Origin of the sequence: Streptomyces sp. NPDC050448, assembly GCF_040655295.1 — a bacterium.
Taxonomy (GTDB): Bacteria; Actinomycetota; Actinomycetes; order Streptomycetales; family Streptomycetaceae; genus Streptomyces.
Genome location: NZ_JBFAJR010000015.1, coordinates 100,077 through 157,747 on the forward strand (window position 1 = coordinate 100,077; position 57,671 = coordinate 157,747).

General features: G+C 71.3%; 45 protein-coding genes and 4 pseudogenes (1 of these 49 only partly in view). 21 read left to right on the forward strand and 28 right to left on the reverse strand.

Translation table 11 applies throughout. The annotated features are described in order from the left end of the window. Positions 1 to 81 precede the first annotated feature (81 nt). Positions 82 to 278, forward strand: a pseudogene (locus tag AB0I68_RS19735) (fibronectin type III-like domain-contianing protein); the annotation flags it as partial. Between the two features lie 138 nt (positions 279 to 416). Here the strand turns inward: AB0I68_RS19735 and AB0I68_RS19740 are convergent. Further along, on the reverse strand, positions 417 to 1,628 hold the full coding sequence (locus tag AB0I68_RS19740; protein WP_363178615.1) for an ROK family protein: 1,212 nt from the start codon (positions 1,626 to 1,628) through the stop codon (positions 417 to 419). A 13-nt stretch (positions 1,629 to 1,641) separates the two neighbouring features. Further along, positions 1,642 to 3,072, reverse strand: coding sequence for a xylulokinase (gene xylB / locus AB0I68_RS19745; protein ID WP_363178616.1), 1,431 nt, complete (start codon positions 3,070 to 3,072; stop codon positions 1,642 to 1,644). Between the two features lie 92 nt (positions 3,073 to 3,164). Between xylB and xylA the strand changes: the two genes are divergently transcribed. Beyond that, the gene (gene xylA / locus AB0I68_RS19750) at positions 3,165 to 4,337 is read left to right on the forward strand and encodes a xylose isomerase (RefSeq protein ID WP_363178617.1); all 1,173 of its coding nucleotides are present in this window, start codon (positions 3,165 to 3,167) and stop codon (positions 4,335 to 4,337) included. Positions 4,338 to 4,652: 315 nt separating this feature from the next. On the opposite strand, the gene AB0I68_RS19755 is transcribed toward xylA, so the two are convergent. Next, positions 4,653 to 5,459, reverse strand: coding sequence for a WecB/TagA/CpsF family glycosyltransferase (locus tag AB0I68_RS19755; RefSeq protein WP_363178618.1), 807 nt, complete (start codon positions 5,457 to 5,459; stop codon positions 4,653 to 4,655). 32 nt (positions 5,460 to 5,491) lie between these two features. Then, a complete protein-coding gene (locus tag AB0I68_RS19760) occupies positions 5,492 to 6,649 on the reverse strand; it encodes a glycosyltransferase family 4 protein (protein ID WP_363178619.1) in 1,158 nt (385 codons plus the stop codon). 223 nt (positions 6,650 to 6,872) lie between these two features. On the opposite strand from AB0I68_RS19760, the gene AB0I68_RS19765 reads away from it, so the two are divergent. Both AB0I68_RS19765 and AB0I68_RS19770 read left to right on the forward strand, forming a co-directional pair. Next, on the forward strand, positions 6,873 to 8,342 hold the full coding sequence (locus AB0I68_RS19765; RefSeq protein WP_363178620.1) for an O-antigen ligase family protein: 1,470 nt from the start codon (positions 6,873 to 6,875) through the stop codon (positions 8,340 to 8,342). Between the two features lie 306 nt (positions 8,343 to 8,648). Further along, positions 8,649 to 9,989 (forward strand): hypothetical protein, encoded by a 1,341-nt coding sequence (locus tag AB0I68_RS19770; protein WP_363178621.1) that lies wholly within the window; start codon positions 8,649 to 8,651, stop codon positions 9,987 to 9,989. Between the two features lie 35 nt (positions 9,990 to 10,024). Here the strand turns inward: AB0I68_RS19770 and AB0I68_RS19775 are convergent, their stop codons facing one another. Continuing rightward, complete coding sequence (locus AB0I68_RS19775) at positions 10,025 to 10,828, reverse strand: FkbM family methyltransferase (protein ID WP_363178622.1); 804 nt, start codon at positions 10,826 to 10,828, stop codon at positions 10,025 to 10,027. 452 nt (positions 10,829 to 11,280) lie between these two features. Between AB0I68_RS19775 and AB0I68_RS19780 the strand changes: the two genes are divergently transcribed. Beyond that, complete coding sequence (locus AB0I68_RS19780) at positions 11,281 to 12,420, forward strand: acyltransferase (protein ID WP_363178623.1); 1,140 nt, start codon at positions 11,281 to 11,283, stop codon at positions 12,418 to 12,420. 269 nt (positions 12,421 to 12,689) lie between these two features. Here the strand turns inward: AB0I68_RS19780 and AB0I68_RS19785 are convergent, their stop codons facing one another. Next, positions 12,690 to 13,502, reverse strand: a complete 813-nt coding sequence (locus AB0I68_RS19785) for a class I SAM-dependent methyltransferase (protein WP_363178624.1) — start codon at positions 13,500 to 13,502, stop codon at positions 12,690 to 12,692. 216 nt (positions 13,503 to 13,718) lie between these two features. Here AB0I68_RS19785 and wecC point away from each other — a divergent pair, with 216 nt between their 5' ends. Continuing rightward, positions 13,719 to 14,960 (forward strand): UDP-N-acetyl-D-mannosamine dehydrogenase, encoded by a 1,242-nt coding sequence (wecC, locus tag AB0I68_RS19790; protein ID WP_363178625.1) that lies wholly within the window; start codon positions 13,719 to 13,721, stop codon positions 14,958 to 14,960. On the opposite strand, the gene wecB is transcribed toward wecC, so the two are convergent. Continuing rightward, the gene (gene wecB / locus AB0I68_RS19795; RefSeq protein ID WP_363178626.1) at positions 14,871 to 16,130 is read right to left on the reverse strand and encodes a UDP-N-acetylglucosamine 2-epimerase (non-hydrolyzing); all 1,260 of its coding nucleotides are present in this window, start codon (positions 16,128 to 16,130) and stop codon (positions 14,871 to 14,873) included. The two genes, wecC and wecB, sit on opposite strands and share 90 nt — an antisense overlap. Before the next feature lie 268 nt (positions 16,131 to 16,398). Between wecB and AB0I68_RS19800 the strand changes: the two genes are divergently transcribed. Together AB0I68_RS19800 and AB0I68_RS19805 are read left to right on the forward strand one after the other, a co-directional pair. Continuing rightward, positions 16,399 to 18,696: a bi-domain-containing oxidoreductase gene (locus tag AB0I68_RS19800; protein WP_363178627.1), complete on the forward strand. Its 2,298-nt coding sequence runs from the start codon at positions 16,399 to 16,401 to the stop codon at positions 18,694 to 18,696. Beyond that, positions 18,696 to 20,603, forward strand: a complete 1,908-nt coding sequence (locus tag AB0I68_RS19805) for an asparagine synthase-related protein (RefSeq protein WP_363178628.1) — start codon at positions 18,696 to 18,698, stop codon at positions 20,601 to 20,603. The genes AB0I68_RS19800 and AB0I68_RS19805 overlap by 1 nt, the downstream gene beginning before the upstream one ends. On the opposite strand, the gene AB0I68_RS19810 is transcribed toward AB0I68_RS19805, so the two are convergent. From AB0I68_RS19810 to AB0I68_RS19830, 5 genes are all read right to left on the reverse strand, one after another. Then, on the reverse strand, positions 20,579 to 21,841 hold the full coding sequence (locus tag AB0I68_RS19810) for a hypothetical protein (RefSeq protein ID WP_363178629.1): 1,263 nt from the start codon (positions 21,839 to 21,841) through the stop codon (positions 20,579 to 20,581). The genes AB0I68_RS19805 and AB0I68_RS19810 overlap by 25 nt on opposite strands. A 76-nt stretch (positions 21,842 to 21,917) precedes the next feature. Beyond that, positions 21,918 to 23,375: a sugar transferase gene (locus AB0I68_RS19815; RefSeq protein WP_363178630.1), complete on the reverse strand. Its 1,458-nt coding sequence runs from the start codon at positions 23,373 to 23,375 to the stop codon at positions 21,918 to 21,920. A 417-nt stretch (positions 23,376 to 23,792) separates the two neighbouring features. Next, positions 23,793 to 24,626, reverse strand: coding sequence for a glutaminyl-peptide cyclotransferase (locus AB0I68_RS19820; RefSeq protein WP_363178631.1), 834 nt, complete (start codon positions 24,624 to 24,626; stop codon positions 23,793 to 23,795). Next, positions 24,619 to 26,511 carry a DUF4012 domain-containing protein gene (locus tag AB0I68_RS19825; protein ID WP_363178632.1) on the reverse strand — a complete coding sequence of 631 codons (1,893 nt, stop codon included), beginning with the start codon at positions 26,509 to 26,511 and terminating at the stop codon, positions 24,619 to 24,621. Before AB0I68_RS19825 ends, AB0I68_RS19820 begins: the two co-directional genes overlap by 8 nt. Beyond that, on the reverse strand, positions 26,508 to 27,116 hold the full coding sequence (locus tag AB0I68_RS19830) for a hypothetical protein (protein ID WP_363178633.1): 609 nt from the start codon (positions 27,114 to 27,116) through the stop codon (positions 26,508 to 26,510). The genes AB0I68_RS19825 and AB0I68_RS19830 overlap by 4 nt, the downstream gene beginning before the upstream one ends. 389 nt (positions 27,117 to 27,505) lie before the next feature. On the opposite strand from AB0I68_RS19830, the gene AB0I68_RS19835 reads away from it, so the two are divergent. From AB0I68_RS19835 to AB0I68_RS19845, 3 genes and pseudogenes are all read left to right on the forward strand, one after another. Further along, positions 27,506 to 28,966 carry a polysaccharide biosynthesis tyrosine autokinase gene (locus AB0I68_RS19835; RefSeq protein WP_363178634.1) on the forward strand — a complete coding sequence of 487 codons (1,461 nt, stop codon included), beginning with the start codon at positions 27,506 to 27,508 and terminating at the stop codon, positions 28,964 to 28,966. Then, positions 28,963 to 29,589 carry a low molecular weight phosphatase family protein gene (locus tag AB0I68_RS19840; RefSeq protein WP_363178635.1) on the forward strand — a complete coding sequence of 209 codons (627 nt, stop codon included), beginning with the start codon at positions 28,963 to 28,965 and terminating at the stop codon, positions 29,587 to 29,589. Before AB0I68_RS19835 ends, AB0I68_RS19840 begins: the two co-directional genes overlap by 4 nt. A 38-nt stretch (positions 29,590 to 29,627) precedes the next feature. Beyond that, positions 29,628 to 29,763 (forward strand): annotated as a pseudogene (locus tag AB0I68_RS19845) (IS3 family transposase); the annotation flags it as partial. Between the two features lie 125 nt (positions 29,764 to 29,888). On the opposite strand, the pseudogene AB0I68_RS19850 reads toward AB0I68_RS19845, so the two are convergent. Together AB0I68_RS19850 and AB0I68_RS19855 are read right to left on the reverse strand one after the other, a co-directional pair. Next, positions 29,889 to 30,117: pseudogene (locus AB0I68_RS19850) on the reverse strand (transposase); the annotation flags it as partial. Positions 30,118 to 30,195: 78 nt separating this feature from the next. After that, positions 30,196 to 30,756 carry a TetR family transcriptional regulator gene (locus AB0I68_RS19855; protein ID WP_363178636.1) on the reverse strand — a complete coding sequence of 187 codons (561 nt, stop codon included), beginning with the start codon at positions 30,754 to 30,756 and terminating at the stop codon, positions 30,196 to 30,198. Between the two features lie 82 nt (positions 30,757 to 30,838). On the opposite strand from AB0I68_RS19855, the gene AB0I68_RS19860 reads away from it, so the two are divergent. From AB0I68_RS19860 to AB0I68_RS19875, 4 genes and pseudogenes are all read left to right on the forward strand, one after another. Further along, entirely contained in the window at positions 30,839 to 31,693 is an 855-nt protein-coding gene (locus tag AB0I68_RS19860; RefSeq protein ID WP_363178637.1) for a patatin-like phospholipase family protein, read from the forward strand. Positions 31,694 to 31,963: 270 nt separating this feature from the next. After that, a pseudogene (locus tag AB0I68_RS19865) lies at positions 31,964 to 33,179 on the forward strand (IS701 family transposase). Between the two features lie 289 nt (positions 33,180 to 33,468). Then, positions 33,469 to 34,242 (forward strand): hypothetical protein, encoded by a 774-nt coding sequence (locus tag AB0I68_RS19870; RefSeq protein ID WP_363178638.1) that lies wholly within the window; start codon positions 33,469 to 33,471, stop codon positions 34,240 to 34,242. Continuing rightward, positions 34,220 to 34,471 (forward strand): hypothetical protein, encoded by a 252-nt coding sequence (locus AB0I68_RS19875; RefSeq protein ID WP_363178639.1) that lies wholly within the window; start codon positions 34,220 to 34,222, stop codon positions 34,469 to 34,471. Before AB0I68_RS19870 ends, AB0I68_RS19875 begins: the two co-directional genes overlap by 23 nt. Before the next feature lie 418 nt (positions 34,472 to 34,889). On the opposite strand, the gene AB0I68_RS19880 is transcribed toward AB0I68_RS19875, so the two are convergent. Continuing rightward, entirely contained in the window at positions 34,890 to 35,654 is a 765-nt protein-coding gene (locus AB0I68_RS19880; protein WP_363178640.1) for a PP2C family protein-serine/threonine phosphatase, read from the reverse strand. Between AB0I68_RS19880 and AB0I68_RS19885 the strand changes: the two genes are divergently transcribed. Further along, positions 35,649 to 35,870, forward strand: coding sequence for a hypothetical protein (locus AB0I68_RS19885; protein ID WP_363178641.1), 222 nt, complete (start codon positions 35,649 to 35,651; stop codon positions 35,868 to 35,870). The genes AB0I68_RS19880 and AB0I68_RS19885 overlap by 6 nt on opposite strands. Positions 35,871 to 35,894: 24 nt before the next feature. Here AB0I68_RS19885 and AB0I68_RS19890 read toward each other — a convergent pair whose 3' ends face one another. The 7 genes from AB0I68_RS19890 to AB0I68_RS19920 form a co-directional block, all read right to left on the reverse strand. Beyond that, a complete protein-coding gene (locus AB0I68_RS19890; RefSeq protein WP_363178642.1) occupies positions 35,895 to 36,707 on the reverse strand; it encodes an alpha/beta hydrolase in 813 nt (270 codons plus the stop codon). 97 nt (positions 36,708 to 36,804) lie between these two features. Then, positions 36,805 to 37,614: an enoyl-CoA-hydratase DpgD gene (gene dpgD, locus AB0I68_RS19895; protein ID WP_363178643.1), complete on the reverse strand. Its 810-nt coding sequence runs from the start codon at positions 37,612 to 37,614 to the stop codon at positions 36,805 to 36,807. Beyond that, positions 37,611 to 38,867: a (3,5-dihydroxyphenyl)acetyl-CoA 1,2-dioxygenase DpgC gene (dpgC, locus tag AB0I68_RS19900; protein WP_363178663.1), complete on the reverse strand. Its 1,257-nt coding sequence runs from the start codon at positions 38,865 to 38,867 to the stop codon at positions 37,611 to 37,613. Before dpgC ends, dpgD begins: the two co-directional genes overlap by 4 nt. Positions 38,868 to 38,920: 53 nt before the next feature. After that, complete coding sequence (gene dpgB / locus AB0I68_RS19905; protein ID WP_363178644.1) at positions 38,921 to 39,586, reverse strand: enoyl-CoA-hydratase DpgB; 666 nt, start codon at positions 39,584 to 39,586, stop codon at positions 38,921 to 38,923. A gap of 11 nt (positions 39,587 to 39,597) precedes the next feature. Next, positions 39,598 to 40,710 carry a 3,5-dihydroxyphenylacetyl-CoA synthase DpgA gene (dpgA, locus tag AB0I68_RS19910; RefSeq protein ID WP_363178664.1) on the reverse strand — a complete coding sequence of 371 codons (1,113 nt, stop codon included), beginning with the start codon at positions 40,708 to 40,710 and terminating at the stop codon, positions 39,598 to 39,600. Positions 40,711 to 40,813: 103 nt separating this feature from the next. After that, positions 40,814 to 43,078: an aminotransferase class I/II-fold pyridoxal phosphate-dependent enzyme gene (locus AB0I68_RS19915; RefSeq protein ID WP_363178645.1), complete on the reverse strand. Its 2,265-nt coding sequence runs from the start codon at positions 43,076 to 43,078 to the stop codon at positions 40,814 to 40,816. A gap of 116 nt (positions 43,079 to 43,194) precedes the next feature. Next, entirely contained in the window at positions 43,195 to 46,071 is a 2,877-nt protein-coding gene (locus AB0I68_RS19920; RefSeq protein ID WP_363178646.1) for an AAA family ATPase, read from the reverse strand. Between the two features lie 621 nt (positions 46,072 to 46,692). On the opposite strand from AB0I68_RS19920, the gene hppD reads away from it, so the two are divergent. After that, positions 46,693 to 47,793, forward strand: a complete 1,101-nt coding sequence (hppD, locus tag AB0I68_RS19925; protein WP_363178647.1) for a 4-hydroxyphenylpyruvate dioxygenase — start codon at positions 46,693 to 46,695, stop codon at positions 47,791 to 47,793. Positions 47,794 to 47,875: 82 nt separating this feature from the next. Continuing rightward, complete coding sequence (locus AB0I68_RS19930) at positions 47,876 to 48,934, forward strand: alpha-hydroxy acid oxidase (protein ID WP_363178665.1); 1,059 nt, start codon at positions 47,876 to 47,878, stop codon at positions 48,932 to 48,934. 104 nt (positions 48,935 to 49,038) lie between these two features. On the opposite strand, the gene AB0I68_RS19935 is transcribed toward AB0I68_RS19930, so the two are convergent. From AB0I68_RS19935 to AB0I68_RS19955, 5 genes are all read right to left on the reverse strand, one after another. Then, on the reverse strand, positions 49,039 to 50,112 hold the full coding sequence (locus tag AB0I68_RS19935) for a ParB N-terminal domain-containing protein (protein WP_363178648.1): 1,074 nt from the start codon (positions 50,110 to 50,112) through the stop codon (positions 49,039 to 49,041). 334 nt (positions 50,113 to 50,446) lie between these two features. Next, on the reverse strand, positions 50,447 to 51,652 hold the full coding sequence (locus AB0I68_RS19940) for an ABC transporter permease (protein ID WP_363178649.1): 1,206 nt from the start codon (positions 51,650 to 51,652) through the stop codon (positions 50,447 to 50,449). Further along, positions 51,649 to 52,419: an ABC transporter ATP-binding protein gene (locus AB0I68_RS19945; protein WP_363178650.1), complete on the reverse strand. Its 771-nt coding sequence runs from the start codon at positions 52,417 to 52,419 to the stop codon at positions 51,649 to 51,651. Before AB0I68_RS19945 ends, AB0I68_RS19940 begins: the two co-directional genes overlap by 4 nt. After that, positions 52,416 to 53,576, reverse strand: a complete 1,161-nt coding sequence (locus AB0I68_RS19950) for a peptidoglycan-binding protein (protein ID WP_363178651.1) — start codon at positions 53,574 to 53,576, stop codon at positions 52,416 to 52,418. Before AB0I68_RS19950 ends, AB0I68_RS19945 begins: the two co-directional genes overlap by 4 nt. Continuing rightward, positions 53,573 to 53,731 (reverse strand): hypothetical protein, encoded by a 159-nt coding sequence (locus AB0I68_RS19955; RefSeq protein WP_363178652.1) that lies wholly within the window; start codon positions 53,729 to 53,731, stop codon positions 53,573 to 53,575. Before AB0I68_RS19955 ends, AB0I68_RS19950 begins: the two co-directional genes overlap by 4 nt. Before the next feature lie 195 nt (positions 53,732 to 53,926). Here AB0I68_RS19955 and AB0I68_RS19960 point away from each other — a divergent pair, with 195 nt between their 5' ends. The 3 genes from AB0I68_RS19960 (at position 53,927) to AB0I68_RS19970 (ending at position 57,200) form a co-directional block, all read left to right on the forward strand. Further along, on the forward strand, positions 53,927 to 54,580 hold the full coding sequence (locus AB0I68_RS19960; protein WP_363178653.1) for a response regulator transcription factor: 654 nt from the start codon (positions 53,927 to 53,929) through the stop codon (positions 54,578 to 54,580). Positions 54,581 to 54,658: 78 nt separating this feature from the next. Continuing rightward, positions 54,659 to 55,825, forward strand: a complete 1,167-nt coding sequence (locus tag AB0I68_RS19965) for a HAMP domain-containing sensor histidine kinase (protein WP_363178654.1) — start codon at positions 54,659 to 54,661, stop codon at positions 55,823 to 55,825. A gap of 91 nt (positions 55,826 to 55,916) precedes the next feature. Continuing rightward, on the forward strand, positions 55,917 to 57,200 hold the full coding sequence (locus AB0I68_RS19970; protein WP_363178655.1) for an ATP-binding protein: 1,284 nt from the start codon (positions 55,917 to 55,919) through the stop codon (positions 57,198 to 57,200). A gap of 79 nt (positions 57,201 to 57,279) precedes the next feature. Here the strand turns inward: AB0I68_RS19970 and AB0I68_RS19975 are convergent, their stop codons facing one another. Next, on the reverse strand, positions 57,280 to 57,671 hold the 3' portion of the coding sequence (locus AB0I68_RS19975; RefSeq protein WP_363178656.1) for a hypothetical protein. The gene runs 148 nt beyond the window's last position; 392 of the gene's 540 nt are visible here — the last part of the coding sequence; its start codon lies off the right edge, out of view; its stop codon occupies positions 57,280 to 57,282.

The window sequence follows — 57,671 nt, forward strand, 5'->3', positions numbered from 1 at the left end:
AGCGGGCGGTGCCGGTGGACTCGGCAGCAGTGCGAGCCCACCGGCACGCCGCCGGCACGAGGAAGGCGCCGCCCACAGGAGGTGGAGCCCTCGGTGCCTCGGCCCCGCAGGGAACTGGCCACCGGCGGGTGACGCTCGCGCCCGGCGAGGTCACGGAGATCGCCTTCAGCCTGCCGATGTCGGCCTTCGGGCTCTGGGACGTGGCGCAGGGGCGTCAGCGGGTGGCAACGGGCCCCTACGAGATGCTCGTCGGAGCGTCCAGCGGGGACATCCGCCTCGCCCGGGGGCAGGACGACTCGCCGGCGAACGGGCTGCCCTCGACGGAGAACTCGCGCCCGGCTCCCGTCTGCCTCTCCTTCGCCGCCGATGTCTCCCAGGGCCGCACGGCGCTGCAACGGCTCCAGGTACGCCGGCTGCTAGCGGGCCGGCAGGCGGCCGGGGTCGGCGATGATCTGTCGGACGGTCGACCATGCCGCACCCAGCACCGGTCCGCGCCGGCCCAGGGCGGAGGGGCGTACCGCCTCCGGGGTCCAGGGCCGGACGGTGATCCGGGCGGCGAGTTCGGCGCGGACGGCCGGGAGGAGCCAGTCGGCGAGTTCGGCGTAGGCGCCGCCCAGAACGAGGCCGTCCGGGTCGATCAGGTTCACCGCGGAGGTGAGGGCGAGGCCCAGGGCCCGTCCTGCACGGTCCAGGGCGCGCAGGGTCGCCGCGTCCCCGGCGCCTGCCCGCTCGGCCAACAGGGCCACCGGGTCGCCGACGTGCGCGAGCCCGGCCTCGCGCAGCACGGCCGCTTCGCCCGCGTACTGCTCCAGGCAGCCGCGTGCCCCGCAGGCGCAGCGGGCGCCCTCCGGGTGGACGGGCAGGTGGCCGAGTTCCCCCGCGAATCCGCGGGCGCCGCGGAACAACTGCCCGCCGACGACCAGTGCGGCACCGATTCCGGCCTCGGCGGAGACGTGCACGAAGGTCCCGGTGGGGTCTCCCTGGTGCCACTGCTCGGCCAGCGCCCCGAGGTTGGCCTCGTTCTCCGGCTCGGGCACGGTGGCGGGGTCGGGCCAGTGGTCGGCGGGGCGGACTGCTTGCCAGCCGAGGTTGGGGGCGTGTCCGACCAGCCCGCCCGGCTCGTTCGGCACCACCCCCGGCACGGCCAGGACGCGGCCCGCGACGCGCAGCCCGAGGGCGGCGGCCTCGGCCTCCGCCTCAGCGCCCAGCGCGGCGGCCTCCGCCAGTACCTGCCCGGCCGGCCGGCCCGCGTTGGCCCGCTCCACCCGGCGCCACACCCGGGGTTCACCGCGCAGGTCCACGACGCACGCGGCGAGATGGGTGACGCCGATCTCCAGGCCGAGGCCCGCGGGACCCCGGTCGTTCAGGGCCAGCGCCCGCCCGGGGCGGCCGACGCGGCCGCTGGGCGCGGTCTCCGTCTCGGTCAGCGCGCCGCGGCCGATGAGCTCGTCGACCATGGAGGAGACGGCCGGCCTGGTCAGGCCCGTGTGCCCGGCGACGTCCGCACGGGAGAGCGGACCGTGCGCGGCGACCGCGCCGATCACCACCGCGAGGTTCTGCCGACGCATGCCCTGCTGCGAGGCGGGCACGGCATCCACGCCCCCGCTCGCCCTGCCGATCCCCGCCATTGGGCCGACCTTCCTATCGCTTCGCCGGCGGGAGCTCCTGCAAGGCCCGCGCCCGCCGCAGCGTACTGGTGATCCGTTCGAGCGTGTCGTCGTCGCGGGGTACGGGGTCCAGGACCCGGCCCCCGGCGGTCCGCCAGCGCCGGGCGACGGCGTCGGCGGGCTCACCGGTGAGCAGTGCGGCGGCCTGGGCGGCGGCCCCGAGCGCGACCAGTTCCCGGGCCTCGGGCACCTGGACCGCTCGGCCGGACAACCGCAGCACGGTCCGCTGCCAGGCCCTGCCGCGGGCTCCGCCGCCGATCAACAGCAGTGGTTCGTCGGGGGCGGGGCTCTCGCCTCCGGCACGCAGTACGTCGTCCAGGGCCACGAGAAGGGCGTGGGCGGCGCCGTCGTAGGCGGCCTGGAGCAGCCGGCCCGGCGTGGTGTCGTGGCGCAGGCCGTGGACCAGGCCGGAAGCGCCCGGGAGGTCCGGCGTGCGCTCGCCGTCCAGGTAGGGAAGGACCACCACCGTGCCGCCCGCCTCGACGTCCTCGCGGCCGCGTCCGACGAGGGCGGCGAAGCGGTCGACGGCGAGGGTGCAGTTGAGCGTGCAGGCGAGCGGCAGCCAGCCGCCGAGGGCATCGGCGAAGCCGGCGACGGTCCCGCTCGGGTCGGCCGGCCGGGTCCGGCCGACGGCGTAGACGGTGCCGGAGGTACCGAGGCTCAGCACGGGACGTCCGGGGGTCAGGCCCAGCCCGAGGGCGGCGGCCATGTTGTCACCGGTCCCGGTGGCCACCAGCGCGCCTTCGCGCAGTGGCATCCCGGCCCGTACGGTGCCCGCGAGGGCGCCCGGCGGGAGGACTTGTGGCAGCAGCCCGGGGTCGAGGCCGATCCGGCCGAGGACGTCCTGGTCGTAGCCGTCCGGGCCCCACCAGCCGGTTCCCGACGCGTCACCGCGGTCCGTCACCGCCTCGCCGGTCAGCCGCTCCGTCAGGAAGTCGTGGGGAAGCCGGACGGCCGCGACGCGGTCGGCCGCGGCACGCTCGTTCGCGTGCAGCCAGGCCCACTTGGCGGCCGTGAAGGCGGCCGTCGGGACGCTGCCGGTGCGGCGCGCGAGCTCTGCCGGGCCGAACGCGGCTCCGAGTTCGGCGGCCTGCGGGGCGGAGCGGACGTCGTTCCACAGCAGCGCCGGGCGCACCGGCCGGCCTGCCGCGTCGAGGGTGACCAGGCCGTGCTGCTGGCCGGCGATCGAGCAGGCGGTTGCGCGATCCGCCCAGCCGGTGCCCGCCGTGGCCTCGCCGAGCGCCCGCCACCACTGTTCGGGGTCGCTCTCGCGTCCGGCGCCGGCGCTTACGGCGTGCGAGGCGAGGCCCTCGCCCAGGACGGCGCCGGTTTCCAGGTCGACGGCGACGGCCTTGGTGGACTGGGTCGAGCTGTCGACACCGATCACGACACGCTGAGCAGACATGCGTTCCTCCGGTGGGGTTCCTTCTGGCGTCTCGGCATACTAATTTGTTTTTCGTCATTACAAATAGCCCTCGGCCTGATCCGGAGCGCCTCATGACCAGCGACCCGCTCGTCCCCACCCCCGCGCACAGGTTCACCTTCGGCCTGTGGACCGTCGGCTGGCAGGGGCGGGACCCCTTCGGCGACGCCACCCGGCCCGCCCTCGATCCCGTCGAGAGCGTGGAGCGGCTGGCCGAGCTCGGCGCCTACGGCGTCACGTTCCACGACGACGACCTGATCCCCTTCGGCGCCGGCGACGCCGCCCGCGAGCAGGCGGTCAAGCGCTTCCGCACCGCACTCGACACGGCCGGGCTGAAGGTGCCGATGGCCACGACGAACCTCTTCACCCACCCGGTGTTCAAGGACGGCGCCTTCACCACCAACGACCGGGACGTGCGCCGGTACGCGCTGCGCAAGACGATCCGCAACATCGACCTGGCCGTGGAACTCGGCGCCTCGGTCTACGTCGCCTGGGGCGGCCGCGAAGGCGCGGAGTCCGGCGCGGCCAAGGACGTGCGCACCGCCCTCGACCGGCTGAAGGAGGCCTTCAACCTGCTGGGCGAGTACGTCGAGAACCAGGGTTACGACCTGCGCTTCGCGATCGAACCCAAGCCCAACGAGCCGCGCGGCGACATCCTGCTGCCCACCATCGGCCACGCCCTGGCGTTCATCAACGAGCTGGACCGGCCAGACCGGGTCGGCCTCAATCCGGAGGTCGGCCACGAGCAGATGGCCGGACTGAACTTCCCGCACGGCATCGCCCAGGCCCTGTGGCACGGCAAGCTGTTCCACATCGACCTCAACGGCCAGACGGGCATCAAGTACGACCAGGACCTGCGCTTCGGCGCGGGCGACCTGCGCCAGGCCTTCTGGCTGGTCGACCTGCTGGAGTCGGCGGGCTACGACGGCCCCCGCCACTTCGACTTCAAGCCGCCGCGCACCGAGGACTCCGCCGGCGTCTGGGCCTCGGCGGCCGCCTGCATGCGCAACTACCTGCTCCTGGCGGAGCGTTCCCGCGCCTTCCGGTCCGATCCGGCGGTCCAGGCCGCGCTCGCCGCCTCCCGACTGCCCGAGCTCGCCCTGCCCACCGCCGAGGACGGCCTGGCCGGGCTGCTGGCCGACCGGTCCGCCTTCGACGAGTTCGACGTCGATGCCGCCGCCCGCCGCGGCATGGCCTTCGAGCAGCTGGACCAGCTCGCCCTCGAACACCTCCTCGGCGCCCGCTGAGCCGATGCGCGCAAGAGCCGGGCCGCGACGATCCACGGCCCGGCTCCGCCACTCCCCAGGGGGCAGTCCGGGGTGGTCATGGGCGGTATCTCGCGGGTCGGTCGGGCTCCTCGGTCTCGGGGGCGGGGCTCAGTGCGCGGGCGGCCAAGCGGTCTGCGCGATCCTCGCCGCGTACGTACCTGCCGTTGCTCTACAACATCGCCGACGACCACCCACCGCCGATCAACGCGCTTCCACGCCCTCTGCGCCCTCTGCGCCGCCGCCGCATGAACCTCACAAGATCACCAACAGAGTCACGGCACTGCGAAGTGCGCCCTACGCGTCGCGGCTGCGGCCGGTCAACAACCGCGCCTTGTAGGCGGCGGTGAGGGCGACGAATCGGGTGTTGCCCACTGCGTAGCGCAGGAACATGCGGCGTGGTTCCTGGATCAGCCGGTGGAACCATTCGAGGCCGGCCCGCCGCATCCACCGTGGTGCCCTGCTGCGCAGTCCAGCCACCACGTCGAAGGATCCGCCGACGCCGACCACCAGGGCGCAGCCCAGGTCCTTCTGCGTCCGCGCCAGGAAGTACTCCTTGCGCGGACTCGGCACGGCGAGGAAAAGGATGTCCGGACGGGCTTCGCGGACGGCCGCCACCACCTGGGGCTCCTGGGTCTCGTCCCAGTAGCCGTCCCGGTACCCGACGACGTCGACACCCTGGTCGGCGGCGATACGCGCGGCCTTCTGGACCACGCTGGTTTCGGCGCCCAGCAGGTACACGCGGTATCCGTGGCGCGCGGCGCTGCGCCACAGAGCCAGCATGAAGTCGATGCCCGCCACCCGCTCGGGCAGCGGGCTGCCGAGGAGGCGGCCCGCCCAGACGACCGACTGCCCGTCGGCATTGACGAGCGAGCAGGAGCGGATGATCCGGGCCAGGTCCGGGTCGTCGTGGGCCTGGACGATCTTGGCGGCGTTCAGCACGACGTGCTGGTGGGGGCCGCCGTCCGCGATCAGTGCCTCGGCGGCCGCCACCGACTCCTCCAGGGTGAGCGGGTGGACGGGCAGTCCGCACACGGTTACGGGCGGGCGGGGGCCCGTCGGCCTTGTCGACCCGTCGTGTTCCAGCGGTTCGGGTGTGGACACGCTGTTTCTCCGTTCGCCCCCCATACCACCACTCAGAAATTCGTGTCCCGCCAGATCCGTGAGAACGCGTCCCTGACCGTGTCCGGATCGTAGAGCGGGCGGAGTTCTTTCCAGGCCTTCTGTTGCCGATGCCGGACACCGTCGATGTCGGCCATGCACAGCGTCAGGAAATCGGTGACCGATTCGACGGTGCTGTCGATCTGCTCCACACAGCCCCGGCTGAACAGTTCCGCGCTGCCGGGCGACCTAGTCGCGGCCACGGCGCAGCCCACCTGAAGGCCTTCGAGCAGCACGAAGGGAAGGCCTTCCGCCCATCGAGCGGGCAGGACGAAGACATCGACCCCGGACCAGAACGAATGAACCTCGTCCGGTGCCAGTACACCGAGGTCCTCGTCCACGCACGACATGTGATGAGGTGGCACGTCACTGCGTATTCCCGCGACCGAGAACTCCACGAGGGCGCCTGTTCGTTTCAATCCGGCCACCGCATCGCAGAGGATGTCGAATCCTTTACTTCTGTGCATCGACCCCAACCAGCCGACGCGCAAGCGTCCACTGGAATCCGATGGACGGGGCGAGGCGGCGCCCGTGGGTGCGGGATTTCTCACCACATGCACGGATGCGAATCGGCAACCGGACGCCCTGATATCTTCCGCCACGTCCTCACTGAGTACCAGCCAATGACTGCCCCCGAGCGCCTTTCTCAAAAACGCATTCGAGCGAAGTCGCGCGGGAAGCTGAGAACCGTGGAGATGCATCACGGGGGTGCAGCGGAATGCCCTGGCGAGCATGGTGATGATGACGTCGCGCAGGAGCGGCAGGCCCCACTGGGAGATCGGGAGATAGATCGCGCTCGGTGACATCACCGTCAGCACACGGGCACAACGCACAACGGCGGCCACCGTCGCGGCCGCCCCGGCCGACCAAGTCGCCTTGAACTTCATGGATCCGGTGCGGTCGGCGGAAAGCGAGACGACCGCGACGACCCGGCAGCACGACTCCACGACCGGTGTGAAGAATTCCGCGGCTCGCCCCATTCCACCCAGGCTCGCGCTGTGCCTCAAAACCAGGACCGTCGGCCATGAAGTCGTGGAAGGACTTCTCTTGCGGATCGGGAACACTGTCCTTCTCCTGTGCATCAGCAGTGGCGCCTGCGGTGAAACGCGGAGTTTCGGAATGATGACGCTCACCCTCTGCCCCTCGCGGTCATCCTCGCCGGAGGGCGGTTCTTCGGTAAAGACCTCCCTATGAGATCACCCGTCCCGTGAGCAGTCCAGGACGACACGGAGTTGCTGCACTGTCCATTTATTCACAAAAATCACCGACCGAATCTGCCGGGGAATCGTGACCGTGATCCGCCGAGTTCGGACTGCCCGCGTGGTAGGACAGAGCGGGACGACAGAAGGAGACGTCATGGGCGCGTTGGGTGTGGACTCCGCACTGCTCTGGCTTTTGTTTTCCGCCGCCTGTGTCGGCGTCCTGCTCCTCGTGTCCGTATTTCGGAGGGTGGCGGTCTGGTTGCTGTGGGGAGCAGCTCTGGCACCTTTGTTCCTGTTCGGCAGGGACTATGCGACGGTAGGTCTCGATCCGGTGTACCTTCTGGATGTCCTGGTCGTACTCGCGCTCCTTGCCGGTTCTCCGGTCTGGGCTTCACGAGCCCTTTCGGAGTCTCGCCTGCGGGGATACCGCATGTGCGCCATTCTGCTGGCCGTCGCCGCGACCCAGGCGGTAGTCCGTGGTGTGGCACAGGGCTATCCGGGCGCGATGAAGGGCTGCATCCTGGGGCTGTATCCCCTTTTCGCCTGGGCCGCCGCGACATGGTTTCTCACGCAGCCCGTCGAGGAGTTCCTCCGGAGGAGATGGATCCTGTACCTGCCGACCGCGGGTGCGCTTCTGATGATGGTGCTGGGCCGGTTGGTCATGCCCGCCGCCGTGGGGCTGTACCTGGCGATCGCCGGAGCCTTCGGCATGGTCCTGCGCAAGAGAGGGGACAGTCGGCTGCTTCTGTGGACGCTGATCGGGTCCGCCTGCCTCACGGCGGCAGCCGACAAGCGCGGACCCCTGCTCGCGGTGGGTGCGGCGATTGCCGCGACGACGCTGGCCAGCCGGGCGTGTCGCCGTAGGACGGTCCAATGGCCCGCGCTGACCTGGAGTTTCCTCATCGTGGGGCTGGTGGCTGTGCTCAGTGTGTCGATGGCGCACCGGCAGTCTTCGGACCTGCCTGTCGTCGGGGGGCTGGTGAGCCGGATGCAAGCAAGTGAGAACGATGCCGACAGCGAAGCGGCCAACAATGTGGAACTGCGCTACGTCATGTGGCGCACGGCACTTGATGTCGCACGGTCCGAGCCACTCCTCGGCGCCGGAGCGGGCCGCCCGATCGAGGTCGTGTTCCAGGGTGCGGAGCTCGACAAGTCCGCGTCGGGCCCCCACAACTCCTTCGTCGGGTACGTCTACTACCTGGGCTGGCTGGCGGGCACCGCGTTCGCGCTGCTGATCGTGGCGACGTTGTGGCGCACGTGGCGGGCGCGGTCCCATCCTGTCGCGTCCGCCTGGTTCGGGGCGACGGTCGGTGTCTGCTGTATCGCCTTCACGAACGTCGCCTTCGAGACCACGTACATCGGTCTGCCGTCGTGGCTGGTCGTGGCGTGTGCCTTCGCCCTCGTCGGTGTTCCGCGTGCCGCAGTGCCGGCCGGGGACACCGGCTCGGCGCCCCCTCACACGGCAGAGCAGCCCGGGCATCGCCCTTACTCCGGCGCTCTCCGGCACCGGGCCGTCGGTCGCCACCGCCCATCGGTCCTGGCACTGGTGACCGGTGCTCACCCCGGATGCCGACCCGCCGTCGCGCGCGGAGGACCGGCGCTCCGCTGTCCACTTGGCCCTTGAGGAGTATCCGATGCACGAAACGCAAACCCAGGGCTTGCGGTCCCCCGGTCCGCCCGGGGGCGCCGTCGAGCGCGCCGGGACTCGGCTCGCCCCGCGGAGACTTCTCTCTGGAGACCCGTGCCGGGCGAGGATGCCGGATCTGCCTTTCCCGTCCGGTCGTTCGCCTTTGTCGTCGGATGCGGAGAGCCGCGCCATGTGTGCGACGTCCGGCGGGCGCGACGTGAGGTCCTCGGCGGTCGTCCGGGACCTCAGTCGTGGATACGCATGTGCTCGGCGGCGCGTCCGGTCCGAGAGTCCGGACGGCCCATGACGCGGAAGGGGACGGCAGGCGTCTGCGCGTCGCGCGTCCCGGCGTCGCTCCGCGGAGAGGCCTCGCTGGCTCTTCTCGGCGTGGTGGGCGGAGCGATCACCGCGCTTCTGGGGTCACTCCTGGTGGCGCGGCTGCTCGCGCCGACCGAGCGGGGCCACTACGCGTCCATCGTGGTGTTCACGACTCTTGCCCTGACGTGTCTTGAGATGGGCGGTGAGGTGGGGGTCCTCAGAGGCCTCGCGGACGTGCGGAAGGAAGGGACGTCTTTCGCTGCCGGTTACCTCGTCTGGACGCTCCTGGCCACCGCGTCGGTGGCCGGCGCCGCGCTCGCGGTGGGCGGTTGGACGCCCCCCTGGTTGCAGCCGTCGTGGCTTCTTCCGCTCTGTGTCACCGCCGCCGTCTACGGCGGACTGATGTTCAGGCTGACGACCGGGATGTTGGTGAGCAGCGGTTGGCTGCGTCGGTTGATCGTGGCACGGACCCTCGGGAACTGCGGACCGGTCCTCGGCTGTCTGCTCTGCGTTCCCCTCGGGCTCACGACGGCTCTGGATGTGGCCACGGTGTCGTTCGCCGCGCAGGCGGTGGTGAACTCCTTCCTCCTCCTCCGCCTCTCATGTTCCGGAAGACCGCTGCTGCCGTCCGCCCGGCACGGACGGGGGAGGGCGGCGTGGCACCGGAACATGTCTCTCGTCTGGTGCCGGGGGAACGTTGATCTCCATGTCCTCAACGGGTCCACCTACGTCCTGCAGCGTTCCGACCAGATGGCGCTCTCCGTCATCGGGGCGGACAGGACCCTCGGGATCTACGCCATCGCCACCAATGTCTCCGAGGTCGTCAGCTATCTCCCCGCGGCGCTCTTTCCTCTCGTCTCGCGGGGGCGGCCGGGCCACCCGGTCGAGTTGCGCAGGATCCTGGTGCTGCTCGCCGTCTGCGTCGGAGCCTTCACCCCGTTGGCCTACTTCGCCCTGCCCCTTCTCTACGGTGAGGCCTACCGGGCCGCGCAGCCCGCGGTCCTCCTCCTGGTACCGGCCACGGCTGTCCTGGCGGTGGGGCGCCTCTTCCAGGGCGTTGAGCTTCGTGACGCCGGACGACGCAGGCACTTGGCGGTGATCGCCGTGGCAGCCGCGGCGACCGAGTTCGCCGCCGTGTCCCTGTTCGGCGGGGCGGGGCCTGCGGCAGCCGCCCTCGCCTGCGCGGCAGGTTACGCCGTCTTCACCGTGTGGATTGCGCTGTCCCGCACGACGACGCCGTCCCGGGGCGCACGGCCTGCGAGGGACACCGTGCCGGTGCAGGGCGGTGTGCCGGCCAGGGACGTGGTCGACGGCCGGAAGGACTGAGCGCGGTGTCCATGCGCCGGAGCGGGTCGGGCCACTCAGTTCCGGGGGCGGCCCAGCAACTCAACGAAGGGCGCATCGGGCCGGCAGGCGGCGAAGTTGTACCCCCGGGTCGGTTCGACCTTCACCGCGGCGATCTCACGGATGGTCAGCGGGCGGGGGCTGCCCGGTGACATGACCACCATCCCCATGTCCAGGAGATGACGGCTGACCTTGCAGGTGGGGTCCAGGCCGTGGTCCTCGAACAGGAAGACGACATCGCGTTCGGCGAGGGTCGCCTTCGCGCCTTCGACCGCCGGGATCTCCGCGCCTTCCACATCCAGCTTGACCACGACGGGTCCGGTCAGTCCGGCGCAGTGGCGTCGTACGAGCGTGTCGATGGTCACCGATGCGACGTCGAACGACCGCCAGCCGTTCCGGCCCGCATCCGCGTCTCTCTCGCACACGGACGCCGCCGCGTGGCACAGGTGGTGGCTGACAATGGAGAGCGAGGCGTCGTCCTGCCCCCAGAGGGCGGCGTGGACGGCTTCGACTCCCCCGCCGTTCAGGGCGATGTTGTCCGTCAGCCGGTGGAAGGTCTCCGGGCTCGCCTCCACCGCCACGACGCGTCGGGCCCGGTGGCGGGTCAGCACCGACCAGAAGCCGATGTTGGCGCCGCAGTCCAGGAAGATCGTCTCGGGTGTGAGCACCCTGTCGAGCATGTCCCTGATCTCCGGCTCATAGGCGAAACCGGGATCCATCAGTTTCACCCAATAACCGTCATCGAGGTACACGCACAGTCGTGAGCCCTCGCCGATATGGACGGTGACCCGGTTGTCCCTGTCGAAGTGCTTGGACAACATCCATGTCAGGCGCTGGACACACCGATGGCCGACCGGCCTGGCGGCTCGCGCCAGCAGTTGAACGGCGGCTGCCTGGAGACGGGCCCCCGCGCCCCCGTGAACCGTCACCTTGCGCGATCTCACGCGGTCCGTACAGTATTCCGTCTTCTTGCTTGCGTCGTTTTCGCAGCTATCGGCCTCAGTGCGACTCATACGCGAAACGTATCCGCGGGCGGGATCGTGGCCACGGAGATGAGCAGACGCACGCATTCGATTCACGCTTTCGGCGGGAAAAGCCGATTTCATTACAGCAGCGAGCCCATCACAGTGATACTCCTCGCCGCATCAAGTAAAGCCCCACGCCAAGCGGCCGGTCGTCAAACGCAACCTTGCGGCCAGGGTTAAAGTGACCACCGCTGATGCGGACGACGAGTGTTCAAGTCGCTTCACCTCCCGAAGGGGCAGCCCCACCTATGCCAGTCAAGAGTTATCGGACACTTCACGGAATCCGTGGTGTTGCGGCCCTGTGTATCGTCGTCCTGCACTCCCCGCGGCTGTTCGGATCGGCGCCGGTCTTCCTGGCACTGGCTGTCGATCTTTTCTTCGCACTGAGTGGCTTTGTGCTGGCCCATGCCTACGAGGATCGTCTCCGTCGCGGGATGACCCCTCTGGCGTTCCTGCGTCAGCGCTGGGCGCGGCTGTACCCGCTCTATGGCGTGGGATTTCTCTTGGGTGTCGCGCATGCAGTATTGTGCATTAAATATAATTCACCCACGGAACATTGGAGTTGGGGAGAGCTGTCCATCACTCTTCCGTTTGCGGCGTTCATGATTCCCGCGCCGGTGGTTCAGGGGCTGTTCCCTCTCAATGGGCCGATGTGGTCTATCTTCTTCGAGCTGCTCGCGAACCTTCTTTGGGTTGTTTTCTGGCGCCCGCTGCAATCCGTTAAGATTCTTTTCGGTACCGTTCTGGTGTGCGGTGGACTTTATGCCTGTGCCTTGATGTACGTCGAAGCCCCGGCGCTGGGCCTTACTTGGACAACCTTTCCCGGGGGGCTGGCGCGGGTGTGCTACTCCTTCGGCGCGGGCCTGCTGGTCCACCGCCTCAAGGGCAAGCTGCGCACGCCGAAGACTCCACCGTTGATGCTGATGGGCGCGCTGCCGGTCATGGCGCTCTTCAGCCCCGGTCCGATCGTGCAACTGCTGTCTGTACTGCTGGTGTTTCCGCTCATTGTCCTGCTCGGCGCGAGTAACGAGCCGAGGGCTGCCACCCAGGGCATCTACGAATCATTGGGCAAGGCGTCCTACGGCGTGTACGTACTGCACCGCCCGCTGGCAGCCCTTCTGTATGCGGCCGTCCTGCAGTTCGCCGGATGGCGGCTCGAAGCCATTGCCCCATGGGGCGGACTGCTCTTCCTGGCCGGGCTGGTAGCAGGAGGCCTCGTCCTTACGGACGTGTTCGAAACACCGGCACGACGGTGGCTGACTCGCCGTCTGACCAGAAAGAGCGAGGAGCCACTGCGCATCCCGGTCTGCGATGGTCTGCCACGTGATCGCGTCGGGGAGGACTGCCCGACAGCCGCACAGACGCAGGCTTCGGAACGTTCCATGTGAAGGACGCCTCACAGCGGCCGCCCCACACTGCCCGGCGCTGGGCCGGCGGCGGAGGTGCTCGTTCGCGATCCTTGCCAAGGCTGGGGCCGCGGCCCGCAGCCGCCGGACCGCGCCCCCCGGGCCGTGACGCTGAGCCGCCGACCGTTCCCCCTGCGCCTCGCGGGCCCGAAGGGGAACGATGCGCCATGACTCGGTCCTGTCAGGGAGACGAGCCTCCAGCGGGCGCGGAGGGGTTCCGCGCGGGTCCGTCTCCTGAGCGCAGACGCCGCTCAGCCGCGGTTTCGCGCGAAGAGCCCGAAGGTGGTGGCCGGACCGAAACGTTCCCCCAGGGCCTGCAGCGCTCCTGATTGAGTCGACCAGTAACGCTGCACCTCCACATCGTGAAAGGCCGGTTCCAGGAGTTTCTGCAGGGCCACCTCGTCCACTCCTTGCCGGACGACGTGGTACTCCGACATATCCGCCTCGTTCGTCTCGTCGTAGTGACCGCGCAGTCGGCGCACCCTGGTGGCCAGGCCGCGGCGCAGTTCGCCCTGACCGAGCCTCCACAGGAGATAGGCGCCACGATCCAGGTTCATGGAGAGTCCTGACCGGCGCGGGTACCACAGTGGGTCCTGGGCGCTGAAGAAACCGCCGCCGGGGGCGATCCGCTGAATGAGATGTCCGACGGCACCCAAGTAGTCTGGGATGTGGTGCAGTACGGAAATGCACACCACGGCGTCGACCGGCTCCGAGCGGAAGATCTCCTTGCCTTCGAAGTCATGAACGACGGTGACGTTCGGATTGTTGCGGAAGCGCTGTCGGAGGACCGCCGCGCTGGGGGCGCTCATTTCCGTCACATCGACCCTTGCCCCGGCCGCCACCAGATGGTCGGTAAAGGTTCCGTGCCCAGCGCCGACCTCGAGGACCCGGCACTGGCCGTTCCGTTCGATGACCTCGCCCACGAGAGTATGCACGCCCGAGATCACGCGCTCGCGGACGCTGTGATGCCGGATATGTGGAGAGCCGTTCGCATAATCATGCCCATCGCCATGGGCCCGTTCTTGAAGTTGCCCAATGGTGGGCCTGCTCAAGGTTTCTGTCATGCCGGGACACTATTCCGGTAGTCGCCTTCACGGCCCGTCCCCCCGTGCTCGGGAAACGTAATTCACACATCCGGCCGTAACATGCGTCCGCCGGCACGGCGTGCTTGTCAGGCGATGAGTGTCCTTCAGGTCCATTCTGTTAGGTGCCTCCCGAGTTTTCGCTGTACCGCAGTCGACCGGTTCGCCTGTGGCGTCCTCCGAAAGGAAAATCTCCCGGTGTTTTCCACCGTCTGCGTCGTCGGCCTCGGCTACATCGGCCTGCCCACCGCCGCCGCGCTCGCCACGAACGGGATCGACGTCATCGGCGTCGACGTCAACCCGACCACCGTCGAACTCATCAACGCCGGCCGCGCCCCCTTCGTCGAACCGGATCTGGCGGTGGCCGTCAGCGGCGCCGTGGCCATGGGGAGGCTGCGCGCGACGGGCACACCCGAGCCCGCGGACGCCTTCATCATCGCCGTCCCCACCCCGCTTCAGGAGGACCACACGGCGGACCTGTCGTACGTGCGCAGTGCCGCGGCGGCGGTGGCGACCGTACTCAAGGCGGGTGACCTCGTCATCCTCGAGTCCACCTCACCCCCCGGCACCACCGTGGAGCTGTCCCGGTGGCTGGGCAAGCACCGCCCCGACCTGACGTTCCCCCACGAAGAGGGCGACGCGCCCGACGTGCGGGTGGCCCACTGCCCCGAACGCGTCCTGCCGGGCCGGACGATGATCGAGATCGTGACGAACGACCGTGTCGTCGGCGGCGTGGGGGTGGGCTGCGCCGAACGGGCCCGCGCCCTCTACGAGGTGTTCACAAAGGGGGAGTGCCTGCTCGCCGACGCCACCACGGCGGAGATGGCCAAGCTCGGCGAAAACGCCTTCCGGGACGTCAACATCGCCTTCGCCAACGAGCTGTCCATGGTCTGCGACCACCTCGGCATCGACGCGGGCGATGTCATCGCACTGGCCAACCGTCACCCCCGCGTCGACATCCTGCGTCCGGGGCCGGGTGTCGGCGGCCACTGCATCGCCGTGGACCCCTGGTTCATCGTCGGCACGGCGCCCCGGCAGTCGCGTCTCATCCGGCTCGCCCGCGAGGTCAACGACGAGCGGCCCGACTACGTGCTCGGCGAGGTCGTCCGGACAGCCGGCCGGTTCAAGGACCCCGCGATCGCCTGCCTCGGCCTGGCCTTCAAGGCGAACATCGACGACCTCCGCGAAAGCCCCGCCCTGCACATCGTCACGCAACTGGCCGAGCGGCAGGTCGGCCGTCTGCTCGTCGCGGAGCCGCACATCAGGGAACTGCCGGACTCACTGGCACGCACGGGCCGGGCCGAACTCGTCGACGTCACCACCGCCGTGCGGGACGCGGACGTCGTCGTGCTACTCGTGGACCACGACTCCTTCCGCGGCGTCCACCGGACCGCCCTGCGCGGGAAGGCCGTGTTCGACACCCGCGGCTTCTGGCGCTGACGCGGCGCCGCCCGCGGGGTCCGGCGCGGCGGCGCCGAACTCCGCGGGGCGCCCGCACAGCCCCATCCAGTGCCCGATCGCCCGTACGGTACGGTCCGCGGCCCGCCCGTCGCCGTACGGGTTGACGGCCTTCGCCATCGCGGCGTACGCCTCCCGGTCGTGCAGGAGCCGGTGCACCTCCTTCACGATGTGCTCACGGTCGGTGCCCACCAGCAGGGACGTGCCCGCCCGCAGGGCCTCGGGACGTTCCGTGATGTCCCGCATCACCAGCACGGGCTTGCCGAGGCCTGGCCCCTCCTCCTGGATGCCTCCGCTGTCGGTCAGGATGAGGTGCGCGCGGTTCATCAGCCGGGCGAACGCCCCGTAGGGCAGCGGTTCCGTCAAGCGGATGTTGCCGATGTGGGCGACCCGGGGCAGGATCGCCGCCCGCACGACCGGATTGGGGTGCAGCGGGAGCACGACGAGGAGGTCGGGCTCGGTACGGGCCAGATCGGCGAGGGCACCGCCGATGGACTCCATTCCGCTTCCCCACGACTCCCGGCGATGGGCCGTCACCAGCAGGACCCGGCGGGTGGTGTCGTCGAGGTCGGCCAGGCCCGGGTCCCCGTAGTGCGTCGCGCGTTCGACCGCCCAGCGCAGGGCGTCGATGACCGTGTTCCCGGTGACCACGACGGACGACGGGAGGACGCCGTCGCGGAGCAGGTTGTCCCGCGCGTGCCGGGTGGGCGCCAGGTGGAGGGACGCCAGCTGGGTCGCGAGCCGGCGGTTGATCTCCTCGGGGAAGGGCGCGTACCGGTCGTCGGTGCGCAGTCCCGCCTCCAGATGGACCACGGGGACCTGGCTGTAGAAGGCGGCGAGGGCCCCGGCGAACGCGGTCGTGGTGTCCCCCTGGACCAGCACCGCGTCCGGGCGCTCGCACCGCAGCAGGGGAGACAGCCCCTCGATGACGCGCACGGTGATGTCGGCGAGGGACTGGCGCTCGCTGAGGATGTCCAGGTCGTGGTCGGCGCGGATGCCGAACAACGCGTGCACCTGGTCGAGCAGGCCGCGGTGCTGGGCGGTCACCGTCACCGTGGGCCGGAACATCGGGGATCGGTCGAGTGCCTCGATGACGGGGGCCATCTTGATGGCCTCCGGTCTCGTTCCGTAGACGACCATCAATCGCTTCACCCGGGTCTCCTTTCGAGCGGCGCCGGACCGTTGCCGGGTCAGCCCCCACCGGTGGCCGTATCGCCCGGAGCGTAAGAAGTGCGCACGTTCTCCGAGCACCAGCGAATCGGTATTCCGTGACAATGCCCGCCATGCCGGTGGCAAGTTCACCCGGCCGTATGGACATGTTCGTCCGTCTGGTCCGTTCCGCGGGAGAACCGCACCCACCGGTGAACTGCCCCCCTACAGTGCGCCGTGGGCCGCGATCCCCTCCCCGAAAAGGCAGGAAATGAAAACAGTGCTCCTGTCCCCGCGCACCGGTTCCATCACGGTGGGAGAAATTCCCGCCCCCGAAACAGCCGCCGGGATGGTGGTGATCCGCAACGACTGGTCGCTCATCAGCGCGGGTACGGAGCGGGCCACCGTCTCGACCGGCGCGCAGAGCCTGCTCGGCAAGGCGCGGCAGCGGCCCGAGCAGGTGGCGCAGGTGATCGACAGCCTGAAGCGGACGGGCCTCGCCGACACCTACCGGACGGTCCAGGACCGCCTGGACCGTCCGGTGCAGCTCGGATACTCCTGCGCGGGCACGGTCCTGCGGACGGGCGAAGGGGTCGACGACATCCGCCCCGGGATGCGGGTCGCCGCAGCCGGGGCCCGCTACGCCTCGCACGCGGAGATCGTCGCGGTACCCCGCAACCTCGTGGTTCCCGTGCCGGACGGCGTGGACACCCAGTGGGCCGCCTTCGCCACGGTCGGCGCGATCGCGCTGCAGGGAATCCATCAGGCCGAGGCGGTGCCGGGCTCCCGGATCGCCGTCATCGGCCTCGGCCTGGTCGGTCAGATCACGCTCCACCTGCTGCGCGCCTACGGGTATGACGGGCTCGGCATCGACCCCGACCCCGCCATGGTGGCGCTCGCCGAGTCGGCGGGTCTGGTGGCCTTCCCCCGTGGCACGGACGGCCTGTCCGGCGCTGTCTCCCGGCACTGGGCAGGCGCCGGTGCGGACGCGGTGCTCATCACCGCCGCGACGTCCAGCTCCGACCCCGTCGAGTTCGCCGGCCGTCTCGCCCGTGACCGCGCCACCGTGGTGGTCGTCGGTGACGTCGGCGTCGCGCCGCCACGGTCGTCGTACTACCACAAGGAACTGTCGATCCGTTATGCGCGGTCCTACGGCCCCGGCCGGTACGACCCCCGCTTCGAAGAGGGCGGCCACCCCTACCCCGAGGGCTATGTCCCGTGGACGGAACGGCGCAACCTCGCCGAGGTGCTCCGGATGCTGGCGACGGGCACGGTGGACCTCGCCCAGCTGCAGCCGCGGGTCTTCCCCGTCGAGCAGGCGGCCGACGCGTACGAGGCGCTGAAGCCGTCACCCGGCGGCCGCAGCGTCGCCCTGCTGCTGCGCTACGCCGGAACCGCGCAGCTCCCGCCCCGGCCGGCCCCGGAGGCGGGCCCCCGCGCATGGACCTCTCCGCGGGGCACACTGCGGGTCGCGGCGATCGGGGCGGGCAACTTCGCGACGAGGACGCTCTTCCCCCAGCTGGAACGGGAGTCCGGCGTCACGTTCTCCTGGGTCGCCGGCGGGCGGGGACTGTCCGCCGCGCACCAGGGCCGGCGGTGGGGTTTCCGCACCGTCGCGGAGAGCGTCGAGACCGGCCTGGCCTCGGGCGAGGCGGACTGCGTGATGGTGCTCAGCCGCCACGACAGCCACGGCGGGTACGCGGCGCGGGTGCTGCGCGGTGGCGCCGCCCTGTACTGCGAGAAGCCCCTGGGTCTCAGGGAGACGGAACTGGAGGACATCGCGGACGCATGGCTGGTCTCCGGCGCCCCGGCGATGGCCGGGTTCAACCGGCGGTTCGCCCCCGCGGTGCGGGACCTTCGCGCCGCGCTCCCAGGGAACATGCCCCTCCAGGTGGTTTACCGGGTGTTCGCGGGCCGGCTCCCGGCCGACCACTGGTACTTCGATCCCCGGCAGGGCGGCCGGCTGCTCGGCGAGGTGTGCCACTTCATCGACACCGCGGGCTTCCTCGTCCCGGGGAGGCCGGTCGGAGTGCGGGCCGTCGGTGCGGACGCGAGGGACCCGGCCGCCGCACAGAACGTCACCCTCCTTCTCACCTACGACGACGGGTCGGCCGCCTCCATCGTGTACGGGGGGCTGACCCCGCCCGGCGCACCCAAGGAACTCCTGGAAGTGGCCACCGACGGGGTGGCGGCCAGGATCGACGACTTCGGCTCGCTCACCGTGTGGAAGGGGGGCCGGGCGGTCACGACGAAGTACCGTGGCGCGCCCAAGGGCCACGCGGACGAGATGCGCGCCCTCGTCCGGCTCGTCCGGAACGAGCCCCTTGACGAGGAGACCGCTGCCGCCGCCGGCTTCGCCCCGGCGCTGTGGAGTTCCCTCGTCGCCTGCCGCGCAGCCCGTTCGCTCACGGAGGACCGCGTCGTGGAGTGCGCCCCCGCCACACCGGCGCTGGCCAGGGCACTGGGGTGCCCGTCGCCCGGTCCCGACGCCGCGGCCGCCGTGCCGAGGCCGGGCGGACAGGCGGCCCGCCCCGGCGGTGGTTCCGCTTCGACCACGGCGGCGCTCTGATGTGCGGTTTCGTGGTCCTGCTGAACCGGACCGCGTGGCATCGGCCGCCGGCGCACCGGGACCCGTGCGCGGCGCTCGCGCACCGCGGCCCCGACGCGAGCGGGCACCTGGATCTGGACGGCGGTAACTGGCACGCTGCGCTGCACTTCCGCCGTCTGGCCGTCGTGGACCTCGACCCGAGGAGCGACCAGCCCTTCGGCTCCCCGGAGCGGGGCGTGATGCTCTACAACGGCGAGATCTACAACGCTCCGTACCTGCGCGAGGTGCTGCGGAAGCGGCACGTGACCTTAAGAACCGAGGGCGACACCGAGGTCCTCTACGAATTGCTGCTGCAGCCGGACGCGCCGCGGCTGCTCGACGAGGCGGACGGCATGTTCGCCTTCGCCCTCGTCCTGCCCGACGGCGAGGTGCGCTACGGGCGGGACCGACTGGGCGTCAAACCGCTGTACGCGGCCTCGGACGCGGCGGGCCGCCTGGTCGCGCTCGCGAGTGAGATCGAACCGCTGCGGGCAGCCGGGCTGACCGGCGACGCGGACCCGGTCGCGGTGGCGCAGGGCGCCATGTTCCTGTGGACGCCGCCGCCGCGGACCGGCTGGCAGCGCGTTCGTGCCGTCACGGCCGGGACGGTGCTGTCCCGGCGCGCTCCCCGCTATGACGAGGCGTCACCCTGGTGGCGGGCCGGTGCCGCCCAGCCCGCCGCGGACATCGGTGCCGCGGTCCGCGCGTCGGTCGCCCGGCAGGTGCGCGCGGACGTGACGGTGGGGCTGCTGCTCAGCGGAGGGCTGGACAGCACCTGGCTGGGCGTGGAGATGAGCAGGGAGGGCTTCGCCGGGCCCGCCTTCGCCGCCAGAGCGCGCTCCGCGACGGCCGCCGCGGAGCCGTTCGAGGACGACGCCCCCTACGCCGCCCGGGTCGCCCGACAGCTGGGCCTGCCACTGACGTGGGTCGACCTGGACGTCGACGTGCTGCGCCGGATCCCGGAGCTGGTCACCACCATGGAGCTCCCCTTCGGGGACCCGGCCGCCGTCGCCCTCATACAGCTCTCCGGCGCCGCACGCGGTGAAGCGACCGTGCTGCTGTCGGGGCTCGGGGTCGAGGAGCTGTTCCTCGGATACGAGCGCTACCAGGCCGTGCTCCTGCTGCAACAGCTCCCCGTGTGGGCGCGCCTCACCCTCGGCGCCACCGCCTTCGTCCCCGCACCCCGGCGCTACCGGGGCCGTGCGGACAAGTTCGGGCGGCTGCTCCAGCTCGGCCCCCGCGACTGGTCGTGGGCGACGCAGTCGTACTACTCCGGGCGGGAGTGGGCGGCGCTGTCGCCGCTCGTCGGGCTGGAGGCGGTCACCGAGCGGCATCGCGAGGTGGCGGGCGCCGTGCTGGACGCGGGCGGGACGCCCCTCGCGGCGCTGGCGGAGTGCGACCGGCGGCTGTTCCTGCCGGGGCTGAACCTGCTGTACGGCGACCGCGCGTCGATGCGGGCGAGTGTGGAGCTGCGGGTGCCGTTCCTGGGCGAGTCGGTGGTGGCCGCCGCCCTCGGCGCCGTCGCGGAGGAGCAGCTGCGGCTGGGCGACGGCAAGGCGCGCTTTCGCGCGGCCGCGGTGGCGTCTGGTGTGCCGGAGTTCGTCGCCCGGCGCCCCAAGACGGGCTTCGGGGCGCCGGTACGGTCGCTGCTGCGCGAGCACGGTGACCGTCTGTGGAGAGAGGTACGGCGCTCCCCGCTCTTCGACGACGTCTTCGACCGGCGGACCGCCGACCGCCTCGTCGCCGAACACGTCCGGGGCCAGCGTGACCGGGGGCTCGCCGTGTTCGGGCTGTTCTGCGCGGCCGTGTGGTGGGAGCGGAACGCGGCGGGAGGCGCGGGGCGGACCGCGGACGTCTTGGCGGGCTACGAGGCGGCCGTCGTCGGCTGAGCGGCCGGGGCGGCGGGGTGCCGGCCGTCCGGCAGGACGGCGTGGAGGGCGGTCAGCGCGTCCAGAAGGGGAGCGGCGCTCCATCGGGGCGACTCCCACAGTGCCCTGTTCCCCTGCCAGCCCTTGGCCCGCGCGTCCGTGCCGAGACCGGGATAGCGGTCCGCGACGGCTGCCAGCACGGACAGAGCGAAGTCAGCCTGGACGAAACCGTGATGGGCCACCCACGCCGCCATCCGTACCGCTGTCGCGTCGTTGTTCGGGTCCCGTCTGCTCCGGCCGTCCGCGAAGTAGCGGGGCAGAGGGCCGTCGAACAGGTGCCGCAGGTAGTGGTCCACCCCCCGTTCGAGAGGGCGCCGGACGTCGATGCCGAGCAGCGTTCCCGCCTGTTCGAGGCGCAGCAGCACGTACCCGGTGTGGAAGCCGTCCACCCAGCCCAGCCGCGGGCCCCGTCCGTACGGCCACGAACCGTCGGGGCGCTGACCGTCCAGGCTCACCTCGACCGCACCGCGGGCGGCGTCGACCAGGCGGTCCGCCAGTCCGCCGGGCAGCGTCCCGGTGCGGGCCAGGCGGGCGGCGAGCGCGGCACCCATGAGGTTGGCGTTGTGGACGAGGACGTCGCCGGCCGGTGTGTAGGTGAAGAACTCGCCGTTGTGCAGGTGTTCCAGGAGCCCGTGGGCGAGCGACCGTACTGCCTCGTCGCCGAGCGTTCCGGTGTCCAGACAGCCGTCCGCGCAGAAGGTGGTGGCCACGAGGTTGGGGACGGTGGCGGGGTAGTACGCCCAGCGGGTCTGCACGTCGAACTCGTAGCGCCACAGCCCGGCGTAGCGCCCGGACAGCTGCTCGGCGGCCGCCAACCCGCCCAGCCGGAGGGCGCGCTCCCGCCACACGGGGGAGGCCGAGAGCCGGGCGCAGGCGCCGGCCGCGGTTGCGGCGGCCGTCGCGGTGCGCAGCGGGCGGATGCCCAGGACCGGACGCAGGTCGATCCGGCTGCGTTTGACGGCCTGCAGGAGCGCCTGCCGAAGCACACGGTGCACGGCCAGCCGTCCCAGCGGGCCGGTCAGCCCGTCGTACGGGTCCGGGCCCGCCCAGTCGCGGGCGTCGGCCCACCGGAAGAGCCGGTCTGCCAGGGCGAGGATGTCCGTGGCCTCGCGGGGCGAGCCGAGGCGGTCCCCGGCGGCGTGGTGGTCCGGGCCGAAGCGGTCTCGGGGTGAGTGGTCGGTGGGGGTTCCGGGCGGCATGGGCCCTCCAGGAGGATCGCCGGTGCTGGTGGATGTCGTCGGTGCCGTCGAATGGGGGAGCGGGGCCGGCAGCTGCTCAGTAGGCGCCCCTGCCCGCTACGACGGCTCCCACCGTCCGGCACAGCACCCCGAGGTCCACGGACGGGGACCAGTTGTCCACGTACCTGAGGTCCAGGGCGACCGTCTCGTCCCAGGAGAGGTTGGAGCGGCCGCTGACCTGCCACAGGCCGGTGAGCCCCGGTTTGACGGCCAGCCTGCGCAGCTCCACCTCGTCGTACCCGGCGACTTCGTCGGGCAGCGGCGGCCGCGGACCGACCAGGGACATGTGGCCCTGCACCACGTTGAACAGTTGGGGCAGCTCGTCCAGGGAGTAGCGGCGCAGCACCCGGCCGACACGGGTGATCCGGGGATCGCGGCGGATCTTGAACATCCGGCCGTCCTGCTCGTTGGTCCCGGTCAGCTGGTGCCTCAGCCGCTCCGCGTCGGTGACCATGGTGCGGAACTTGGCCATGGTGAACGGTTTTCCGCCGCGGCCGATGCGTGTCTGCCGGTACACGATGGGGCCCGGGGAGTCCAGCCGTACGGTGAGGGCGACCGCCACGAACACCGGGGCGAGCAGCACGATCAGCAGCGCCGCGCCCAGCCGGTCCGTCACCGCCTTGAGCAGCGTCGCAAGCCCCCGCCTCAGGGGCGGGGCCACGTTCAGCATCGTGAGCCCGGCCACGGAGAGGACGCCCACCCGGCGCCCGGCAACCTCGGTCAGGCCCGGTACGACCACGAGCGGGCGCTCCTCGCTGTGCAGGGCCCACGACAGCCGCCGCAGGCGCGTTCCGGTCATGTACGGTCCCGGCACGACGAGGACCGCGTCCACGTTGAGCAGCCGGGCCGCCTCCAGCACCGGGATGGAGTCGGCCGACATGTGCCCCGGTGCCTGCCTGCCGAGGCGGGCGGCGACCGGGGCCAGCGCATGCGGGTCCTCGTCGCCGACCGGGCACACCCCGACGACGACGAGCTCGTGGTCGGTTCGCTTCGCGAGGTGGCTCACCAGACCGTCGACGGCGTTCGCCTCCCCGATCACCAGGGCCCGGCGGACGGTCCGGCCGTCGCGGCGTCGAGCCACCAGATGACGGTGGATCAGCGCGCGCACGACGGTGCTCGTCGGCGCGCAGGGCACCAGGGCGGCGAGTGCGACGAGGAACGGGGACTCCTCGCCCGTCGCCGCCCGCACCACCGCGAGCAGTCCGACCAGCACCAGCCAGTCCTGCAGCGCGAGGCCGGTGCTGTCGCGCTCACCGAGACGGCGCTCGCAGTAGCGGTCCCGTGCGCCGCGCACGAGCAGCCATGCTGCGGCCGCCACCGTCGCGTAGGCCGCGGCATGCGTGCTGCCGGCCAGCGCGAAGGCCAGATACACCGGCACGGCGGCGCCGGCCGCTTCGCCGATGACGGCGGCCGGCGCGTACCAGAGGGGCTTGCCGGTGCGGCGCCTGGTCGGCGGCTGCTCCCGGACAACCTGTGTCTGCGCAGGTCTTGCCACTGGTACGCGGGGCATTGTCTCCTCGAACAGCCGCATTCGCCCTCCAAGCGCGTCAAAAAGGACTATTCGAGTGTGTATGGCTGTCCACTGAACAGGGGGGCGCGACGCTGGGCCGCGGGCAACTCTCACCCGTTGAGCAGAGCTACATGCCTCGTGCATATGACGCCGGGGCCGGGCGGCACGTAGTCCCCGGCAGGGTGCTTCTGCGGGAGGGCGCTGGAGGGCGGTGCGGTCCGCCGGTGACCGGCGCACGGGTGAGGGGGCGTACGAACCCCGCCTGCTTCACGTGCTCCGGCTCCGGTTCGCTCTCCGTGTCCGCCTCACCCGCAGGGCCGACCGGCGTCTTCACGGAGTCGCGGAGCAGCGGGGCGACGTCCACGGCCGCCCTCCGGTTCAGCCGCCGGGGCCGCCCGTCTGTCAGGCCGGGACCAATACCACGCGGAACATTGCGGGCCAGAACTTCCCGGTGATCAGGAACTGATCCGTCCCGGGGACCGCCGCGATGCCGTTCAGCGTGGACCCCGGGACGAGCTCGTCGTCGCGCAGCAGGCCCGAGGCGTCGATGCTCGCCGTCACCGCTCCGGTGGCGGGATCGATGCGCACGATGCGGTTGGTGAAGAGCACGTTGGCGTACACGGCGGCGCCGACGCACTCCAACTCGTTCAGCTCCGTCACCGGCCGGCCCCCTTCGGTCACGGTGACCTCGCCCGTCTTCGCGAGCGTCCCGGGGTCACGGAACGTCAGCCGTGACGAGCCGTCGCTGGTCACCAGCCGGTGCCGGGCCCGCTGGAGGCACACGCCCCAGCCGTCGTCCGGGTACGGGACGCGACGCAGCTCCGCGAGCGTCTTGGCGTCGCGCTCGATGGCGGTCCGGTTCCGCCAGGTGAGCTGCCACAGGGTTCGGCCGAGCACGGTGATGCCCTCACCGAACAAGGGCGCGGGGAGTGCCGCGCGGACCGTGGGCTTCTTGCCCGGAGGCCCTGCCCGTACCGAGGACCGGCCGGAGATGCCGGTGCCTTCGTAGAGCGTGTCGCCGGCCATCTCGAGTCCCTGGGTGAACGCCTGCGGGTCGTGCGGAAGGGTCTTGAGCACCTTGACCCGCAGGTGCTCGACCCGGTGCGCCGCGGCCTGCCGCCCACCCATGGCTCGGCCTGCCGGGTCGTCGGGGGCGCGGTCTGCCGGGGGGCGTGACGCGAGCAGCAGCGAGGCCGCGAGCACGGCCCCCGCCGTGCGGCGCACACGCTCAGACACGGCAGGCACCTGACGACTTGAGCGTCGTCCGCAGCGGCGTGACCAGGGGCTGCCGCAGCAGTGTCGGGGCGCCGTCCGCGTGCGGCTCCAGCAGATGCAGCACCAGGGTGCGGCGGGAGCCCGCGGGCAGCTCCAGGTCCAGCGTGAACACGGAGTGGCCGCGTTCGACGCCGGACGCGAGCAGCGCGCGGCGGCCATCCAGGGTTGCGTCGGCGAGGGTGGCTCCGACCCCGGCGTAGTACGACACCTGGAGGCGGTTGTCACCCGGCCGGGTGCGGTAGGGAGGGGAGTCCGCCCTGATGGTCACGTAGTCGGGCAGGCCGGAGGCCGGCGCCCGGTTGGTCAGGGTCATGGTCACGGTGACCGCGCGGTCGCTGCCGGAGCAGGCACCCGCTTCCCAGGTCAGGCTCCGGTCGAGGTAGTAGTCCAGCTTGCTGCCGGCCGCGTTGTTCACCACCAGTCCCGCGAAGGGGCCAGGGGCGTTGGGGAGCGTGCCCGAGTAGGGGCGGGACTCCAGGAGGCGCTGCTCCGCCGCATGCGCGCTCCACACCTTCAGCCGTCCGTCCCCCTGGGCGTCGTTCAGGGCGATGAGCAGGGCGGGCAGTCGGCGCGTGTCGTCGAGTGCCCCCATCAGCCGTGCGGCGGCGGCACGGGCGGCGTCGACGAAGAACGCCTTGCGCCGGGCGACGTCGTCGTACTTCGCGTAGCTGGCCCGTTCGGTGAGGTCCACGACGTTGTCGGCGGTGAGTTCGGTGCCGTCGGCCATGCGGGCCGGGCCGGTGACCTGCAGGAGACGGCTCAGTGTGACCGGGTCGACGGCGATCGCCCCGTCCACGCGTTCGCCGGTGTGCTTGCGCCATGCCGCTGCCCAGATGCGGGCCGCGTAGGGGAAGTGCGGGCTCATGTTGGAGTTGGGCCACACGTGGGTGGGGTCGCTACCCGCGTAGCGGGCGTTGAACTCGGCTCCGAGGTCGATGTCCGGCTTCGCCGTTTCCATCTCCGTGTTGTTGCCGAACCGCTCGAAGGACAGCCGGCCGCGGTCGGCCCGCAGCACGGCGAAGGCACCCGGAAGACCCCCGGTGCCGCGCGCCTCGGCGATGTTCTGGAACGCGAGGAAGTAACGTCGTTGTCCTTGCGTGCCGAGCATGGACGGCAGGACGCGGGCCGCCAGGGAGGCGTCGGTCATGGCCGGGGCGAGGCGGTCGAGCTGCTGTTGCAGCGCGGCACGGGCCCGGTCGGCCGCCGGCAGCCAGGTGGACCGGGGCAGACCGTGCACGTCGGTCCGCACCTCGGCAACGACGTCTGCGGCCCGGGCGATTTCCGGCCCGTGCCGCTGCAACGCCGCGAGGGCCTCGGACATCCCGCCGCCGCTTCCGTGCGGCGTGGACGGCGGCAGGACGCCGGTCAGCGGAGACAGCACGTCGCTGGCCAGCCGGTCCGCCGCGTATGCGGCGCCGCGCACGGTTCTGACGGGACCCCCGAGGAAGGGCAGCTCGGCGGCGGAGTACCAGGCCGGCCCGGTGGTGAGACGATGCGCCCGAGCCGCGTGGACGGCGGCCGAGCGCACTGCCTGTTCCGGTACCCGGGCGGGCGCGGGCGCGGTCGCCTTTCCGGCGGCGGAGCCGGGCGCCGTCGCGACCGCCACCGACTGCCGCAGCGCGTCGAGGTCCTGCCCAGCCTCGGTCAGCTCCGAACGCGCGAGCAGCCCGGTGACACCGATCCAGACGGCGCCGGCCAGCGGGAGCGCCGCGGCGGTCAGCAGGGTGTTCCTGAGCACGCGACGGCGGCCCGGTACCCCCTCGCGGGAGCGGCCGGGCCTGCGGAAGGCGTCTCGGCCGGGACCGGGACGCCGTGGTTCCGCCGTGCCGATGTCCTGCTCCGTCATGAACTGCGGCGACGGCGCACGACCAGCATCGTGCCCCCGCCCGCCGCAACCAGCCCGGCCGCGATGCCGCTCGCTGCCAGGGCCTGCTCGCTGCCGGCGACAGCCAGGGCCGAGCGATGATGGGAGTTCCCCCGTCCGTCGGAGTCGTGCGGGCCGGGCCCACCCTGTCCGTCAAGATGGTCGGATCGGTTCGACCAGTCGGACCAGTCGGACCAGTCGGACTGCTCGGGCCCCCTGTCACCCTGCTCATGTCTCACGCGCAGCACCTTGATACGGGCGGAGAGCTCCAGCCTGGACTTGCGGCCCTCCAGCTCGAAGGTGTGGTACCCCGGCCTGGTCTTCCGCGGGATGGTCACCTCGCCCCTGACAACTCCCTCCGCGTCCGCCCTGAACCTGCCCAGGACGACCTCATGCGAGTGCAGTTCCGCCACGACCTGCTCGAAGGGGGCGAAGCAATTGCCACTGAACGTCAGCGTGTCCCCGGCAGGCACCACGGTGCCGCTGAGGGTGAGCTGCGGGGGCGCCGGCGGGTACGCGTAGCACGTTGGAGAAGGCGGCTGTGCGTGGGCGGTCTGCGCCCCCACCAGCGGTGCGGCAACGAGCACAGCGGCTGATGCTGCCGATGCCAGCGCAACCCGCCATCTGGGCGATGTCGTCATCTTCTTCACTCTCCTCGACTTCAGTCCGGGCCAGGCCGCAACGTCGCCCGTAAGCAAGATCTGGATACCAACATCTGGATACATGGAATAAATGGGACATATGACACCGACTGGCGTGGCGCTGTCCAGAAGTCACCCGATGGTGTAGCGCTTGCTTCTCGATGGCCCACGCCGTCACCCCCGGCGGGGCGATGTGCGTTCGCGCGGGTCGTTTGGCGGGCGACATAGGGGTGGCTCCCCCGGTTGACACGCGCGAGTCCCTATCGTCGGCTGCGTACACAGGGAACAGAACATTCCATTTCGGGTGGTTCCCTCGGTCCCATGAGGGGTGCAGCTTGGATCTCCACGGATTCCTGAAGGCTCTTGCCAGACGCTGGCCGACCGTCGTGGTCTGTCTGCTTCTCGCTATCGGGGCGGCGCTCGCCGCGACGAGCTTGAGCACACCCGTCTACGAGGCGAGGACCCAGCTCTTCGTCGCCACCCGCACCGGTGAGGACACCGCCCAACTGAACCAGGGGCAGACTTTCTCGCAGGCGCGCGTTCAGTCGTACGCCGCGATCGTGACCACCCGTCAGGTGACCCGGCCCGTGGTGGAGGAACTGCGGCTGCGCACCACCCCGGAGGAACTGGCGTCCCGGATCACCGCCGTCGCCCCGCTCAACACCGTGCTCATCGACATCACCGTCCGGGACACCGAGCCCAAGCGTGCGGCGCGCATCGCCAATGCCGTGGCGCAGCGGTTCAGCGCGGTCGTCGAGCGACTGGAGGCGCCCAAGCGCACACCCGGCTCGGAGCGGTCGGGAAAGAGCCGCCGTACGGGCGACGGCACCTCGCCCGTTTCCCTGGGCGTCACCCAGGAAGCCGTCGCTCCCGTCGGTCCGGTCTCACCCCGCCCACTGCTGAACCTGGCCGCAGGAGTGCTCGGCGGCCTGCTGCTCGGTGCCGGACTCGTCGCCCTGCGCGAGAACCTCGACACCACCCTCAAGACCAGTGAGGCGCTGGGCGAGTTCACCACGCTGCCGGGTCTCGGCACCATCCCGTACGACAGGAACGCCTCCAGGCAACCGCTCGTCTGCACCGATGGGCACTCCCCCCGCGCCGAGGCCATCCGCAAGCTGCGCACCAACCTGCAGTTCTCACAGGTCGACGACCCGCCCCGGATCATCGTGGTGACGAGTTCGGTGCCCGGTGAGGGCAAGACCAGCACCGCGGTGAATCTTGCCCTCTCGCTCGCCGAGGCAGGTGTCTCCACCTGTCTCGTGGACGGCGACCTGCGCCGTCCGAGTGTTGCCTCGACCTTCGGTCTCGTCCAGGACGCCGGTCTGACCACGGTGCTCATCGGACAGGCCCGCATCGAGGACGTGATGCAGCAGGTCGGCGGCGGGCTCTCGGTGCTTGCCAGCGGCGCCGTACCACCGAATCCCACGGAGCTGCTCGCCTCGGCGCGGATGGAAGCGGTGCTGCGCGACCTGGCGGACACCTACGAGGTCGTGATCGTCGACACCGCACCGCTGCTGCCCGTCGCCGACACCGTCGGACTCGCCTCGCTCGCCCAGGGCGCGCTGCTCGTCGTCCGCGCCGCCAAGACCAGCCGGGAACAGGTCCGCACCGCTGCGGAATCGCTGGACCGCGTGGGTGTCCGCGTCCTCGGCACCGTCTTCAACATGGCGCCGGTCCCCAGGGGCGACCGCTACGGCACCTACGGGTCGTACGGCGCGCTGCCCGCTCCTCGCGTGGCGGATCGCCAGAAGGAGGACGCCGCGGCCGCGGCGACGCATCTCGCGGATGAGAAATGACCCGGATCCTGTTCGTCTGCACGGGCAATGTGCACCGCTCGGTGCTCGCCGAGCGGCTGCTGGCCGCGAGGCTTCCGCCCGGCTCGGCCGTGCGGCCGGAGAGCGCAGGCACGGGGGCGTGGCCCCGGCCCGGCATGGAGAGCTCCACCAGGGCAGTGCTGGAGAAGCTGGGCGGTGACGGCTCCGGCTTCGCGGCCCGCCCGCTCACCGCGCAGCTCGTCGTGGGAGCGGCGCTGGTCCTCGGGCTCGCCATCGAGCACCGGGAGGCAGCGGTGCGGCTCGCGCCGACGGCGATGCGGCGCTGCTTCACCCTGAAGGAGTTCGTACGTCTCGCCGTGGGGGGAGTCGACGAAGTGCGGGGCGGGGAAGCGGGCGGGGAAGGTGCGGCGACCGCGCAGGGCGGCGTACCGGACGGGGAAGGCCCGCGGGTCGTGGACGGTTTCGACGTCGTAGTCGCGGCCGCGGCCGGCCGTCGGGGTGCCGCCGCCCCGGTCCCGCCGGCCGAGGACGACGTCGCAGACCCGTGGGGGAGGCCCCACCCTGTGCTGTACGGGTGCGCCCGCGAGATCGACGGGGCGGTGAGCGCGCTCGCCCGGCTGCTGGGCGGCGGGGCGAGGGTCTGAACCGAGGGTGCATGGGGCTTCCACTCCGATCACGGATCGCCCCATACGCGTCGTGGCAGTTCGCAGAGCTGTGTTCCGAGCTTGGGGTCATCCGCTCGATGGGCGCGCGGCAGCAGTGCGGACAACGCGGCCTGCGAGAGCTTCCACACCTCCCTGAAACGCGAGACCCTCCAGATCACCCACGACCAACCAGGGCGCCCACCACCAAGGTGACGCTGCCACCTGCAGGACCACCGTTGCACGATGCCCGGCACGGCTGCGCGACGCTGCTGACTCGGAATCTTCTTCGACGTGCGGCACTCGCGCAGGTGCTCGACCATGTAGTCGCGAAGGTCGTCGCGGGACGGCGTCTGCGTCCCACTTGGCCCGGTTCAGCAGGTGCTGCATGCCGTCCGGGGTGGCCTCCCCGGCCCACTCGGCGATGGTCCAGCAGTTCTTGCGGGGCAGATCCGAGAGCAGGCCGAGGACCAACCGCCTTATCCGCCGTCGGGGTTCGACCCGCGTGAACCGGCCCGCGATCCGGTCCATCAGGGCCTCGAATGCCTCCTGCCAGCGGGCAGGGTCTGTGCTGTGACCTGCGGTCACCGCGTGATCGTTTGTCCTCATTCAATGCCGGAGGAATTCGCAGAAGCGGTCCAAAGCGCGGTCGGTGCGGCGACGGTCTCCGGTGGTCGTGAGATCGAACAGGAGACCCCGGATGACGGCCATGACCAGCGTGGGAGTAACGGTGTCGTCAGCGCCGGTGGCGATGTCGCGGAACGTGGCGCCGAGGGTGTTGAACCAGTCCGTGATCGCCTCGGCCTGGTTGGGGTGGTTCTCGGGGTGAGCGAGACCGTCGGCGTGCACCTCGAAGATCAGCCGGACGTACGGGGCGCGCTCCGGTGCGCTGATCCAGGCCCAGATGCCGCGCAGGTGTTCCTCCGGAGAGGCTGTCCGCGCCGGAAGGTTCTCGGCCAGCCGTGTCACTCCGCGGCGGCGGGCCTCGGCAAGGACGGCAGATACCAGCTCCTGCTTGCTGCCGAAGTCGTAGAGCAGCATCCGCGGGCTGGTATCGAGAGCTGCGGCCAGCGGCCGCAGGCTCAACCCGGCCAGGCCGTGTGCCAGTACGTAGTCGGTCGCCCGCGCCAGCGTGGCCTCCCGTCGGGCGGGATCTGCGGGTCGCCCCACGGTGGATCATCCTCTCGGTACTGCGGATCTGAGCGCACGTCAGTATATGGTACGACTGTTTCAATAATGGGAGGAGGCAGTCATGTACACACTCGACCGGGCACTCGCACTGGGCGCCGGAGGCCCCGTTGGTGCGGCCTGGATGGCCGGACTGGCCTGCGGACTGCGCCGCGGCGGGGTGGATCTCAGCGAGGCCGATCTGATCGTCGGCACCTCGACCGGCGCGATCATCGGCGCAGTGCTGGCCACAGGTCAGGACCCCAGCCGGCTCGCCACCCCTGTGCGCCCCGCCGACTCCGACGGCACCCCGCCCCAGGTGGACGGGCGCCGACTGGGCGAGGCGTTCGCCGTGCTCGGCAATGCCGCCTCGAACCCAGCCGAGGCACGGCGCCGAGTGGGCCAGATCGCGCTCGCCGCCGAGACCGGCCCCGAGCAGGCACATATCGCCCGGATGCGCGCCCTGGCCGGCGCGGACCAGTGGCCGGACCGGAAGCTGCTCATCACTGTGCTGGACGCTGAGACCGGCGAGCAGGAGGTCTTCGACCGTGCCAGTGGCGCACCGCTGCCCTCCGCCGTGGCGGCAAGCACGGCCTTCCCGGGCATCTACCCACCGATCACCATCAACGGCCGCCGATACATGGACGGCTCCCTGCGGTCGGCGACCAACGCCGGACTCGCAGCCGGAGCCCGCATGCTCGTCGTGATCGACCCACAAGCGCACCTGTTCCCCCGCGAGTTGCTCCAGCAGGAGCTGGCGTTCGCCGGGGCGGACACAGTGGTGACCATCGAGCCCGATCCGGCATCAATACGCGCATTCGGCTCAGACCTGAGCGACCGCACGGCCTGGGAACCGGCCTACCAGGCGGGTCTTCGCCAAGCCACCGAGGCCGCAGAGCAGCTCCGCCTCGCGTGGGAGACCGGATCCGACACGGATTGAGCGCCGCCCGGCCCCGGCCCTACTGACAGCTGATTCGCGACCAGCCACCAACCGCCGGCAGGCCGTGCGGTCGTCAAGATCACGATCTACCGCTGGAGTATTAGTACTCCAGCCGTACTTCTCCATTACTGCTGGTCAACGGCTTGAGTGTGGGGAGTGTAGCGGGGTGGTGAGGGGTGCGGGGCGGTCTTGGCGGACCGTCCCGCGAACGTGTGCCCACGCCGCATGCAGTGACGGCGAGCGGAGCAGTTCACGGGTGTGATCAATGACGTGCCCACGAGTGCCTGGGGCCATGAACTCGAGAACTTGTTTCTGAAGGCGGGGGCCCGCTTCGGCCGGGTGGAGCCCCGGCGCAGGATGCGGGACTACGTGCGCGGACTGCTGGGGCCGGTAGGCCGCAAGAATGGCTGGCAGCTGGCCGAATACGCTGGTCACGCGACCCCGGACGGACTGCAGTATCTCCTGGCAAGGTGCCAGTGGGACGCCGACCGCCTCCGCGATGACCTGCAGACCTATGCCGCTGAACAACTCGGCGCCCCGAACGGCGTGTTGATCATTGATGACACGGGCTTCGTCAAGAAGGGCACCACCTCAGCGGGGGTGCAACGGCAATATTCTGGGACCGCGGGCCGGACCGAGAACTGCCAGATCGGTGTCTTCGCCGCCTACGCCACCACCCGCGGCCACGCCCTCGTCGACCGCGAGCTCTACCTGCCCGCGTCCTGGACAAACGACCGGGAACGCTGCCGCGCTGCCCGGATCCCGGACGAGCGCGACTTCACCACCAAGAACGACCTCGCCCGCGCCATGATCCTGCGCGCCCAGGCCTCCGCGCTGACTTTCTCCTGGGTCACCGCGGACTCCGCCTACGGCCAGGACTCCCGCTTCCGACGCTTTCTCGAAGACACCCAGCTCTCCTACGTCGTCGCGGTGCCCAAGTCCCAGCAGGTCCACGGCCCGCGCATCGACCACCTCATCGCCCAGGCCCCGCCCGAAGCATGGCAGCGTCTGTCCGCCGGCCCCGGCGCGAAAGGCGAACGCCTCTACCACTGGGCCGCCGCCCGTCTGCCCTCAGTCTGGGAGTTCGACGGCGACGAACCCACCCGGCAACGGTGGACTGGCCCGCCGCAGCATCGCCAAGCCCGACGAGATCGCCTACTACCTTGCCTGCGCCCCACTGGAAGCCACCGTCGCCGACCTGGTCCGTGTTGCCGGCTGCCGCTGGAAAATCGAGGAGTGCTTCCAGAGCGCGAAGAACGAGTGCGGCCTGGACCACTACGAGGTCCGGCGTCACATCGGCTGGTACCGGCACATCACGCTCGCCATGCTCACCCACATCTTCCTCGCAGCAATGGCCGTCCAGGAGCGCGAAAAGGGGGTGGTGAGGCCGACACACCCGACCTCGTGGACCTCACCCCGGCGGAAATCCGTCGTCTGCTGGCAGTTGAACCCCGCCGCCGTCCTTCACCACGCGCACACGCGGTGAACTGGTCGAGATGGCGACGCCGCCCACCAAGCACGCGCCCGGGAATGTCACTACATGCGGCGTGGGCACACGTTCGCGGGACGGTCCGCCAAGACCGCCCCGCACCCCTCACCACCCCGCTACACTCCCCACACTCAAGCCGTTGACCAGCAGTAATGGAGAAGTACGGCTGGAGTACTAATACTTCAGTGGTAGATCCGCACGCGCCCTTCCGCGGTGACCTTGATGTCGATGCCGCCGTCACTGCCGCGCCGTTCATCACTTCCACTTCGTCTCCAGATCCGGGGCGATGGTCTTCGCGGCGATCTACAACGCCGAGAGCGCCTATCAGAACACGTACGGAACCCTGAAGTACGAGCCGTACCTCAACCGGCCGATCAAGTACGCCGACCACTCGTCGGAGCCGGGGCCGCACGAGGAGGAGCGGCTGATCGACCGCACGGCGTACCGGATACTCTCCGAGCTGTACCCGGGCGACCAGGCCTTCATCGACGCCCGGTACGAGGCCCGGACCGGCCGTGACCCCCACGTCCCCGAACCCCTCGACCGCCTGGTGGTCGACCGCGTGGTGAGGCAGATCAACAAGGCCCGGGCGAACGACGGTTCGGACAACCCGGATCTCTACGACGGCGACACCACCACACCCGGGGCCTGGCGGCCGACGGGCGAAGAGGCGACGGTCGACGAGGGGGCCTGCCAGCAGCCGGGCGACGCGGTGACCCCGAACTGGGGCAAGGTCAAGCCGTTCGTGATCCGCTCCGGCTCGCAGTTCCGCCCTCCCACCCTGCGAGGGTTCACCACCTACGACGAGATGGTGAACTGCTCGGAGTACGCGCGTCAGGTCGACGAGGTGCGACGGGTGGGTGCCGTCGACTCCACCGAGCGCACCCGCGACCAGACCGTCATCGGCTGGTTCTGGGACCACGACCTGAACGGCACCTACCACCCCCCGGGGCAGCTGCTCCAGCTGACCGGGACCGTCGCCAAGAAGTTCGAGCTCGACACCTACGACCAACTTCACTGGTGCGTGGGCGACTGCGATGCAGCACTTCTTCGGCCGTGACCGCGCCTCGTTCACCGCATACTCCGAGGACCCGCACACGCTCGTGCGGTCCCGCCGGATGAACAGCTTCAGCCAGGTCGCCGAAGAGGGCGAGTTCAGCCGGCTCTGGCTGGGCGTGCACTACCGCTGGGACGCCGAGGACGGCAGGCAGATCGGTACCAACGTCGGCGAGTACGTGTTCGCCAACGCCCTGCAGCCGACCCACCCGGGCGGCCCGCACCGGCAGTGAACCGAGGCCGTCAGCGCTGTCGCCCAGCACCCCTGGCGAAGGCGCTGACGGCACGTTCGTAGCGGCGGTGAAGGCCTCCCGGGCCACGGCCCCGGGTGCGTCTGAGTCGTTTGGCGGTGCGCCCCTCGTCCTTTCGTGTGGCAGGCCGGGCGAGGAGGGCAGCCGACGGGGCGGGCACCGGTCGACGATCAATGCACTGGGCGAAGGGATCGCGGGAGAAGTCTGCGACCGCTGCATGAGGGTAGGTCACTGTGATCGACAGGCGGAACGTGCTGCGGGCAGGTGTGCTGGGCGGCGTGGGCGGGGCGCTGGGGCTGCAGGCAGCGGGAGGCGAGGCTGCGGCAGCCGAGGCGGCTGGGGCAGTTGACGCTCGGGACTGGAAGCGGTTGGCCGACGCCCTGTCCCCCGGGGCCACCCTCTACCGGCCGCACGGCCCCGTATACCCGTCGCTGGCCTTGCCGTACAACCACAGGTACGACGGGATCCAGCCCGCCGGCATCGTCGCCTGCGCGACCACCGAGGACGTGACCAGTTCGCTGACGACCAGTTCGGCGGTGAAGGCCAGTTCCTCCAAGCCCCACCCCGTCAGTGTGTTCTCCGCCAGGTGCCGTGCCCGGGCCGCGGCGGCCGGCTCCGCGGGCAGCTCCCAGGACGCGATCCGCTCCGGCGCCAACACGCGGGTGCGGGCGAGGAGCAGTGCGACGTCGTCCGGTGGGTGCTCCGGCAGCAGCGGGGCCCGCACGTCCGTACAGGTCTCCTCCAGCGAGCGGCCGGGCCGGGACAGGGCTTCCCGCAGCCGTTCGAGTCCCTCGTCGACGTCGAGGCCACGAGCCTCGACGAGACCGTTCGTGTACAGCGCCAGCAGACTGCCCTCGTCGAGTTCCATTTCGGCGGACTCGAACGGAAGTCCGCCGATCCCGAGCGCCGGCCCCTCGGGAAGGTCGGGCAGGCTCACCTCTCCGTCCGAGGTCACGACGGCGGGGGGCGAGTGGCCTGCCCGGGCCAGGGTGCAGCGCCGGGAGGTGGGATCGTAGACCGCGTAGAGGCAGGTCGCGCCGACGATCTGCCGGCCCCGCGAGCTTCCGTCGGCGGGATCCTGCTCGGCTGCCAGGCGCACGACCAGGTCGTCCAGGTGGGCGAGGACCTCGTCCGGGGCGTAGTCGAGGCCGGCCAGGGTGTGCACGGCCGTGTCACCCTCCAGGCGTTCAACGGTTCCTCCGCGCTGACCGCACTGCTGGTCTCGGCCGCCGTCGCCCAGCGCGACCAGACCCAGAGCGAGATCGCGCGAGCCTGCACGCTGCTGGCCGACATGGTGGCCACGGCCACCGCCGGTGATCGCCGCCCCAGGCTCCCCGATCGTGCGGGCGAGCCGGAGGAGGACGGCGGGCGAACCGAGTAGCGGGGTTTCACCGGAGAAAGAGGGTCACGGTTTCGGATCGGCGGCGAAGAAGTCGACGATCGCGGAATTCACCGCGTCGGGCTTCTCCAGATATCCGTAGTGGCCGCATCCGGGGATCTCGGTGTACGTGGCGGTGGGAATGGCCGCGGCCACCTCGCGCGCCAGAGCGGCGCGGACGATGAGGTCGTCCCCGAATCCGATGACGAGGCAGGGAACGCGGATGTTCCGGTATTCCCGGAGCCGGTCGGGAATCATCTCCAGGCCCAGCTGTCCGCGCACCGCGGAGGTGTCGACTCCGGACAGCTCGAACACACCGAGCCAGTCCTGGAGCCGTTCCTCGTCGCCGAGCGTCTCGGGCGAGAGGTTCTGCAGCGCCTGCACGTAGGCGGCGTAGCGGGGCGGGAGCCGCATTCCGCTGTCGACGAGTTCGATGTCGGCGGCCGTCATGGCTCTGAGCAGGGTGTCGGTGCGGCCGGTGGTGGCCATGAGGACGGCCTGGCGGACCAGTTCGGGCCGGGCCACCAGCAGTTCCTGGACGACGATCGCACCGAGGGAGAAGCCGACGACGCGGCAGGGCGTCGTACCGAGGTGTTCGATGAGGCGGACGACGTCGGCCACCATGTCGGCGAGGGAGAATCCGTCCGGACAGGGGTCGGACGGCGCGATCCCCCGGTTGTCCACGGTGATCGCGCGGTAGCCGGCGCGTTTCAGGGCGGGAACCTGGTGCGAACGCCAGACCCGGCCGGGGGCACCGGTGCCGGTGACCATGACGACCGGTTCGCCGGATCCGTGTTCGTCGTAACTGAGGTTGATCCCGTCGATCCGGACGACCGGCATCGGCCCGCCCCTCCTCGCATGTGGTCTGTCGGTGGGAAAAGCCCGGGTCCGCCGGTGAGCCGTGGGGATACTCGCCGACGAACCCGGAGTGGGTGGTTCAGCGGCCCGACCAGACGGGATCGCGCTTCTCGGCGAACGCCCGCGGGCCCTCGACCGCGTCGCCGCTGTGTCTGCGGCGTTCCTCCCAGGGGTACCGGGCGGTGAACGCCTCCTCCAGCGGCATGTCGAAGGACTTCAGCGCCGCCTCGCGGATGGCGCGGACCGACAGCGGGGCGGCGCGGACGAGGTCCCCGGTCCACTCCGCGACACAGGCGTCGAGCCGGTCGGCCGGGACGACCTCGTTGACCAGCCCGTACCGCAGGGCGGTCGCGGCATCGAGTCGGCGGCCGGTGAGCAGCAGGCCCATGGCGACCTTCTGCGGCAGCTGCCGGAACAGCCGGAACACTCCGCCGGCTCCGGGGACCAGCCCGAGCCGTACCTCGGGGAGCGCGAACACCGCGTCCTCGGAGGCGACGACGATGTCGCAGGCCAGGGCCAGTTCGAAGCCGCCGCCGAGGGCGAAGCCGTTGACCCGCGCCACCACCGGCTTCGAGAGGGTGAAGCGGTCGGTGAGCCGGGGCCAGCCGGGCTGGCCGCGGCTGCCGAAGCTCGTCGGCGCGGTGCCCTCCGTGTCGAGCCGGGCCCGTTCCTTCAGGTCCTGCCCGACGGTGAAGGCGCGTTCCCCGGCGCCGGTGAGCACCGCAGCCCGCACCTCGTCGTCGGCCTCGACGTCGTCCCAGACGTCCGCGAGTTCCGCGTGCATCCGGGTGTCCATGGCGTTGAGGACGTGGGGGCGGTCGAGGGTGACGTACGCGACGTGGTCCTTCTTCTCGTACCGCACCCGGGGGATCGCGGCGTCGTCCGTCATGGGCGGCCACCGCCGAACCGGCCGGCCTTGTCGATGACGTCCTCGCCGTACAGGCGCAGCGCCTGCTGGAGGGCGAACTCCGCCATGTAGCGCCGGAACTCGTCGGGCGGTTCCTCGGCGAGGTTGAGCATGCGCCGGTTGGCGTTGACCGCCGGGGCCCGCAGCCGCTCCACCGCCCGTTCGACGGCCGCGTCGACGCCCTCCGGTTCGGTGACCTCGTCGATCAGGGTCCGGGCGTCCGGTTCGCTCGCCATGAGCCGACGGCCGTGCAGCACGACCTGGCGGGAGATCCGCGGGCCGCTGTGCCGGCCGAGCCGGAAGTTGGCGGCTCCGGGGACGATGCCCTCCTTGGCGGCCGGCAGGCTGAGGAAGGCGTCGGACGCGGCGATCACGTGGTCGAACACCATCAGGAGCTGTGCGCCGCCGCCGATGGCGAACGAGTCCACGGCCGCGATCCAGGGCTTCTCGACGGTGGGCGTGTGCCAGGACCCGTCGTGCTCGGTGAGGACTCCGCGGACGAGCTTGTGGATGTAGCCGATCTCGCGGCGGAGCAGGAAATCGACCAGCGAGATGTCACCGGCGTGCATGCTCTTGAGGTTGATGCCCGCGCTGAACACGCGCCGGCCCCGGTAGCGGGGGTGCGTCATCTCGCCGCCGCGCAGCACGCCCACGCGGACCTCCGGGTCGAGCAGGGCCAGATCGACGACGGTCTCCATGTCGTCGACCTGCCGATCGTCCTCGGCGTTCAGGCAGTCGTCCCGGCACATCGTCAGATGGGCCGCGCCGTCGCGGCGTTCGAGCCGTACGGAGTCGGTCAGGACCACGCCGGTGCGGCGGAATTCCGGCAGCAGGCGCAGGGCACGGGGCGTCGGCCGGAGCATCGCGTCCAGCAGGTGCGGGCCGGCCAGCGGGGAGCGCAGGACGGCCCGGACGAGGATGCCCTGGTCGATCTCGTGGCCCTCCTTGTCGGCCTGGGGCCGGCTCCGCTCCGACGCGAGCTGCTCGGCGGAGGGCACGAGGCCGGGGAAGGCCGCCGCGGCGGCCGCGACGAGTTCGGGGAGCCGCAGGGGCGTGGTGCGCCCGTCGGTGAGCCGGTCGTACACGGCGTCGGCGTGGGCGTCGAGGAACCGTGCGCGCAGGGCGCGGGCCGCGTTCTTCGCGGCGTCGGCCTCGGCCCGCTGCCGCGGTGAGCGCGCGCCGGGGAGCGGCAGCGACGCCGTGACCTTCTCGGCGTGTTCGGCGGCTTCGGTCAGGGCAGGCCAGAGGGCGCCGGATCCGGCGCCCTCCTCGGCCGGCAGGCCGGTCGTCACGCGGCGGCCTCCTCGCGGCCCTGGCGCAGGGCGCGGTCGCAGGCCGCCAGGCGGGGCCCGAGGGCGTCCTCGAAGCTGGTCGACGTCGCGTCGAACAGGAGCTGGCGCCGGATGGCGAGCTCTTTGCCGGACAGCCCGGCGAGCTGCTTCGCGGTGGCCGTGACCGCGTCCGACGGGTCCTCGGCCAGGTCGTCGACGAGTCCGAGGGCCAGGGCCTCGGACGCCTCGATGGGCAGTCCGAGGAGGACCGCGCGGCGGACCCTCGCGGCGCCTGCCTGCTGGACGAGCCGGTAGGCGGTCATCCCGGGCCAGGCCGCGTCCGCGTGCAGGGGCACCCGCAGTCGGGTGTCCGGTGCGGCGAAGCGGATGTCGGCGGTCAGGAAGACGTCGAGGGCGGTGCCGCCGCAGTCTCCGGAGGCCGCCGCGATCGTGGCCGCGGGCAGCCTCTCCAGACGGCGCAGCACGCGCTCCCACTTGGTGACCAGTGCCGTGGTCAGGCCGTCGGCCCAGCCCTCCCCGGGGGCGCCGGTGACCCGTACGGTCACGAGGGCGATGCCGGATTCGTCCTCGGCGCGGTCGCAGAGGGCGTCGATCTCCCTGACCGACGCGGGCGTCAGCGGCTCGGTCCCGTCGATCGTCAGCGTCAGTGTCTCGCTCAGCATCTCTCCCGCTTTCACCACTGGACCAGTGCCGTCTCAAGAGTGGAACCCGGCCCCATGGTCATGAGCACACCGAATTCGCCGGGCTTCGCGACCTGTTCGTCGAGGAGCCGTTCGTACGAGAAGAGGAACGATCCGCTCGACACGTTGCCGTAGTCGCGCAGGACCCCGACCGTGTGCCGCAGGTCGTGCCGGGTCAGCCCGAGGTTGACGATCACGGCGTCGATGACCTTCTTGCCACCGGAGTGGACCAGCCAGTGGTCGATGTCGCTCCGGCGCAGCCCGGTGCCTTGGAGCAGCCGGTCGACGACGATCTCGGCGTGTGCGCCGACGACGTAGGGGATCTGCGGGTCGAGGAAGAAGCTGAACCGGTCCTGGTCCCGGTCCCAGTCGTAGCGCATGGCGTCGATCGCCTCGGGGATGATGCAGCTGGCGAACTTGAGCACGGTGGGGCCCTGCGGCACCGGCGCCGTCTCGTCCGGACGGCTGCCCGCGACGAGCGCGACAGCCCCGGCGCCGTCGCCGAACAGGCTGTTGACGACGGCGGTGCGCATCGTGTCGTCCATGACGTAGGCGGCGGAACAGGCCTCCGTGCAGACGACCGCGGCGAGTTCGCCGGGATGCGCGGTGGCCCAGCCGGACACGACGCCCAGGGCGTTGAGGCCCGCGTTGCAGCCCATGCCGACGATGTCGCTGCGGCTGCAGTGGCGGTCGATGCCCAGTTCGCGGATGAGGTGCGCGCTGAGGCCGGGGGCGAGGAAGCCCGTGGTCGTCACCACGCACAGGTGGCGCAGGTCGGACAGTTCGGCGCCGGCCCGCTTCAGGCAGGCGCGCAGCGCGTCGGCGCCCATCTCGACGGCGACCGCCTTGTGCTTGTCGAGGAGGTCGCCCTGCCCCTCCGGGGCGCGGATCCCTTCCGCGTCCGGCTCCGGCAGGGTGAGGTGGCGGGTGTCGATCGCGCTGTTCGCGAAGACGGAAGTGACCTTGGGATCGGTGATCCCGAAGGCGTCGAGGACTTCCTGCTGGGTGTAGGTCGTGCCCGATGCGGCCGTGCCCACGCCGATGATCCGGGGCTGTAACGGAGTCCGCGGGTCCAGGCCCAGGCCCACGGGGCGTTCGATGCTGATGGTCACCGGAAGGTCCACCCCCACATGCGCGGCTTGCTGCGCGTATTCTGGCTGGTCGTACTGCTGGTCACGTGCTTCGCCCTTCTGTGTGCTCGGGATTGGCTCAGGACCGCGCGCTCTGGTCCGTGATGAACCGGACGAGTCGTGCGGTTCCCTCTTCGATCTCCGCGGTCGTCAGGTAGCTGGTGGACAGCCGGATGCCGTGGTGGCCACCGCCCTGCGGATGGAAGTACGCCATCGGTGTCCAGATGACGCCGTATTCCTGCGCGGACCGGGTCAGTGCCTCGTTGTCCGCGCGGAACGGGACGTTCAGGGTGAGGAAGAAGCCGCCGGTGGGCTCGTTCCAGCGCACGCCCAGGGCTTCCCGTCGCGCGGCGGGCAGGTGCGCGTCGAGGCTGGCGAGCGTGGCCCGCATCGCCTCGCCGTAGTGGGCGGCGGCCTCGGAGTTCAGCTCCGAGACACGGCCTCCGGCGGCGAGCAGGGTGCCGGCCACGGCGGCCTGGCTCAGCGACGAGGTGTTCACCGTGACCATGCTCTTGATCTTGGCGAGTTCGTCGGCGAGCAGGCTGGTGCGGCCGGAGTCGTCCACCACGCGCTGGTCCGCGACGGCGAAGCCGACCCGGGCGCCGGGGAAGACGGTCTTGGCGAAGGAGCCGAGGTGGACGACGCTGCGGGCGCGGTCGAGGGACTTGAGGGTCGGCAGCGGTGTCCCGGGGCTGACCATCCGGTACGGGCTGTCCTCCAGGAGGAGGATGCCGTGCCTCTCGGCGATGTCGAGCAGCTCGGTACGGGTGTCCGTGCTCATCGTGGTGCCGGACGGGTTGGAGTGGTCGGGGATCACGTAGAAGGCACGGGGGCGTCGCCCGAGGGCGCGCTCCCGAAGGATCGCCGCTTCGAGGTCGGCGCAGGAGAATCCTTCCTCCCGTTCCTCCACCGCGGTCACGGTGAGGTCCAGGAGCCGCGCCGCGCCGGTGATGCCCACGTAGCAGGGGCTGGCGACCAGGAGGACGTCGTCGGGGCCGGACAGCAGCGCGCGCAGCACCAGCAGCATCGCCTCCTGTGCGCCGACGGTCACCACGATCGACGCGGCGGGCACGTCGATGTTCTCGTCGGCGCGCAGGGAGTCGGCGATGATCTCGCGGATCTGGCCTGCCGTGGGGCCGTACTGGTACATCGCGGTACGGATCTGGCGGGCCGAACTGCCCTGCTCGGCCAGGTGGTCGAGGTACCGGCGGATGTGGGTGAAGATCTCCTCGGTGTCGAAGAACCCGTCGTAGGGGCGGCCGGGCGCGAACGATATGGCGTCCGGGTAGCGGTGGGTGACCTCGTTGAGGAAGTTCATCGTGTCCAGGACCGGGTCGGACACGCTGGTGTGCAGGTCGGCCTTGCTCAGGTCGGCGTCGCCCGCGCCGCCGCGCGCGGCAGCTGCCTTGGCAACCGCTCCGGGGACGGCGGCGGCCGTGGGCACCGGTCCGGGGGCGGTGCGCAGCAGTTCCGGGCCTGCGTCGGCGGCCGATCCGGTTCCGGTGAAGGCGAGCGCCCCCGCCAGTTCCGCGGCCAGGGCTTCCAGCACTTCCGCGACGCCTTCGCGTCCGCCGACGACCAGGCCTTCGAGGACCGGCCGGTCGAGGAGCACCGCGTCGGCGCCGGTGGCGAGCGAGACCAGGATGTCGGCGCCGCGCCGGACGCCGCCGTACAGCAGGACCGGGACCCGGCCGGCGACGGCCGCCGCGATCGAGGGCAGTGTGGCCAACTCCTCGGCCACGAGCCCGTCGGCGCCCCTTTCGAGCGCGAGCACCGCGTCCGCGGCCGTACGCACCCCCGCCACCAGCAGTGGAAGGGAGGCGACCGAGCGGAGCCACGCGAGGTCCGCCGCGCCGGCGCCGTCCCCGGCCGGCCGGCCGGGGCCCGGCGTGAGCACCAGGGCCTCGAAGCCGGCCGCCTCCGCGCTCCGTGCCAGGTCGCGCATGGTGTCACGGTCCCCGCCGGCGGGGAGACGCAGCCACAGGGGGCCGTCGGTCGCCGCGGCGAGTGCCGCGAGACCTGTGAACGCGCCCACCAGCACGGGCAGTCCGGTCCGGCCGGCGGCCCGGACCACGTCGAGCTCGTCCTCCGGCCGGACCGGTCCGGCCGGCAGGCCGACGGCGAAGGGCTGCGGCCACGTGCGGCCGAGGATCTTCGTCGCGGTGTCGGGCGGGCCCGGCTGCCCGGATCCGCCCTGCCGCAGCCCCGTCCGCCCGAAGACCTCCCGGTTCCCGGCGCTCTCGCGCTCCCGAGCCGGGAGGAATTCCGATGGTGCGGAGTCCAGCTCTTCCCGCGCCAGGCGCGCATTGTCGTCAAGACTCCGTGCGACCATGGATTCCCCCATGCGGCTTCAGTCGAATACCGGGCTCGCTTTCCCGCCGTCAGGATCACACGAATGCGGCGGCTCGAACAATGTCGTCCAACCGCTCGGGCCACTCACTTGGACGGTGTCTTTTCTTTTCACCACCCTTGCGGGAAACATGGAGCGTCGGCGAATTCCATGAGCGTTACCGGAAGGTCGGAACGGCTCCTGACCTTCAACTTGCGATAGATCTTGGTCAGGTGCTGTTCGACGGTGCTGACCGTGATGAACAACCGGCCGGCGATCTCGCGATTCGTGCAGCCCGACACGGCGAGCGCGCCCACCCTGCGTTCGGCGTCGGTGAGTTCGGTCAGCTCGGGGCCCGACCCGCTCCCCCCGACGGCGGTCGACTCGATGTTCACGGTCCGGTACGGCTCCCGGACCGGCGTCCCCGACCTTTCGAGCGCCGCCGACGCGGCCGCCAGGTCCGCCCTGGCCCGCCTCAGTTCCGGCTGATCGCCACACGCCTCCAGGATGCGTACGGCCTCGTGGAGCAGCGGCGGACGGTCGCGCACCGGGCCGGCGGCCGCGAGGCGGCGCAGCGCCGTCCCCCGGGCCTGGGACGGGCCGTCGCCGAGGCGGTCGAACTGCTCCTCGATCAGTACTCTCGCCCCACCGACGTCGCCCATCGCGAGCAGCGCCGCGGCGGCGTCGTTGCGCCAGTCCGCGAGTTCCGTTCCGTCCAGCCCCCACTGCACCATCAGGTCGCCGCACGACCGGAAGTTCGTCAGCGCCGTGTCCGGGCGGGCCATCGCCAGGTGGTAGCGACCGAGGGCCCTGAGGTAGGGCAACGCGAAGGGAGTGTCGAACATGACCGGCGGGACCGGCAGGTCGAGGTACGGCACGACCCCGTCGAAGTCGCCCAGTTCGGTCGCGGCTTCCACGGCCAGGGCCACGGGGAGGCCGACGACGATCCCCCAGGACAAGGGGGTGACGAGCTCCAGCGCGGTGTCCGCGGACCGCCCGGCCGTCGCGGCGTCGCCCCGGCGCAGCGCCGCCACCGCCCGGATCGTCTCCAACACGGCGCGCCGTACGGGGACGTGTTGGATCCCCGGCTCTTCGAGCAGCCGCTCGGACCGGGTCAGCGCCTCGTCCGGCCGGTGGGAGTGGATCAGGGACACCAGCGAGAGGAAGTGCGCGGACAGCAGGCTGCCGGCGAGGGTCCCGCGCAGCACCCGGTCGACCCCGCGGTGCTCGTCGCCGTCCTCGTCGGCGGCCAGGCTCACCGCGAGGCGCAGGAGGGCGAGCGAGGACGGCGGGCCGCCGAAGCCGTTCGAGGAGGCGGCCGGACGGCCCTCCGGACCACCCCTGGCACAGGCGTCCGGCGCTCCGGGCCCGGTCGTCGTCCCCCGGTCCGCGGTCCGGTCCTCGGACACCCCGCCGGCGTGGACCGGGAAGGCGATCCGTGCCCGCCCCGGGTGGCAGAACGACAGCCACCTGCGCGCGGTGGCGGCGGCGGACGTCGCGGTTGCGGTCAGCGGGTCGGCGGCCCGGCCCGCGTCACCGGCCTCGGCGATCCGCAGCAGGCTGTCGGCCTCGGTGAAGTCACCGCGCCAGAGCAGCTGTTTGACCGGGATGACGGCCTTTTCCCCGGTCAACAGGCCGGCGCCGATCAGCTGACCCAGCCGGTGGAGGTGACGGGGCGCCATGCCCGGGTCCATGAGCCACCGGGTTTCGGCCAGTGCCGCGGTGACCTGCGCTTCCTGCGCCTCGTCCACGCAGATCCCGGACGCGTGGCGCAGATAGGCCACCGCCCGGCCGAGGTCGCCGCAGTGTTTGGCGTCCCGGGCCGCCTCGCGGAGGATGTCGACCCTCCAGACGGCCCGCACCGAGTCGTGGGTGGCCATGAGCTGGTCGGCCACCTCCGATGCGGGGGCACCGCGCTCGTGGAGCAGTGCGGCGACGCGGCGGCGCATCGCGACGAGGTCCGCGGCCACCACATCGGACAGCACCGCCCGCTGCGCCCGTTCGTGCCGGAACCGCATGCCCAACAGCAGGCCGGCGGCGTTCAGATCGGCGAGGCTGCGTCGCACGGATGCGGTGTCGCCTCCGAGGAACTCGCCGAGCAGCGGCAGCGAGGCCGACTCCCCGAAGACGGCGACGGCGCGCGCGGCCTCGAGCATCGACGGTTCGCACCGGTGGAGGCAGCGCAGGACCGCGTTCCGGAAGGACTCGCCCGGCGCCGGCTCGCCGGGCCCGCCGAGCCCGCCGGAGCCGCTGAGCCCGCCGGAGTGCTCCGGGCCGTCCTCCATCAGGCGGTCCTCGATCAGGGCGTGCAGCAGCAAGGGGCTTCCACCGCTGACCGCCGCCCACGCTTCGACGGTCCGCCGGGACGGGAACGGGCCCCCGAGGCGTTCGGCGAGCTGCTCGGCGACGCCGGTCGGACCGAGCGGTGTCAGCCGGATCCCGTGGCAGTGGGGAAGGTTCAGGGTTTCGGCGTCCAGGGGCGCCGGCTCCGACCGGTGGCAGGAGCTCTCGCTCATCACGATCATCACGGCGGACGAGTCGATCCGGCCCACCAGGTGGCGCAGGCACTGCAGCGAGTGCCGGTCGGCCAAGTGCACGTCGTCCACGCCGAGGACGAGGGGCTGCCGCTCGGCGAGCTCGCACACGGTGCGGCTGATCCGTTGCAGCAGCCCGAGCGGGACGAGCGGGTTCCGCCCGATGTCGCCCGCGGGGACGCCGGCCCCGCGCTCCTCGGCGGCGAACGGGTCGGCGACCACGCCGCTCACCCGCATCGCGGTCGCCAACTGGTCGACGAGGCCGAACATGTGGAGCCGTTCGTCGGCCGAGGCGGTCACCGAAAGGAACAGGCCTCCGCGGTCCGCGGTCCGTTGGGCGAGCCTCTGGAGCAGAGCCGTCTTGCCGCTGCCGACGGGCCCGTGCACCAGGACGAGCGAACCCTTGCCCCGGACACAGTCCGCGTACAGCCGGTCGAGCAGATGGTGTTCTTCGTCTCTTTCATTGACCCTCACAGATCCCCCCGTAGGTACTGTGCGCGCCAGGGCGCGAAAAAGTTCAACTCCGTACTTTGCAAAACCGCCCAACAGGCCGGAAGAGAACCGAAGAACGCTTCCGACCTGCATGGACCGAGACACTGGGGGGGGTGGTCGCACGGTTCATGGCTTGAACCAAGGCGCTCCACGGAACAGCGTAACGAGTCGCCGGGGCAAATCGTGGTCCATTCTCGGCCACCGCACCGCATTCGGAGACCACGCGTCAAATAGAATTGACGATTCCCATTCTGGTCCGGACCACAGGAACCACCCGGGCCCCGCCGTGCCGTCCGGACGGGGCGGCGGGTCGCGGCCGGAGCGGAACGGCGTCGTCCACGGTCCGCGGTCGGCACCCGGCGCGCACGATCCCGGCCATGCCGGCGTGCCCATCGGCTTCGCGCCCGGCGACGGCCATGGCCCGCGTACCGGATACCCCGCGGCCGAAAGAGTCCGGAGATCGCAGGCTTCCGCACACCCCGCCTTTCCCAGGATTCTTTACCGCGCACTGTCCAGCTCGATTCCGCCGCCCTCGATAGCCGGATCCGCAATCGGGCTCCTATGGTTCGGGAACTCCTTTCATTTCCCGCCCGGAGGACCCTCATGACGGATTCAAGGAATACGGCGGATCCCCTCGCGGATCTTTCCATCGACTACGTCGAGCTCTACGTCGGAAACCTCGACTCGGCGGCGCGCGACTGGGTCGACCTGTACGCGTTCACGGTGGTCGGCACCGGCGGCTCCGCGGACCACCGCAGCCTCGCCCTGCGCCACGGCCGCACCACGCTGGTGCTCACCGAGGCGACCTCGGACCACCATCCCGCCTCGGAATACGTCGCCACCCACGGCGACGGCGTCGCCGACATCGCCCTGCGCACCGCCGACGTGGCGGCCGCGTTCGGCGCCGCGCTGGGCAACGGCGCACGCGTCCGGCGGCAGCCGGTCCGGCACGGCGGAGCGGGCCCCGAGGTCACGGCCGTCATCGAGGGCTTCGGGGACGTCGTCCACACCCTCGTGCAGCGCGCTCCGGACGAGGGGCCGGGGCTGCCCGCCGGTTTCACGGCGGCTCCGCGCCCGGACGACGAGCAGTCGGACGTCGTGGGGCTGCTCGACATCGACCACATCGCCGTCTGCCTCACCATGGGCGACCTGGAACCCACGGTCGCGTACTACCGCGACGTCCTGGAGTTCGAGTCGATCTTCGAGGAGCACATCGTCGTCGGCAGGCAGGCGATGGAGTCGGAGGTCGTGCAAAGCCGGTCGGGCAGTGTGACCCTGACCCTCATCCAGCCCGATCCCAAGGCCGATCCGGGCCAGATCGACGAGTTCCTCAAGGGCCACCAGGGCTCCGGAGTGCAGCACCTGGCCTTCTCCTCCCGGGACGCGGTCCGCTCGGTACGCGCGCTGGGCCGCCGCGGCGTCACCTTCCTCACCACCCCGTCCGCGTACTACGACCTGCTGGGCGAGCGGATCGCGCTGGGCCGGGAGCGGCTGGAGGACCTCCGGTCGACGAACGTGCTCGCGGACGAGGACCACGGCGGGCAGCTGTTCCAGATCTTCACGGCCTCGGTCCACCCGCGGCACACGCTGTTCTTCGAAGTGATCGAGCGGCAGGGCGCCGAGACGTTCGGAAGCTCGAACATCAAGGCGCTGTACGAGGCGGTGGAGCTGGAGCGGACGGGCCAGCGTGGCTTCGGGCGCTGACCACCCGGCGCTCGGGACGGCGGCCGTCGAGTCGGAGGCCGCGGGTGCCTCCGCCCCGGCGGCGGCCGCAGCCGGGGCCGCGCTGCGCCTGGCCGACTTCGAGCGCGCCGCCGCCTCCGTCCTGCCGCCCGCCGTACGGGACTTCATCGCCGGCGGCAGCGGGGACGAGACCACGCTCGACGCCAACCGCAGCGCCCTGGACCGCGTGTTCCTCGTCCCCCGGGTCCTCAGGGACGTCTCGCGGGTCTCGACCGACACCACGCTGCTCGGCCGCCCGGCCACCCTCCCGGTGGCCGTGGCACCGATCGCCTACCACCGGCTGGTGCATCCGGACGGCGAACTCGCCGCCGCCCGGGCGGCGAAGGCCGCCGGGGTGCCGTTCACCGCGGGCACGCTGAGCAGCGTCCCGATCGAGGAGATCACGGCGGTCGGTGGGAGCGTCTGGTTCCAGCTGTACTGGCTGCGGGACACCGCGCAGCGGCTCGACCTGGTCCGCCGGGCCGAGGAGGCGGGCTGCGAGGCGCTCGTGCTCACGGTCGACGTCCCGTGGATGGGGCGCAGGCTCCGGGACGTACGCAACCGCTTCGCGCTCCCCGCGCACGTGCGTGCGGCGAACATCACGACCGCGGGCACGGCGCACCGGTCGACGGCGGGTGCCTCGGCCGTGGCCGCCCACACCGCCCAGTCCCTCTCCCCGGCACTGACCTGGTCGTCCGTGGCGGAGCTGCGGGAGCGGACGGAGCTCCCGCTGGTACTGAAGGGCGTCCTGGCGCCCGAGGACGCGGCCCGGGCGGCGGACTGCGGGGTCGACGCCGTCGTGGTCTCCAACCACGGTGGCCGCCAGCTCGACGGGGCGGTGCCCAGCATCGACGCGCTCCACGAGGTGGTGCGGGCGGTCGGCGGGAACAGCGAGGTCCTGCTGGACAGCGGCGTGCGCAGCGGCACCGACGTGCTCCGGGCCCTCGCCCTCGGCGCGTCCGGCGTCATGGTCGGCCGTCCGCTGATGTGGGGGCTGGCCACCGCCGGGGAGGCCGGCGTGGCACGGGTGCTCGAACTGCTGGCGGAGGAACTCCGCGACGCGCTGGGGCTTTCGGGCTGCGACGGCGTCGCCGCGGCGGCGGGGCTGCGTACCGTCCGCTGAACCGACGACGAAGGGGCCTCCCGCCGTGTCGGCGGGAGGCCCCTTCGCCACGCCGTCCAACCGTCCGCTTTTCACACTTGGACGGCTCGGACGGCTCGGACGTTTCAGCTGATCTGTGCCATGTCCTCCTTCACCCGCACGGCGAACTCCGACCACAGGTCGGCGAACTGCCGGGCGAGATCGGCGACGATGTCCCCGCAGTGGGGCGGCACGTTGCTGATGATCGCGTCCCACTCCTCCCTGCGGAGGCTGTGCAGGGCCAGCAGGCGCAGCAGGTTGCGTCCGGTGTCGGTGAAGCGCAGCGCCGGATCCGCCTTCAGCCGGCTGACGAGCGCGGCCCGGTCGCGTACGGACACGCCTCGGGCCCGGCCGGGCCGCTGGGCGAGGACCAGCCCGCCGAACTCCGCGCGCCCCGCGACATCGTCGTCGGCGCTCGCCGTGCCCGGCGTGCCCCCGGCGCTCTTCCTCGCGGTGGTGCCTCCCGCCCCGGTGGCGCCCCCCGCGCCGGGCTGCTTCCTCCTGCGTGGTTTCGGCAGCAGTTCCTCGCCGTTGCGCAGGCGATTGCGCACGTCACGTGCCGTCTCCGGCGAGATGCCCGCCGCTCGGGCCACCTGGCGCAGCGACAGTTCCGGGTTCTGGAGCAGGAGCTCGCCGGCCAGCACGCGGCCGACGCTGCCGTCGACGGGGCGGAGCCGGCCGTCTCTGCCGATCCGCCGGACGTCGGACTCCACTTCCCGGACGGTCCTTCTGCGGATGTCGCCCACGGTCCCCGGGGAGATCCCGGTGACCGAGGCCACTTTGCGGTCGGACCACTGTGGATGCGAGGTGGTGATGCGTTCGGCCGCGCGTTTGCGGTCCGCCAGGGCCAACGGCAGACCGTGCGTCACGTTGAGCTGGACCGCGAGCACGAACGCCTCGGCCTCCTCGCCGTCGAAGAACCTGACGGCGATCTTGTCCTCACCCCGTAGCCTGGCAGCCTTGAGGCGATGGAATCCGTCGATGACCCGCATGGTGGGCCGGTGCACGACGATGGGCGGCAGCGGGTTCTGGGCCGCGGCCAGTACGTGCACGTGCTCGGGTCGCTCGCCGGAGAGCCGCGGCGAGCCGACCAGCCTGAGCGAACCGATCTCGACCTCCACCACGGGCTGCTGATTAATCTCCTGTTCCACGGATGCCACTCCAGCTCCTCACCGACTCGCAGATAACGCGTGGGAGTCAGTGGACGCCGCGAGAATCCGGTTCGTTACCCGTGCTGCTCTCATGCTTCCCCCATGACGAATGACCCAGAACATCTCTGCCGGAGCGCGCATTCGAATGTCGGGGGAGAAATTAACATTTACCCGTTGAACGTTGTAACCCCTGCCCGAGCGACCCCGCCCACCCCTACCCCTAGGGGTATGACCGCTCCGATGTGAAGGGTCCGTGAATTCCGGCGCGGAGTCGGAATAACACGGGGGAAGGGCCGGCCGGGCCCCCGGGTGGGGGCCCGGCCGGCCCTTCCCCGGCGGGTCCCTATGCGGTGCGCAGGGCTTCGGTGGGTTGCATCCGGGCCGCGCGCAGCGCGGGGAGCAGTCCGGCGACCGCGCCGATCGCGATGGCCGCGCCGAGTCCGCCTCCCCAGGCGAGTACCGGAACCACGGTCGCCCAGCCCTTGACGTTGGCGTAGACGGCGGTGGCGACGGTGCCCAACGCCACTCCGACCACGCCACCGAGTGCGGCGAGCAGGATCGCCTCGCACAGGAACTGCAGTCGGATGTTCCCCTTGGTCGCTCCGAGGGCCCGTCGCAGGCCGATCTCGGAGCGGCGTTCGAGGACGGAGATGACCATGGTGTTGGCCACGCCGATGCCGCCCACGAGCAGGGCCACCGCCCCGAGGCCCAGGAAGAGGCCGTTGAGCGCGGACTGCGTCGCCGCCCTGGCCTCCAGAGCGGCCGAGGGCTGGCTGACGCTGACCTGATCGGCGCTCGCCGGGTTGGCCGTCGCGGCCAGCAGGGACTGGACCGCGGCGACGTGGTCGGTGTCGGCCCGTACGTAGACCATGGACGGGTGGCCGTCGAAGTTCAGGTACTTCTGCGCGGCCGGGAAGCCGACCAGCACCGAGGAGTTGATCTCGGGCGCCAGGGTCGCGGGGTTGAGGATCCCCGTGACGTAGAACCACTGCCCGCCGACCCAGATCCGCGTTCCCGGATGGATGGTGTCTATGCCGAGGCGGCCGGCGGCCGCCGAACCGAGTACGGCGGCCGGCTGCTCGGCCGTGGCCGCGTTGAGGTACTTGCCCTTGGCCACGGACGTGCGCACCGCCTCGGGCAGGTCCAGGCTCGTGGCGTTCACGGAGATGCCGTTGGTGTTGATGCCCGGGATGTAGGGGTTGCGGAACGCGTTGGCATCGGTCTTGCCGGTGCTCTGGACCGTTTCGACGTACTTGACCCGGCCTATCATCGCCGGTGCGTCGACGGGCAGTTTGGCGGTCCCGCCACCGAGGACCCGGCCCGGGGTGACGGTGAGCAGGTTGGTGCCCAGCTTGTCGATCTCGGCCAGCAGCCCGGCCTGCGAGGAGGCCGAGAGCCCCATCACCGCCACCATGGCGGCGACGCCGATGGCGATGCCCAGGGCCGACAGGGCGGCCCGCATCCGCCTCGTCCGCAGCCCCACGCTGGCGGTTCGGGCCAGATCGCCCGGACGCATCCGGCCGGGAGGGGCAGCCGTCGTGGTGGTCATGGCAGGTGCCTTTCCCTGGTCGTGGCCTCGTCGTCCGAGCCGACGTCGGTGACGATGTGACCGTCGAGGACCTCGATGCGGCGCGGCATCTGCGCGGCCAGTTCACGGTCGTGGGTGATCACCACGATGGTGGTGCCTTCGGCGTTGAGCTCTTTCAACAGCTTGAAGATGGCGGCCCCGTTGACGCTGTCGAGGTTGCCGGTCGGCTCGTCGGCCAGCACGATCGCCGGGTTGCCGGCCAGCGCCCGGGCGATCGCGACCCGCTGGCGTTCGCCTCCGGACAGCTCCGGCGGGCGGTGATCGGCCCGGTGGGCGAGCCCGACCCTGCGCAGCGCCGCGGCCGCCGCCTTCAGCCGCTCGCCGTGCCGGGCGCCCGAGTACAGCATTCCGTCGGCGACGTTCTCCAGGGCGGTGGCGTGCTGGGCCAGGAAGAACTGCTGGAACACGAACCCGATCCGGCTTGCCCGGAGTCCCGCCAGGTCGCGGTCCGACATCGCGGCGACGTCGTCACCGACGATCCGGACCGTTCCCGAGGTGGGGCGGTCGAGGCTGCCCATGACCTGCAGCAGTGTCGACTTCCCCGAGCCCGACGGGCCGACGATGGCCACCAGTTCGCCGCGGTGGATGGTGAAGCTCGCCTTGTCCAGCGCCACCACCGGCGACGCCCCGGGATACACCTTGGACACCTCGTGCAACTGGAGGACCGGCTCGCCCGTCTCCCGTGTTCCTGTTCCGCCCACGCACGCTTCCGTCTCCACACTGGTCATGAGCCCGGCACCACCACGTTCTGACCGGCGCGCAGACCCTCGCCGGTGACCTGCACGGTGCCTGCGCTGTCGTCGAACAGTCCCGTGGTCACCGGGACGAGGGTGTGCTTGCCGTCCTCGTCGACGACCTCGACCGCGTACCCGCCGCCGGCGCGCGCCAGCAGCGAGTCCACCGGCACCGACAGCACGTCGTTCACGGTCTCGGACACGATCGCGACCTGTACGGGCGCCTGGTCGAGTTCGCCGGTCGCCTTCGCGTCGAGCGGTTCGATGAGGACCTCGACGGTCATGCTCTGGTCCGTCTTGGTCGCCACCTTGCCGACCGCCGAGACCACCCCTTCGGTGCTCTTGCCGTTCGGCAGGGTGATCAGCGCCTTGTCGCCGGCCTTCACGGAAGCCTGCTGGCTCGCGTTGAGCGCGACGGTGACCTGGCGCTTGGTCGAGGAGCCCTTCATCAGCACCGCGCCGCTTCCCGCGGCGCCACCGACCATGCCCTCGACCTTGGTGACCCTGAGCGCGTCCACCGGCAGGAACACCGCTTCCGCGGTCGTCAGCTGCCCGGTCTCCTTGAGGCCGACGGCGTCCTGGAGTTCCATGAGGGCCCGGCGGGTCGCCCGGCTGAAGTAGTCCGACGTGGGATCGAGTTCGTCCTTGTCGGCGTAACCGAGGGCGACGAGGGCGGCGTTCAGCTGCTCGACGTCCGCGCCCTCCATGCCGCGGGACAGGTCCCGGTACAGCGGAACGGATCCCTTGAGCAGGACCACCGGCTTGCCGTTCACCCAGTACAGGGCCTTGCCCTGGGCGATCGCCTCGCCGACGGCGGGCAGCTTCGTGACCGTACCGCTCGCGTTGTTGATCACAGGAAGGTCGCCCACGTACCCGAGTGTCCCGTTCTGCTGCGTCCGCGCGGAGAGCGTGCCCTGGGTCACCTTCGCCAGGGAGGTCGCGGAAGCGGCACTGGCGATGGCGGCGTCGTCCTTCGTCCTGGCGTCGAACGGATCGGTGACGGCTATCCCCGCCGCGCCGCCCACGGCCACCAGGGCCACCACGATCGCGGCCGCCCTGACGCGGCGGCGCGGCCGACGGGGGCGCACCTCCTGATCGGCCGGCGGATCGACGGCGTCCGCGTTCTCCGAAGGGATCTGTGTGGCAGTCACGAACCGCTCCCGGGGCGCTCGACGAGACCGTCGCGTCCGAATTCCGCCGGCCCGAGGCCGATTTCCGCCGGCAGGGCGACCTTGGCGCTGCGCCGGCGCGTCCGCCGTTTCCCGGCCCCATTCCGATCGGCCGCACTGTTGGCGATGACAGCCATTCGACTCTCCATTACTCGCTGGATTCCCGGCAGGCTCCTTTCTACGGGGGCGGCGGTTTCGGCGGCGTTTCGTGCCTCCGGCCGAGCCGGAAGGCGTACTTCCGGGCGAAACCGTGCGGAAACCGCTGGTAGAACATCCTGGAAGCTCGCTCCTGGGTGAGCGTGTCCGATGTGCCGGCGGAGAGAGGGCGACCAGTGCGGGTGCTCGTGGTGGAGGACGACGAGGAAATGGCCCAGACGGTGGCCGTCGGTCTGCGCCGCGCGCAGATGGCCGTCGACGTGGCGCTGGACGGGCCCGGTGGTCTCGAACGCGCGATGTGCAACGACTACGACGTGATCGTGCTCGACCGGGACCTGCCCGGCATGCACGGTGACGCCGTGTGCTCGGAGCTGATCGCCGCCGGGAACCGGAGCCGGGTCCTGATGCTGACCGCCGCGGCGACCGCGGAGGACCTCGTCGACGGACTCAGCCTGGGCGCCGACGACTACCTTCCCAAGCCGTTCGACTTCCCCGTACTGATCGCCCGGATCGGCGCCTTGGCACGCCGGGCGCATCCCGCCGTACCGCCCGTCCTGCGGCACGGGGACCTCGTCGTGGACACCGCCCGGCGCGATGCCCGCCGGGGGGAACGCCAACTAGAGCTCGCGCCGAAGGAGTTCGGCGTCCTGGAGGTGCTGCTGGCCTCCAAGGGCCGCGCCGTTCCGGCCGAGGAGCTCCTGGAGCGGGTCTGGGACGATGCCGCGGACCCCTTCACCAGCGCCGTGAAGATCACGATCAGCCGGCTGCGGGCCAAGCTCGGGAACCCCCCGGTCATCGAGACCGTCGCCAAGCGCGGCTACCGGATCTGAGGGCCCGTGCCTGCCATCTCCCGTCTCGCGGGGCGCGGGGCCCGCCGACGTCTCCCCCGCCGCACCGTGCGCCTGCGGATGACCCTGCTGTACGGGGGGCTCTTCGTCCTGTCCGGAGCCGCCCTGCTGGGTGTCACCTACGTCCTGGTGCAGCGGGCCATCGGCGGGCAGCCGCCCGAACTGTCGTTCAACGAAGCCACCGAGCCCGGTGTCGTCCCCGCGCAGCCGCCCCAGAGCAGACAGAGCGCGTTGAAGACGCTCGCGGAGCAGGCCCAGGACGCCATGGCCGGTCAGATCGCCGACACCATGCACCAGTTGCTCGTCCAGTCCGGGATAGCGCTGGCCCTCATGCTGGTGGTCTCCATCGTGCTGGGCTGGATCGTCGCCGGACGCATGCTGCGCCCGCTGCGGACGATCACCGCGACGGCGCAGGAGATCTCGGCGACCAGCCTGCACCGGCGGCTGGCCCTCGACGGGCCCGGCGACGAACTCAGGGAGCTCGGCGACACCTTCGACGGGCTGCTGGCCAGGTTGGAGGACTCGTTCCAGGCGCAGCGCCGGTTCGTCGCCAACGCCTCCCACGAACTGCGTACGCCGCTGGCCCGACAACGGGCCCTCGGCCAGGTCGCCCTGTCCGACCCCGAGGCGACCGTCGAGTCCCTCCGACAGGCCCACGAGCGCATCCTCGCCGCGGGCGCCCAGCAGGAGCGGCTCATCGGCTCCCTGCTCACGCTGGCCCGGAGCCAGGGGGGCATCGACGTCCGGGACCCGTTCGATCTGGCCCGGCTGACGGCCGAGGTCGTCGAGTCGCGGAAGGCCGAGGCGCACCGCCGGGCGGTGACGTTCCGTACGTCCATCACACCGGCGGTGCCCTCGGGCCACCGCACCCTCGCCGAGGGCCTCGTCGCGAACCTGATCGACAACGCGCTGCGGTACAACGTGCTCTACGGCCACGTCGAGGTGTCCACCCGGACCGTGGAGGGCCGGGCGACGCTCACCGTCGGCAACACCGGTCCCCTGGTGCCGCCGAGCGCGATCGAGCAGCTCTTCCAGCCGTTCCAGCAGTTGGGCGTCACCCGGGCGGCACGGACCGAAGGCCTCGGGCTCGGCCTGTCCATCGTGCAGGCCATCGCCCACGCCCACGACGCCGACCTCACCACCCGGGCGAGGTCGGGCGGCGGCCTGACCATCACCGTGACGTTCCCGGCGATACCCAGGCGATCATCTCTTCCGGGTGCTGCCTGACTCGCGCCCACTGGACGTTCCCGGACGGACTTGTCAGGGTGTTGCCCCTGACAAGTGATCGCCGAGGACACGTGGGGCACGGGTGCTTGTGGTGCAGGACGACGAGAAGCCGGTCCGGACGGCGCGCCGGACCCGCCGCACGGTCCGGGCGAGGATGACACTGCTGTACGGAGGCCTGTTCCTGGTCTCCAGCACCGCCCTGCTGGCGATCACCTACGCGCTCGTGCGGCACAACCTCGGGGCGGATCCCCCGATGGGCATGCGCTCCGACTTCCTCTCCTCGCCACCCGGTGGTGACGCCCCCCTGCCGCCCGGAACCCCTCCGTGGCCGGCCGACGGGCAACCCGAACGGGTGGTCGCCATCGACCTGCTCTCGGAGCAGGCCCGCGCGGCCCTCGCCCGTCAGCGGTCCGACGTCATGCACCAGCTGCTCGTCAACTCGGGGATCGCCCTGGCCCTGATGCTGGTGGTGTCGATAGTGCTGGGCTGGATCGTCGCGGGCCGCATGCTGCGCCCGCTGCGGACGATCACGGCGATGGCGCGGGACATCTCGGCCACCAGCCTGCACCGGCGGCTGGCCCTCGACGGGCCCGGCGACGAACTCAGGGAGCTCGGCGACACCTTCGACGGGCTGCTGGCCAGGCTGGAGGACTCGTTCCAGGCGCAGCGCCGGTTCGTCGCCAACGCCTCCCACGAACTGCGTACGCCGCTGGCCCGACAACGGGCCCTCGGCCAGGTCGCCCTGTCCGACCCCGAGGCGACCGTCGAGTCCCTCCGACAGGCCCACGAGCGCGTCCTCGCCGCGGGCGCCCAGCAGGAACGGCTGATCGAGGCGCTCCTCACGCTGGCCCGCAGCCACGCGGGCATCGAGGTCCGCCGGCCCTTCGACCTGACGGGGATCGTCCGGGAGGTCGTCGAGGCTCGGGCCGACGAGGCGGACCTGCGGACCGTGAAGGTCCACACGTCGTTGGCGACGGCCGCGACCCTGGGGCACCGGCCGCTCGCCGAACGTCTCGTCGTCAACCTCGTGGACAACGCGCTGCGGCACAACACCCCGCACGGTGAGGTACGGGTCACCACCGGGACCGTGGACGGTCACGCCGTCCTCACCGTCACCAACACCGGTCCCCCGGTGCCGCCGGAGGCCGTCGGCCGGCTCTTCCAGCCGTTCCAGCGGCTCGGTGCCACCCGGGCCGCGCGGGCCGAAGGCCTCGGGCTCGGCCTGTCCATCGTGCAGGCCATCGCCCACGCCCACGACGCCGACCTCACCACCTCCACGCGGCCCGGGGGCGGCCTGAGCGTCACCGTCGCCTTCCCCACCGCGCACGAACCCGCACCGCCCGTCCGGCGCCGGCCACCCCTGTCGGTGCACTGACGGCGGGCGCACCACGACGAACGCCGTACCGCTCCCGTCGTCGACGGGAGCGGTACGGCGCGTGATGCGGGCGGGCCGTCTACTGCGGCGCCGGTCCGGGTCCCCCGGACTGGAACTGCTTGGGGCCGCCGGCGATCTTCTCCAGGATCGGCTGGCACGTCTTGTCGGCCGCCTTGAAGACCGGGCCCTGCGGGTCGACTCCCAGCGTTTCGCCGTTGACGTCGAGCCCGCCCTCGGCGTTGGGGTCGGGGAACTTCGGGACCCCGTTCTCCCGCATGCACTTGGAGTACGCCAGGGAGGCCTCCGCCACCCCGGCGGGCGGCGAGGCGTTGACCGCGGGCAGCAGTTCCTTGCACTTCTTGTCCGCGGCCTGGGACTGCGCCGACTTCATGTCGACGGAGCCGTCGATGTTGAGCAGGCCCTGGGCATTGGGATCGGGGAAGTTGGCGACTCCGTTCTCGCGCATGCACT

What these genes read in the sequence shown, in the direction of transcription:
- AB0I68_RS19785 (WP_363178624.1), bottom strand. Translation starts at nt 13,502, where the DNA reads ATGACAGAAACCTTGAGCAGGCCCACCATTGGGCAACTTCAAGAACGG.
- hppD (WP_363178647.1), top strand. Translation starts at nt 46,693, where the DNA reads ATGACGGATTCAAGGAATACGGCGGATCCCCTCGCGGATCTTTCCATC.
- AB0I68_RS19810 (WP_363178629.1), bottom strand. Translation starts at nt 21,841, where the DNA reads ATGCCGCCCGGAACCCCCACCGACCACTCACCCCGAGACCGCTTCGGC.
- AB0I68_RS19875 (WP_363178639.1), top strand. Translation starts at nt 34,220, where the DNA reads ATGCAGCACTTCTTCGGCCGTGACCGCGCCTCGTTCACCGCATACTCC.
- AB0I68_RS19955 (WP_363178652.1), bottom strand. Translation starts at nt 53,731, where the DNA reads ATGGCTGTCATCGCCAACAGTGCGGCCGATCGGAATGGGGCCGGGAAA.
- AB0I68_RS19775 (WP_363178622.1), bottom strand. Translation starts at nt 10,828, where the DNA reads ATGTTGTCCAAGCACTTCGACAGGGACAACCGGGTCACCGTCCATATC.
- AB0I68_RS19740 (WP_363178615.1), bottom strand. Translation starts at nt 1,628, where the DNA reads ATGGCGGGGATCGGCAGGGCGAGCGGGGGCGTGGATGCCGTGCCCGCC.
- AB0I68_RS19945 (WP_363178650.1), bottom strand. Translation starts at nt 52,419, where the DNA reads ATGACCAGTGTGGAGACGGAAGCGTGCGTGGGCGGAACAGGAACACGG.
- AB0I68_RS19825 (WP_363178632.1), bottom strand. Translation starts at nt 26,511, where the DNA reads ATGACGGAGCAGGACATCGGCACGGCGGAACCACGGCGTCCCGGTCCC.
- AB0I68_RS19940 (WP_363178649.1), bottom strand. Translation starts at nt 51,652, where the DNA reads ATGACCACCACGACGGCTGCCCCTCCCGGCCGGATGCGTCCGGGCGAT.
- AB0I68_RS19770 (WP_363178621.1), top strand. Translation starts at nt 8,649, where the DNA reads ATGACGCGGAAGGGGACGGCAGGCGTCTGCGCGTCGCGCGTCCCGGCG.
- AB0I68_RS19765 (WP_363178620.1), top strand. Translation starts at nt 6,873, where the DNA reads ATGGGCGCGTTGGGTGTGGACTCCGCACTGCTCTGGCTTTTGTTTTCC.
- dpgD (WP_363178643.1), bottom strand. Translation starts at nt 37,614, where the DNA reads ATGACGGACGACGCCGCGATCCCCCGGGTGCGGTACGAGAAGAAGGAC.
- xylA (WP_363178617.1), top strand. Translation starts at nt 3,165, where the DNA reads ATGACCAGCGACCCGCTCGTCCCCACCCCCGCGCACAGGTTCACCTTC.
- AB0I68_RS19915 (WP_363178645.1), bottom strand. Translation starts at nt 43,078, where the DNA reads ATGGGGGAATCCATGGTCGCACGGAGTCTTGACGACAATGCGCGCCTG.
- AB0I68_RS19870 (WP_363178638.1), top strand. Translation starts at nt 33,469, where the DNA reads ATGGTCTTCGCGGCGATCTACAACGCCGAGAGCGCCTATCAGAACACG.
- AB0I68_RS19860 (WP_363178637.1), top strand. Translation starts at nt 30,839, where the DNA reads ATGTACACACTCGACCGGGCACTCGCACTGGGCGCCGGAGGCCCCGTT.
- xylB (WP_363178616.1), bottom strand. Translation starts at nt 3,072, where the DNA reads ATGTCTGCTCAGCGTGTCGTGATCGGTGTCGACAGCTCGACCCAGTCC.
- AB0I68_RS19805 (WP_363178628.1), top strand. Translation starts at nt 18,696, where the DNA reads ATGTGCGGTTTCGTGGTCCTGCTGAACCGGACCGCGTGGCATCGGCCG.
- dpgB (WP_363178644.1), bottom strand. Translation starts at nt 39,586, where the DNA reads ATGCTGAGCGAGACACTGACGCTGACGATCGACGGGACCGAGCCGCTG.
- AB0I68_RS19780 (WP_363178623.1), top strand. Translation starts at nt 11,281, where the DNA reads ATGCCAGTCAAGAGTTATCGGACACTTCACGGAATCCGTGGTGTTGCG.
- AB0I68_RS19840 (WP_363178635.1), top strand. Translation starts at nt 28,963, where the DNA reads ATGACCCGGATCCTGTTCGTCTGCACGGGCAATGTGCACCGCTCGGTG.
- AB0I68_RS19800 (WP_363178627.1), top strand. Translation starts at nt 16,399, where the DNA reads ATGAAAACAGTGCTCCTGTCCCCGCGCACCGGTTCCATCACGGTGGGA.
- AB0I68_RS19965 (WP_363178654.1), top strand. Translation starts at nt 54,659, where the DNA reads ATGACCCTGCTGTACGGGGGGCTCTTCGTCCTGTCCGGAGCCGCCCTG.
- AB0I68_RS19890 (WP_363178642.1), bottom strand. Translation starts at nt 36,707, where the DNA reads ATGCCGGTCGTCCGGATCGACGGGATCAACCTCAGTTACGACGAACAC.